This window comes from Bdellovibrionales bacterium (assembly GCA_016714165.1).
Taxonomy (GTDB): domain Bacteria; phylum Bdellovibrionota; class Bdellovibrionia; order Bdellovibrionales; family UBA1609; genus JADJVA01.
The window spans coordinates 2363808-2420021 of the sequence record JADJNU010000001.1; the positions used below are offsets into that span (position 1 = coordinate 2363808).

Sequence of the window (56214 nt, forward strand, 5' to 3'; positions counted from 1 at the left end):
AAGCGGCTCAATGATGCCGCCATGAGAGCCGCCACGAAAGCATCGCCATTTAAGCCTTTCCCTGATGAAACCAAATTTGAAACTTGGAAAATCACTCTGCCAGTCAGGTTCATTCTTGCTCAGAATTAACCATTGCTGACTGATGGTGTGCACGATGTGCAAACACCTCGAAGAAAAATTGGTTGCTTCTTCCCGAAGAACCGAAAGTTTCCAAGCGCTGACATGAAGTTGCTGATGCGATCGTGGTCTTTGACTTCTTGGTGCTTGTGACACTTTTGACAGAACAAAAGAAGGTGGGCGTGCTCCTCACATTCATGTGAGCAGAACACATAGTTATTGGAATCAACTTCGTGAAGGACACCCGCGTCTTTCAGGTGGGCAAGATTCCGGTAAATTGAAACCCGATCAACCACGCTCAAATCTTTAGAGATGATCTCGATCAATTCTGCCTGAGTGAGTGAGGTTTTTGCTTCCGCAAAAGCAAGAAGGATACTCCGACGCAACGGCGTCTTTTTTAGAGAATGGGTTTCGAGAACGTGATCAATCCGGGCAAGCTCCCTTTGCCGTGCTGTCGTGCTGGCCATATCTTCTGCTCCTTGATCGAACATGTGCCCAAGAATACCGGAATGTGTTGCCAGTTGCAACAAAGTTGCATTAAAATGGCTGACTATGCTGAGAAGAAACCCAAATGGGGACACCCCTCAAATTGATCCCAGTGCATTTGTCGATCCAACTGCCATTATATGCGGAAAAGTCATCATCCGGGAAAAGGTATTTATTGGACCCTACGCGGTGATTCGTGCGGATGAGACGGATTCGAAGGGCCGCATTGAACCCATTGAAATTGGGGCTTTTTCCAACATCCAAGACGGCGTTGTGATGCACTCGAAAGGAGGAGCTGCTGTCAAGATCGGCGAATACACATCCATTGCCCACCGAGCGATTGTCCACGGACCTTGTGAAGTGGGAAAGCGAGTCTTCATTGGTTTTAACAGCGTTCTCTTCAACTGCAAAGTGGGCGATGGTTGTGTTGTCCGTCACAATGCCGTCATCGACGGCTGCGATCTCCCCGCAGGTTTCTATGTGCCATCGACAGAAAAGATCGGGCCCAAAACAAATCTCGATCTTGTTCCTAAGGTGACAGCGCAAGCAACGGAGTTTTCAGAAAGTGTGATCCGAACGAATAACGGATTCGTGGAGTCTTATAAAACTCTGGAAGAAGAGTTCAGGAAAAACTCGATCACGTAGCGGTCGCGTCCATCAGGCAATCGCCTTGGGGGCTTTTTCAGCGAACGCTTTTCCAAAACGAATCCCAAAAACACACTGAGCGAAGGACTGACGTTTTCTTCTCTCCAGAAAACCGACACCGGCAGAAAAAGATTTTTAACGGGAACGAATATTGATTCCCACTGAAGGCCCCTTGCTTTAGCCTATGTTTCCAAAGGAATTTCACCCCTTGCAGCGTTCTCGCGCTGGATCTGCGCGTGCGCCGCTTCAAGGTCAAAACCTTTAGCCGACATTTTCAGAAGCTCCGCAAAGAACGGCTTGAATGCGTCGTTTTGAGCAATCACGACGAAACGATTCACAATCTCGTCGCTGACATCAAAATCTAATTTGTCGATGGAAAGCATGTGACGCACGACTTGAATCAGCGTGAGTTTGTCCTCTCCTTCGATGCGGATCACACCTTTCATCCGATAGATCTCATGTCCGAATATGCCCAAGAACATCTGGAGTACGGCCTGAAAACGATCCGTATCAATCTGTCCCTTCAGCTCAAACACCTCGCTAAAAACTTGGGTGTGCGGGTGATGGTGTTCCTGCTTTCTTGGAGCAAGCATTAAGCTTGGTTTTTCCACCTGCGTGAGTTTCATTGGCTTTTGGGCAAATAATTTTTGTCCGAAAATTTCTGCGACATTCGCTTTCTCTTTCGTGACCTTCACGACACGAGCTCCGGCATTGAGTGAGTGAATCATTGTCTCGACGGCTTCCAATTGCGTCGGACTTACAAGATCAACCTTGCTCATAACGATGAGGTCAGCAAAAGCGATTTGCGACTGAAATTCTGGATTCTTCTCCGCGAAGTTCTGCTCAAAAAGATTCGTGTCTACCACGGTAACGATAGAGTCGAGCGAGACAAGTTTCCGAAGGCGTGGTTCACTGAGAAGAGTTTGCGAAATGGGGAATGGATCGGCAAGGCCGGTTGTCTCGATCACTATTTCATCAAAGAGATCACGTCGGGTGTTGAGTTGCAGAATTGCCTCGATCAAGTCTTTTCTGATCGAACAGCAAATGCAGCCGTTTTGGACGATGATGATTTCTTCTTCCACACGGTCAATCAGCTCGTGATCGAGTCCAAGTGCGCCGTACTCGTTCTCAATCACTGCGATACGTTTCCCGTGCATATCTTTCAAAATTTTCTGAAGCAGCGTCGTTTTACCCGAGCCGAGGAATCCGGTAATGACCGTGATTGGGATTTTATTAATTTGTTGGTCCATGCAACCTCCTGATTTATTTTTCAGCCATCTTTGAAGCGTCCGCAGTGAGATAAGATATTTGATCCTGTAACTGTCTGAACGCGGCCATATTTCGCTTTAAGCTATCGGTCTTCAACTCAATGGTGAGCACCGGCACGTTTCGCTCAATCCACACATATCGGCCAAGGCTCCCAGGGAATGTACCCACAGACTGCCAAGGAAGAGTGGAAAATTTGGCCCTCTTAGATTTCGGGCCGTCATAGTCAAGAAGACCGTAAGGAGTATGAATCGAAACGATAACGTCTGGCTTAAAGTCTTCAATTTGTTTGATTGCGCACTTTGTTTCCGGCTCACTACCGCCGGCATTTCCAGGAAAACGACGCGGGTTTTTTCCCGTCTTTGCTTCCCATTCCTTCAGAGCAAGCTCTTCCCAATCCTTCGTCGGAAAGTTGCGATTGAGGTCGATGTTGTTTTGGTTGGTGCGAGTATTGAGTGCTCCGCCGTCAGGATTTAAGCGAGGAACTATTCGCCAAGTATTTTTAACCGGAATAGAAAGCACGCGTTCGATCCAGATCAATGAGAGCTCGCCAGCCTCCGGCTCATCCCCATGAATCTGACCAAATACCAAAATTCGTTTGCCCTTGTGATTGTCAGTCTGCTTTTCCATGTGGGTGATCGACTTGCCAGTTACACTCGCGCATTCGGCAAGCTCCTGCATGGGTGCGCAGACTTCTTTGATTTTGGATTGGCTTAGATACGGTGACTTTGAAAATTCAGCGACGCATTTCTCTGAAGGGGTTTGCGCAAAGGCATTCGTCGCGACAAAAACGATGCAGCTCGGCAGCAGGAAATAGTATTTGCTGATGATCTCTTTCACGCACTGATCCCCCTGGCTGCTAGAGGAAGTCGGCAGCCGAAACCCCAGAAGACGAAGAAAAATTCTTAGCAGCGGGTCTAACAGCATATAAATACAACAAACTAGACACAAGTGCAACGATGTTGCATCTGTGTAAGATCCGGAATTGAAAGCGCTTTTGGGCTAGAGTTTGGGAAATCCAGCTAACGGCACGCAATTTTGGCTAAAAACTAGACAAGTGGGCGAAATACCAATTACCATTGAATATAGTTATTTCAATAAGTTATGGGCATGCTGATTGGGTCTAAGAATTGCTTTACTAATGGCAGGCGGTACTTATGGATCTTCATTTTCATAACCAAGAGATCTCAGTGGCAATCTGTTTAGTGATGGGGGCTCTACATGCCCTTGAACCCGGACACGGCAAATCGGCTTTTGTCGCCCATCTCCTGACTGAAAAGAAAAATTACTTTCGCCCGCTGGCCCTAGCCCTCACGACGGCCGTCACACATGCGGCTTCTATTCTCCTCATTTCGCTTTTAGTTCATGGGCTTTTGCACACAGCATTCTCGATTGAGACAGTTTCAGTGTTTCGCTGGATGAATCTCTTAAGCGGTTTGATGTTGGTAGGCCTCGGAACTTACATCTTTTATGGGCTTCGAAAGCCTATGAGCGATGCGATGGGCAAATTCACTGCCGTGCCTATGACAGCTAATAATCATGGAAGAAGTTGTTCTTGTCCGGCGCATCGTCATCAGCCCCGTAGCGAAAAGGTTGAGCGGACTTGGAAGACCCTCGCTATTGGATTTGCAGTCGGCCTGATCCCGTGCCCCTCGGCATTGGCGGCCCTCTCAACGGCATTGGCATCCCATGATCTATCAGCGACGTTGCTTATTATTTCGATGTTCTCACTCGGAATTTTTCTTTCGCTGACTTTTGTCGGCGCGTTCATCGCGAAGTATTCCACTAAGTTCCTCAGCCTTTCGGTAACACAATCGCGCCCACATCTTGCGTCTCATATCCAAATTTTCGTCTTTATTGCGACGGGTTTTTGGCATATTTCGATGTTTCAATCCTAATAGCTACTTCATCGAAGCTAAGATGCTTTCCAAGTTATGTGTGAGCATTTTTTCGACCGTATCACCGGCTCCGCCACGTTCGGAAAGCCCATCCAAATAGAGTTCTGGGCCAACCTTTAAATTTGTTTTCGCGGCCAGGCGTTCCGTGAGCACCTTGTGGTGGCTTGGTTCAGTGAATATCACGTCTATCCTGTAGAGTTTCAATTCTGCAATCAGGTTTGTCAGGTCTGCTGTTTTGAAATCCTCGGAGGTGGATAACCCGATAGGAGCTATTGTTTTGATTTCGTAATCGAGAGCCAAGTAGCCGGCGGCATCATGTGTCGTCAAGATAACGCGTTTGGCAGTGGGTATTTTTGAAAACTCCTTTGTGAACTTGGAGTCGATACTTTGAATTTGATTTACAAAAACGGAGGCCCTTTTTTGAATTCCTGTCGACTGTTTGGGAAAAGCTTTTGATAGTTCCTCGGCCATCACTTGAATATATGAAATCAACTCACGTGGAGAATTCCAAGCGTGTGGATCTATCATCTTTAAACCGTGCTCGCTGATTTGCCGCGGCTGAATGCTTTTTGAGGCGTAGACGACGACTAAATCCTTTGCTGCAGCCTTCACCAGACGGTCCAACCACGGCTCAAAGTGAAGCCCGTTTGCAAAAAGTATCCTTGCTCCACGTACGTGGTTAATGTCCTTCGGACCTGGCTCAAATAAATGTGGATCGATACCGCCTCCGACAAGATTTATCACTCCAATGTCGTCGTCCACCAAGCGCTCGGCGATATTCCCAAGCACGCTGAACGTAGTAACGACCTTCGATTTCGCAAAAGCACCCGATTGAGAAAGTAAGACGAACAAAAATAACCAAAGTTTCATCTTGGACTCCTGACGACAAATCTCCCCAGCGTAAGAATTGAAAGGGAGAATATGAGTGTTGAGGAGAACGTCAGGTTCACTTCATAGCTCAAGATGAAGGCCAGAACCGAAACCAACATCGTCATAAAAATAGAAAATGGAAGTTGTCGTGAGATCGAAGCCGATTTCAATTCAAAAAGAAGCGTTGGCAAAATCAATAGCCCGGTTGTTAGTAGCACGCCGAATACGTTGAATCCCATAATGACCAAAAGGGATGTAATCAGCGTGAAGAGAAAGTTCATCTTGAATTCGCCATAGCGGATGCGCGAAAAATCGGGATCAATCGAAAACAAAATTAGCTTTTTCCAATTGAATGTAATTACGATCCCGAGAACCGATGAAAAAATCGCAGAGCTGAGTAGATCATCTAGGCTGGTCAGAAGAGGGGAGCCAAAGAGTAAATGTGAAAAGTCGATCTTAAGATGCAGTGCTTGGTTCACGATAAGACCTGCCGAAATACCAAGAAGCGAAATCACCACAAGAAAGGAATCACGCTTTTTGGCCGAAAGCCCACCAAGAAACGAAAACAAAACACTTACAACAACACCCCAAACGACAGCGCCGATGCTGATTGACCTTGAGCGGAGACCGAAAAAGAAAATGGCCCCGGCGATTCCAGGAATGAGGGAGTGGCTCAAAGAATCCGAAAAAAGTCCCAGGTTTTTATGCACGAGCAAGTAGCCGATGGGGACGCCGACCATGAGGAAAAGAATAATCTGTGCAAGCGAGAGGTAGAAAAAATCTGTGCGGATGAGATTTAGAATGTCCACTTAAGAAAGCTCCAAGCGCTTGTTTGAAATCGTAAGCCGTTTCGGGTTTAAGCCCGCAAAGTCTTCGATATGGTGACAGATGACGAGAAATACGCATGAAGATGACTGCTTATGAATTTCGTCAGTAAAAACTTTCGCCCACACGGGGTTTAAGTGTGAAAATGGCTCGTCAAATAAATGTATTTTCTTGTGTGAGCAGAGGTGTGCAACAAGAAGGAGTGATTGAAACTCCCCGCTGGACATTTCTCGAATAGATTTTTCTTTCAAATGTCCAAAGGTCAATTCAAATTCCGGCGGCCATTTTTTATCCGGAACATAGAGATCGAAGAAATGTTTCCCCCTTATAGGGATTGATCGATCATAGGCCGACATCGCCGAAATGTGACCAACCTCTGATCGTGTAACCAAATTGCGGTCGATTAAGATTTTACTCAGCTTCTTTATGAATGTGGTTTTGCCAGATCCGTTCGGCCCCAAAAGCAGGTAAAGTCCTTTATCGGAGAACTGAAGATTCTCAGCGACAAATAACATTTCATCACCAGCTTCAACTTTAACGGTTCCAACCTTTAACAAGCATCCCCCCGGAACCACCGAAAGCGCTCTTTGCATAAAGATCGGATCCTTTCATTGGCTGGACTTTAGTAATGCAACATTGTTGCATTTGCAAGATGTTTCGCTAGATTTATGCCGATAGCGGTTAAGACCTCTATAAGACCAGGCCTAGCTAAACCTGACATCGGAAAATATCTTCAGATACAATATCGAAGTGGAGTTAGATTTAATCACCCTTATAATCTCTGTGGTCTTATTACCCGAAGCAGCAGTTGCTCATAAAATGGGTAATTCGCTTTGCTGCCTTGTTTTTACGGATACCCACCAAGAATGCTTTGTGGAATCCTGACCATCCGTGGTAGATGCAACATCGTTGCAAATCTGACACCTGCGGTGTTATGATGGCCTTTGTGGCCTACCTAGGATGTCAATCACATGAAAAATAGAGTCATCGTTGCGGCAACCGTCGCAGCTATCCTATTAGTATTTGCATTTTTCCACTTCAATGGAAAAAGCGGAGGCCCTCCTTCGGGCGGAGGACCTCAGGTTCTTAACTGGGAGCGATTGGATATGCTCGACTACCGCTCGGGTCAAATGCCGGGCTGGTTAGAGGACCTGAACAATCAAACCGTTAGAGTTCCGGGATTTGTGGTGCCTTTGGAGGACAATTACGAATCAGTTTCTGAGTTTCTTTTGGTTCCGGATCCTGGCTCTTGTGTTCACGTTCCTCCACCTCCTCCAAACCAAATGGTCTATGTGAAGATGAAATCAGGCCAGCGTGTTCAACTGCGTGGCATTCCGATCTGGGTCACTGGGAAGCTGAAAATCGAAAACGTCAAAAGCCCTTATGGGATAGTGGCGTATTCACTTGAAGGAGACATTACACAACGGTTCGAGGGATGGCATCAGTTCGAGCAGTAAGAGGAGGATAAATGAAAATTGGAATATTGACCGCATTGGTGATCGGAGTTTTGTTGACTTCGGTTTCCTTTGCTAAGCCTAAGCGCCAGGGCCATGCGCATGTGCATGGTGAAGCGAAAGTCGATATCGGTGCTGACGGAACGAAAGCGAGTATCAGTTTCAACATCGACACTCACAGTCTAACGGGCTTTGAACACGCGGCCAAAACCGCAAAAGAGAAAGCCGCCGTCGAAAAGGTCTATAAGACATTTCGTTCGGGTATTTCCAAAATGTTTGCTTTCGATCCGAAGCTTAATTGCAAATTTGAGGAACGAAAGCTCCTTTTCGCAGAGGAAGGTCATCATGATGAGCACGATAATGACGACGACGATGATGACGACGATCACGGCCATGAAGGCCATCAATCGCTCGCCGGCGACTATAACGTCACCTGCGCGAAGAGAGTTGCGTCAAGCAAAGTGCGTATTGATCTCAAATCAAGCTTTAGCGCTATTCAAAAAATCAAAGTCCAAGTGCTTTCTGAGAACGGAGCCGATTCGGTTGAGTTGCCTGGGGCGGGTGAAATTAACTTGAGGTAATCCATGAGCGCAGCCATTGAAATTAACGATCTCAAATTCGCCTACGGCAATCATCCACCTGTTTTGGACATAAAGACTCTTTCCATTTCACAAGGCGAAAGAGTTTTCATCTACGGGCCAAGTGGGTGCGGTAAAACAACTTTACTCGGACTTATTGCCGGCGTTCTTGACCTTCAAGACGGCGCGCTTTCACTTCTCGGGAGCAGAATGGAAACAAAAACGCATCTTGAAAAAGACCATTTTCGAGGTGCGCACATGGGCTACATTTTCCAAATGTTCAATTTGATCCCGTACCTCAACGCATTTGAAAATATTGTTCTGCCCTGTAAGCTAACACCTGAACGCCAAAAGAGAATCCAGGGTGATATAAGATCCGATGTCGAGCAGATCGCAAAGCGTATTGGCATTACACATATTCTCAATAGACGCGTGACTGATCTTAGTGTCGGCCAACAACAACGTGTGGCCGCGGCAAGAGCGCTTCTTGGTCACCCCGAAATCATTATTGCCGACGAACCAACTTCTGCTCTTGATGCAGACCACAGAAAATCATTCTTGAATGTCCTTTTAGATCAGGCAAAGGCAACAAAAGCGACGGTCCTTTTTGTGAGCCATGACCGTGAGCTATCCAAGTTCTTCGACCGCGCAATCAGTATTCCTCAAATCAATTTGGCGAAGCAAAGTGTGGGTGAAGTATGAAAAATGTTTTCCACCTGGCTTTTAAATCTCTTTTGAATCGAAGAGTCAGTACGGGACTAACGGTTCTTTCCATCGCACTCAGCGTGATGCTCCTGCTCGGAGTCGAACGAGTGAGAAACGGCGCGAAGGAGAGTTTCTCTCAGACCATCAGTAAAACGGATTTGATCGTTGGCGCCAGGGGCGGCAACCTTTCGCTGCTTCTTTACTCAGTTTTCCACATGGGAAATGCGACCAATAATATTTCAATAGAGACTTACAAGCACTTCGTCGAACATCCTGCGATCAAGTGGACAATCCCAATTTCCTTGGGCGATAGCCACCGAGGATTTCGAGTAGTCGCCACGAATAAGAACTACTTCGATCATTATCAGTATGCCGGTGACAAATCCCTCACCATGTGGGAAGGCCGATGGAACGAAGGTCTTTTCGACGTAGTGATCGGATCGGATGTTGCCAACACACTTCACTACAAGGTCGGCGATCCTGTCGTGATCGCTCACGGAATCACTAGTGGGCCAGCTATTTTTGAACATACTGACAGCCCATTTAGGGTCGTCGGAATCTTGGAGCGGACAACAACGCCAGTTGACCGCGGACTTTACATCTCCCTGGAAGCAATGGAAGCAATTCACATTGGATGGGAAGGCGGGGCGCCAAAGAAAAACGGAACTCATGAATTCACAGATGAGCAGCTAAGGCCAAAGCAAATCACAGCGTTTTTTGCCGCTGCTCACGCACGAACAGACGCTTTGCGGCTCATGCGCGAAGTAAACGATTACGAGGACGAGCCACTCTTAGGCATTATTCCTGCGGTCACTTTGTCGGAGCTTTGGCAGAGTCTGTCTTACGCCGAGGTTTCTCTTCAGGTGATTGCGTTCTTCGTTGTGAGTGTCAGTTTATTGGGAATGTTGATTTCGATTTACACGACTCTTAATGAGCGCCGGCGGGAGATCTCAATTTTGCGCGCCATCGGAGGTTCAAGATCACTGACGATTATTCTTTTTGTTTCCGAAACTGTCTTCTTAACCGTCGCAGGGTGCGGATTGGGAATAGTTCTTCTGTACTCTGGCCTTTTCACTACGCAGTCACTCATTCAAAAATATGCTGGCGTCTTCATTCCGATTCAGTGGCTCGAAAAAACCGACCTTATCTATCTTGCAACGATTCTAGCCCTTGGATTTGTGTCTGGCCTTCTTATCGGCTACAAAGCTCACCGAAATAGCCTTGCCGACGGGCTCATGATCCGGGTCTAGATTCAGAGGGAGCTTACAGGCGCCTGTGTTCTTTAGAAAATCTTATGATGAGCCATTGCCCTTAAACCGCTCGAAGAAAACTGTCCACTATCATTGGGGAACTCTAACCTAAAACTTAAATCCGATATTTGCGGTATAAATCTTCGTTGAACGCGCATCATATCCACCCAGTTTTTGCAGATAATTTACGCTCAAATTGATTCGATTTGTAATCCCCATATCTGCACCCAGCAGCGTTCCATACTTAAAAGCTCTGACTCTATCTCGAGTCCCCGATGGTGAAAACGCGGCGTCGTAGGCGGGATCGTTACGTTCAGACATGTCTGCCTCTAAAAACAAACTGCCCGAAACTGTGAGTGGTCTACCACCTAAACGATTGAGTCTATAGCCGAAGCCAGTATCAATCGCCAAGTATGAATTTTGATGAGAGCCTTCGCCAGAGCCATAATGGATTAAGTTTCTCTGAAAAAAATCGTCGGTGATATTGAAGGCAGAGGTTAGACCTACGGCAAACATATCCAGCCTGGGATTTGAAAACTTATCCTTGTTGTATGATCGAAGCGGCGATGCTTGAACATAAAAACCAAATTGCTTCTCCAGCTCATGGACGAAGTCGCCTGATAAGCCTAGTGTTAAATAAGAACCTTGATCTCTTTCGTAGAAAAGAGTTGAACCCACCTGCTCTTTTGAACTGCTGAAACTGCCAGACTCAAAATAGACGTTTGAACTACCTAAACCCAGCAGGCCTTCAAAGCCACGAACATACTTCAGCTTATAGATGTCTATCTGAGCACCCTGAAACGACGACCTATTTTCATTTGGTTCTACTTTTCCACGTTCCGACTGTGTGCCGATACCAATATAGTTTTCCCCTGCACCAACTGAGCTTGGCCCACTGACAAAGGCCATTGCAGCAGTTGGTAAGAAAAGAAGAATAGTTAAAAGTTTTTTCATTTTTAGACCCTCCTGCATTTGCGGCACGACAGGCGATCGAGCGAAATTTTACCCGCCCCATCGACAACAAGCCAAATGAAAATTGAGATGTAAACGAACTCTGCCAATCCCAACAAATCCGTAAAATTCGCGATGTCAGACCTCTTTGCCGTGACGATTGCCACGATCATGGTCGCTATCAGAAATTTGTTTCATATCTTACCTCTTTTCTTTCAAATCCAAAATGCCACACAAAATTCCACGCTCAACCCAGTGGCTAAAGTTTTGGGAGATCGCTTGCGGATCCACACATTCAGATTGTGCCAAGACATCGCTCAGTGGAGTTCCATTTTTTAAATCTTGAACCAACCTGAAAATTGACATCTCCAATGCCTCCCAATGGACTTCATTTTGAAAGCGATAAATGATAATGCCGGTTTCCGCTCGCTTACTAACCTCGACCGAATCAATCCCAACATCGGAATCAAGAGCCTCGATCAGGTTACCAATCGACCACTGCGAATGAATGAGTCGCGCCGACGGATGAACCTGAAGGCGAACCTTCGGATTCGTAGATAAATCTTCTCGCCAGTCGTCCGTCACTGTGATTTCGCCCGCGTAAAATGATTCAATCCAGCTCCACTCAAAGTGAGCCAAATCTGAAACCCACTCGGCTAAATCGGCATCATCGACTTCTGCAATAAAACTGGCAAACCGGTAACCAACCTCATCAATCGAAGTGAATTTTGATGGATAAACTTTCAGATACTCAGCAACTAGTTTAGTAAATGCGTCGTCGCCAACTACTTTCTTGGTTCTGTGAAATGACTCACTCATGCCTTCGAGGATTCGAGAAAAATAGCCTTCGGCATAAACATCAAGGCGTTCAATAGAGGTGGCGGCTGAATCGCCGACGATGTATCTCATGTAAGATGGCGTGGGTCTTGTGTAGCGATCCTTACATTTCGTGATGTTTGGCGCAGGATTGTTTAAGGCTTCAGTGAGACCACGAGGATCGGTGATGATCCACTTGAGCCAAAGCTGGAGATCACGCAAAGAGGGAGCGTTGTTCATGTGCGTCCTCCATTTCCTGGATGATGATTTGTTGCGCTTTATCACTTTCACTTTTGAGTTGCGGGAAGTCCGGAATCTTGGCGTCCCATTCCACCATCGTTGAGACGGGGCCGAACAGTTTCGTCGCAGTCCGAAAGAGGTCCCAAACTTCGTTACATACAGGGGCGTCGTGAGTGTCCACTAAGATTTGACCTTGCCGAGAGTGACCAGCCAAGTGGATTTGTCCGATCCGCTCACGGGGCAATGCTTTCAAATAAGCCACGGGATCAAACTTGTGATTGAATGAATTCACATAGACATTGTTGACGTCAAGCAGGATTCCGCAGTCGGCCCGATTTGAGATTTCTTTCATAAAATCCCACTCGCTCATTTCGGAGTGTTTGAACGAAATATAACTTGAAACATTTTCGAGCAAGATTCGATGGCCCAAAAAATCTTGGACTCTGCGTACTCGCTCAACCAAATGGTCCATCGCCTCCACTGTAAACGGCAGGGGCAGCAGGTCATGGACGTTTTCTCCCGTGACGCTTGTCCAACAGAGATGATCTGAAATCCACTGAGGTTGAATTTTCTCGGCTAATTCTTTTAGTCTTTTTAGGTAAACGAAATTCAATTCATCGGTTGAGCCAATCGACAGCGAAACTCCGTGAAGAACGACGTTGTAGTCCTGTCTGATTGACTCAAGCACCTTTAAAGGTCGACCGCTACCCGATTGACTTAAGCCCATGTAGTTCTCTGATATAGCTTCAAACCAGCCGAGTTTCGGTTTGGATTGGGCGATATGAGAGTAATGTGGTGCTCTTAAACCAAGTCCGACTCCCAGATTCGGGAATAATTTTTCTCGTGTCATATTCTCACACCGCCCCTTCATAAAATCTAACCGACCAATTACATTGGCTTTGCTTCTTCAAACTTGACGTTCTTGTCCTTTTTGGCGAGCTTCTCGCACTCGGCGCGAGTTTTTTCGACAAAGCCCTTACCTTTGCAGCCATTATGACCTTTACAAGAATTTTGACCTTCCTGCGCGCATCCACTTTTGCCCTTACAAGCATTCGCTCCTACACAATGGCCCTTATCAGTGGACACACCTTCGGCAAGTGCAAGAGATGATAGACCAAGCGATCCCGCCGCGATGATTCCGGACAGAGCGGCATTGAGCAGATGATTATTCTTCATACGAGATTCTCCTTTAATTTGTGTAGGTGGCTTGGATTTGCCCAAACGCACCATGTTTAAGTTAACGATCCACAGGCTCATTCGATTGAGGTGGCAGAATGGTTACAACGATTTATAAGTGTATGTTTCGATTGATGTTTTTTCTCATATCGGTATAGGCTGTAACCTTCTTGGGGAGTAAAACGAAAGTATGAGTAAGGGCGCACGCCACCTAGACGATTCATCGGACGAAAAGCGCTTACAAGAGCTAATGAGGAATGCTCAAGGCGGAGATGCGATTTCATACCGCTCACTTCTCCTTGAGATTGAGAAAATGATTTCAAGTTTTGTGAAGAACAGCTTTTTCAGATTGGGATTAGTCGGTTCCAGTGCTTGGGAGGACGTCACCCAAGAGATTTTGCTGAGTATCCACGCGAAACGGGCGACCTACAATCCGAACCAGTACTTTTTGCCCTGGTTGTACAGCATCGCAAGATACAAGGTGATTGACTTTGCTCGTGCAGCAAGAACTGTTTCTAAATTTATTGATCTTGAATTGGACCTTTTGGAGCTTGATGTCGCTCATCCTCAAGTAGAGGAATCAAACACCAGTCGCGACCTGTTGGCCCTATTCGATGATCTACCCCAAAAACAGAGGCAGGTGTTGGAGCTCGTTAAGATTCAAGGTCTGACCATTGCCGAAGCGGCAACCGAAACCAGCTTTAGCCATTCCGACATCAAAGTGACCATCCATAGGGCGATCAAGACCCTGCAAAAAAGATTACGAGGAGAGATGTCACAATGAGGAATCCAAAACTCATTGACCAGCTCACCACGAATCTTGAAGCGGTAACACCTATTTCACCGCTTCGGAATACAGTCATTTGGTCGGCGGTCTCGCTCGCCTTTGTTGCAGTGGGCTTGACGATGATGCAGTTAAGACAGATCTCTGATGTGATCTCTCAACCGATGTCTGTGATTTCTGGTTTGTGGTTCTTGGTAAACTCCTTCTTCCTCGCGTTTGCCGCCAGTGTGGTAGGTCAACCGGGAAGAAAGAATCAAGGTCTCATTCTCTCAATCGGGTTTGCCACTTACTTGCTTTTGATCGGCGTTCTGCTTGGTTCTGCTATCACATTGAAAAATCCAATGGCTCTGTCAGGAATGGATTGCATCATTGGTGTAGGGGCTTTAAGCGTCATGCCGCTCATTTTCTTTTTGAGATTAGTAAGAAAATTGGCCCCGACGTCACCTTGGCTTATGGGCTTACTTCTCGGGATTTCAACTAGTGCATTAGGAGCTTTCGGCATCGGATTTTCATGCGCGATGGACGATCCGCTTCACTTATTGGTTTTTCATTTCGTTGCTCCGGCCATGGTGCTTGGTGGGATTGGAGCCTTTGCTGGTAAAAAGTGGCTGAGGTGGTAATTTCTCGTCCGTGCAACTACTGATCGGGGGATCGCCGCAACAAAAAGGAAGTCCTCAAATCTTCTGATTCTATCGCCACGGTTACCAATGTCGAAACGCCGATTTCAATGCTCTCATCTTTTCGCACAGCGGATTTGATTGGTAATAGGTAGCTCTTGAATTTTGAGTCATGCCAAATCGCTGTTTGCCAATGGGTTTTACCGATACTTTCCGTCGCTTTCAATCGACCCCAACCCTCTTCCAGACTAATATTCATCGTTTTTTTCAATTTCTGTGCCGTAATTCAATTTCTTCCCACTGTAGAATCGCCATGTTTTATGAACAATAAGCCGTGCTCCAAGCCCAAATCTAAAATAGCTCCAGACCCACTGGAAAAACACAAAGACCCTATTCTTGAATCTCATGAGGTAAATAATGTGAATAAAAACCCAGGCCATCCACGCAGTAAACCCCGTGATCTGAAGTCTTCCCGAGCTGACAACAGCCTTAGATCTTCCAATCGTCGCCATAATTCCTTTATCCCAGTATTGGAATCTGTTTCTGGGGCGACCATTTATTTCATCTAGTATTTGCTTGCCGACAAAATGCCCCTGTTGGATTGCCACGGGAGCAATTCCAGGAAGAGGGGCTCCCTCGTCATTTAGAGCTGCAGCTACATCACCAACTGCAAAGACTCGGTTATTAGCGGGGAGGCTCAGGTCTTTATTAACAACAAAGCGCCCTTGCTTGTCTTTTTCGACATTGGTATTTTCTGCAACACTTACAGGCTTTACGCCTGCGGCCCAAATAATTGTTTTGCTATTTATCCATTTTTCTCCTGCTCGAAGCCCTTCAAGGCTCAAATCACTAGCTCTTGTATTTTTAAGCACGTCTACGCCTAATTCTTTTAAGTCGTGTTCGGCCCTCGCAGACAATTTTTCGGGAAATGCCGGAAGAATTCTTGGATCAGCTTCAATGAGGTAAACCTTCGTTTGATTTAAGTCGGCAAGCCTATAGTCACCAACGAGGGTATTTTTTGCCATCTCAGCTATTGCTCCAGCCAGTTCGACTCCTGTTGGTCCTCCACCAATAACAGAAAAAGTTAAGTAGGCTTGCTGCAACTCCTTGTCTTTTTCTTTCTCAGCTAATTCAAAGGAAGTTAGAATCCGTCTTCTAATTTCTGTAGCTTGTTCGACATTTTTCAATCCAGGAGCAATGTTTTCCCAATCGTTTCGGCCAAAATAAAAGTGCTTCGCTCCACAGGCTATAACAATAAAATCAAACTCAAACCACTCATCATCATAAGAGATTCTGCAGTTTTCAACATCTATGCTTTGGACCTCGGCCAAAACAACATGGACATTTAAGTTTCGGCGAAAAAGACGCCGAATAGGAATAGCGATATCTGACGGGTTTAGACCTGCCATCGCCACCTGGTAGAGAAGCGGTTGAAACAAATGGTGATTCCTTCTGTCAATGATATGAACCTCGAGGTCTTTGGAGCCTGTTAACTTTCTGGCAACAGAAATGCCGCCAAATCCGGCTCCTATTATTGCCACAGACTTTTTATTCCCCTTTGATTTCATGAGCCCCCTAATTTAGTGGTGGGCCTTTGGACTATCAAATCGTTTTGATAGTGGTGGGCCCCTAAATCCTTCTGTATAGCCAATGTTTCTGCCAGCACTAACCGAGCTCCCAATCCCAAACCTCACCATCTTCAGGATGTATAATTGAATCATTTTTTTTGAAACCTAATTTCCTAAGAATATTAGTTGATGCGTTTTCCTCAGGTAAAGTTTGCGCTTTAATTAGAACTGATGCTCCAGAACTTTTGGCGATTTCTATCAATGTTCGTGCCATTTGAGTCGCATAGCCTTTTCCTTCAAAGTCTGGAAAGGTAAAGTAGGCTATCTCAACAGCCCCATCATGAATTGGCGTCTTAAAAGCACAACTTCCAATAATGGTATCGTCAATCAAAGCAAAATAAGCGCACCATGGCTTTTGGAATCCATTTTTCTTGTAGTTTTCGCAATTTGCCTGTGCAACCTGTTGCCCAAGCTCGGAAAGCAATGGATCAACCTCGGAAGTACCATCCTGCCTAATCGGTATTAACTTCAATTTTCCTTCCCGTAGCGGAAATATGCACTATAAAGTCGGGCGTTCGATCTGTATGGCGGAGGCGGAATTTTGAACCCAACTCCTCAATTTGCCTCACGTAAAAAAGTGTAGCATACCGAGGGCACACCCGTGGTTGTCGATATCTCTTTTATTTTTTTGGCAGATATAGCTTTGTTCCCTTCGCAATCGAAAATTCTTCCAGGTGAGCGGTGAGATCGCTTCCCGCTCCATTTGAGTAAACAACATGGCTGTGAATAGCAGTATCCGGATGGGTGAGTTTTCCTACTGCGTCACTAGCATAGACTCCCACGACTTCAGCCGTGATTGTCTTGTACTCACCTTCGTAAGGCAATTGCCTTTTAGATAGACTTTTTTTGTGCAAGCGCGCATGAAGAGGGCACGCACCATTGATTACATGTAAACGCACATTCTGAAGTTCTCCTGCCATCTTAAACATGAAAGGGGTTTTAGGGTTTAATCCCAAGCCTTCTGCAGACTTTCTAAGCCAGCCTTCAAGCTCTTGTTGGTTCATCGGTTGGCTAGTAACCACTTCAATCCAATCGTCGACTTGAGCACCTACAAACATGGTCGCATGGAGCTGACTGGTATCTACTTTGCTAGATACGGGTTTACCATCTTGACCGACTGTCGAAATAATGGTCCTGCGATCAACAATCGTAACCTCCCCCGCTAGACCCGCTAGCGCACCAATTCCCAAGTAGTTGGCTTTGTTCGAGAGGTCGACCAAATTGACTCTGCCCTCTGATCGTTGCTGACCCAAGGCCTCACGCATCGACCCGTATTGCTCAATCGGTCTGTTGGTTGATGCGCAACTAATCAAGAGTACACTGAGGGTGAACGCGCTAAAGAGAGTGCTTAATTGTTTCATAGTTATATCCTAACAATATTGTTAACTATAAATCACGGGAGCATCTCAAAGATGCTCTCGTGATACGACGTATTGCAGTGTGTGGCAGAGGTGTTTTTAATACAATTTAATTGAGTATTTTTAGGTAGTTAGCCTGCCGTTGGCCTCGTTGGGCCTCATATAAATACTAAATATTGAGAATAGGTTGGGAACAAGCTCACATTTTAGCGAGGAAATGTGAGCTTCGGCCAAATCATGGTGAAAAACGACATTTTCTCAAGGAAATGTTAAATTTCACACCATCCTATTCCTATGAATAAAATCCAAGAAACCAAACTTAAAAGCTCGGCATTTTTACTCTTGCGCAGGCCAATGAGCTTGGGATTAGCCAACAAAGCCTCTCTAAACTTGTGAAGCAGGAAAAAAATCAAAAGAATTGATCGTGGGATATTTCTTCACCCCGAAGCTAACCTTGGCCGTGAATACGATTTTCAAATTGCTTAAGCTAAACTTGGCCCCGATGCGGTGATTGGTGGGCTGTCCGCCCTTTTCTATTACAACCTCGCTGAGCAGGTTCCCAAACAAACATGGGTGCTGGTGCCACCTCATAAAATAACAAGTAATCGCTCTTACCGCTTGATTAGAACACAGACACCACTTGATAAAGGCATCGTGAATGGAAATGGTTATAAAATTGTTTCTATTGAACGGGCCATTGTAGAGGCTTTTAAACTCGCAAGTAAAATGGGTGAACGAACAGCGATCAAGGCTTGCCGACTGGCTATTCAACAAAGACAAACAACACTTAAAAAAATTGGAACGATGGCGAAGGAACTCGGCCTTACCACTAATTTTAATAAATACTCCGAAGCCATCATAGGATCATTACAATGACCACAAAAGCAAAAGGCACATCCATAAGACAAAAAATCATCGACCTTGGAAAGAAAACAGATGTTGACCCACGGGATCTTGAAACCCTCTTTATGATTGAGCGATTGGTGGCCCGTTTGGTGACCGACAAAAAGTTAGCGAGCCGTTTAGTTTTCAAAGGTGGATTTGTTGGAATAAAAATTTATGAATCGCCACGATATACCGTGGATCTGGATGCCTTGCTTGTAAAGGCTGATATTGAAAGCACATTAGAACTTGTAAAGGCAAATGCAGAGAAAGATTTGAATGATGGGGTGTGGTTCCGTTTTGAGAATCAAATCAATCTTGCGACCCAAGGCGAATACGGTGGCATCCGTCATTCATATAGAGCAGGCATTGGTGAAGTTTTAAAAAATTTAAAAAAAGCACAAGTTATCCATTTTGATTTGGGAATTGGCGATCCGATAACTCCGGGGCCACTGCAAAAACAAACCCCGTCCTTACTTACGGGAAATGATGAAATCAGTTGGGCGGTTTATCCTATTGAAACTATCTGTGCGGAAAAACTCCATGCCTTGATTTCCCACGGCGATCAAAATTCCCGCTCCAAAGATGTACATGACCTTGCGATTTTTTACCCAAGGTAGATGGGCCAACATTAAAACAGGCTCTAAAAAATTGCTTTGAATTTCGTTCTACCGATTTGCCTAAATCTTTTCATGCTGATATTAAGAATTTAAATACTGATTGGCTTGAGCGTGGTTGGGCCAGTGCTACCGACCTGCCCGGGCTAACCAGGTCCAATCTTTGTGTTAAGATGGGCCTCAAGACGGAGGTCAAAAATGGCGAGAAAGCGCTATACCCCAGAAGAAATTATCCAACATTTACGAACTGTTGAACTTGAGCAAGGCAAGGGCTCAAGCCTCGATCAAGCCGCCAAAAAAGTGGGGGTTACATCCCAAACTATCGTGCGTTGGCGCAATGAGTTCGGAGGACTCAAGGTGGATCAAGCTAAGAAACTCAAGGAACTCGAAAGGGAGAACGCCCGGCTCAAGCGCTTGGTGGCCGATCAGGCTCTTGATATGGCTATTTTGAAAGACGTGGCCGAGGGAAACTTCTAAGCCCGATCAGGCGACGTGAAGCGGTTTCTCATGCGATGGAAAGTTATCGTGTGAGTGAGCGCCGCGCCTGCAAGGTTATCGGGCAAGCTCGAACAACACAGAGATACCGACCCAGTACCGATGAAGAAAAGGAGAAACTTCGAGAGCGAGTCATCGAGCTGGCTACGGAGTATGGACGCTACGGTTATCGTCAAGTCACCAGTTTGATGAACAACGAGGTGGAAAGTGGGAAAAGACGCTGTGTTTACTATTTGGCAAGAAGAAGGTTTACAGGTGCCACAGAAGCAACCTAAGCGACGACGGCTGTGGCTTGCCGATGGATCTTGTATCAGGCTTAGGCCTGAGTATCCGAACCATGTTTGGTCTTACGACTTCGTTCAAGATAGGACTCATGATGGGAGACCCTTCAGGATTTGAACCTCATCGACGAATACACCAAGGAGTGTCTCGCGTCCTTTACAAAGCGCAGGATCCGCTCGCAGGATGTTATCCTCGTACTTGCGGAACTGTTTTTGACCAAGGGAATTCCGAAGCATATTCGATCTGACAATGGCCCGGAATTCATCGCCAAGAAGTTGATCCATTGGCTTAAACAACTGGAAGTAGCTCCTTTATTCATCGAGCCAGGAAGTCCTTGGGAGAACGGCTATTGTGAATCATTCAATGGGAAAATGAGATACGAGTTTTTAAACGGAGAGATATTTTACTCGCTATTCGAAGCACAAGTTTTGATTGAGAAATGGAGGGTACATTACAACACTGTGAGACCGCATTCGAGCTTGGGAGGAAGACCTCCAGCACCGGAAACTTTTCAACCAACGTTAAACATACTTGCAGTGTGAGTTGAACTTATGTAGTGGTACTAAAACTCCCGGCTGGTCAGTGATCCATTTTATCGATGACCATTTGAATGGTCTCCGAGTCAATTCCCGCCTTGCGCATCAGTTGCCGAACTTTTTCGAAATCATCCGAGTCAATCGCCTCAAAAAACGCATCAACCTTGCCGACCTCTGCCAGTCGCTCAAGAATAAGACTTCCCTCTAACTCATCTTCATTCATCTTGAAATCTTGTACAGCTGGATATTCCTCTTCGTATTTTTCACCTTCACAACCAAAATATGAAACCACTCTCTTGGTAAAATCGACATCATAACTTACGACTCCTGCTTTCCATGTGGCCGCCAAAAATTCGGGAAATGTACTTTTCCCAGCTTGATCAACTCGCAACACTTGGATAAGAGCTTCTTGGTTAAACTTTGGTACGTCCACAGCACCACTAACCAGCGGCACACCTTGCATAACAACAGGACCATCCTTTGTTAAAAACAAACTCTGGCAAGAGGGAAGTGACCAAAAATTTCGTGTCACACCTGATTGCCGCAATACTTCGGCAAAATATGGAAATCCACCAACTTTAGGTCGAATTTTCATTGCAAACTTCTGTGCCTCTATCAAATTTTCAATCGCTTTACTCATATTTAATTGTTATTTTATTTTCTCAAATTAGTCGAGCTTTCATCGAAAACTATTTTCTGATTTGCTTGAATTCCAGGCGACAATCCGGATTCTCAAAGACTGAGCTTGGTGGCAGCGAATGCTCCGATGCGAACACGTGTTCGTTCGCGCTTCAAATTGTGTTTAGGTGACTCCAGTAGAGCGATCAATTTTTTTAACGTATTGATATTTCTGACGGTTCCACCGCTTCTTGGTAATTGAAGTTTTGACCTACCCATCCCATTTTTGAAATAGATGAAAATCTCCCTCTTGCCATAATGCACCGATTCGCCGGTCGGACATTCGAGATATTTCTGATTCTGTTTAATGGTGCCATTCTGAAAAAAAATGCCAACTTTCGCATTCTCCTTTTTTTTGAATGGGTTGGAACCAAGTGTTTCCTTTAGTTCCTTTTCTGAGCGCAAAACAACGTCAATATGTTTTTTCAGTCTTTTTGCCAAACTTGTTTCTAGCGATTGCAAAATGTCTTTCTTGGACTTCGCAGTTTCAAAGATTACATTTCCGCTTTGGATGTAAGTTACTATTGATTTGAATTCCAATTTTTCACAGATCGAAACCAAATCTTTCATTGGCAGCTTGCTGTGTCCACCAACGTTAATTCCTCGAATCAAAGCTACAAATTTATTCATAATCACCCATCTTTGTTGAAGAACCTTGATGAGTTCTCCTATTTAGGAAAATGGTGGAGGTGTTCAAGACCCCACCAAGTTGTTGAAATCATTACACTCAAAGTCGTGCAGGTCAAATTCGGTTCAACTTTGAATCAATTGTTTGTGTTTTTAAAGTGGGATGACGCGGGAACAAAAATGAAGTTGAACTAATCATTTATGTTCGCGCCTTGATCTAGCCCTCAGGATTTCTCGAAGATTATGTGAGTTGCGTTTTCACCGCTGGCGTTTTCTTTTACGGAGTAGCCCAACTTTACTAGATTAAGTCCAACAAATAGATTCTCACCAGCACCGAGCGGTTTTGGAGAAACAGCAAGATGCATATAATCTACCAAGCCTTTAGACAAATACTGCCGAATCACCGAAACGCCGCCATTGAGACGGATATCTTTTCCGCTTGCAGCCTTTTGCGCTTGTTTAAGTGCGGATTCAATTCCGTCCGTGATGAAATAAAATATAGTTCCGCCTTCCATTTCAATCGGCTTTCGCTCGTGGTGTGTTAATACAAAAACCGGCGAATGGTACGGGGGATTAGGTCCCCACCAGCCCTTCCACTCCACATCTTTCCAAGGTCCACGAATGGGGTCGAACATATTACGTCCCATTATGTTCGCACCAATTCCTTCAAACCCACGCGAGGCATATTTATTATCGATGCCGGTCGTGCCGCCAACCTGACCTATCATTTTATGGAACGTGAGTGTCGGTCGAAACCATTCCATTATGGTCATGCCATTCTGGCCGAGCGGATTTTCGAGATTTTGATTTGGACCAGCTCCATATCCATCCAGGGATATTGAAAAACTCTCTACGCGCAGGCGGCTCATATATTCTCCGAACAAATATATATTCAGTTTTCAGAATTTTGTCTTACGTTGTTAGCCAACGCAAGACCAAATGGTGGAGGCGGAGTCGCTTCCTCAACTACTTGATACTACTTCAGTGATTTTTTGGTGTCCATGTTGTGTCCGTATTTTGATGGTAGAAATTAGGGAAATCGGTCGGGATACCACGGGAAATGGCGGGAAATCATGGCTTGGAATTCAAATAAATATCATTGTCCTTAATTTCCATCCAATATTCTGGGGTTGCCGTTATTTTAAAATTAAATTGCTCATATAATGTGTGCGCATCTTTTGTTGCCAAACAAATTCGACGAAAGCCTTTCATTCTTGAATGGCTCATTATGTATTTCATGAGAGCTTTTGATATGCCCCTTCCTCGGTAGTTAGGGTCAACAATGACGTCACAAAGCCAAGCAAAAGTAGCTCCGTCAGTGACTACACGGGCAAAGGCCACTTGAACATTTCCTATGTATGCCCCAAAGCATAGCGATCCATTTACTGCGGCCCTGAAAGTTTCCAGAGGAATACCCTTGCACCAATAGGCCCCTTTTAAAAGCGCATGTACGAACTCGACTCGCAATAGATTTTTGTCGTCACTAATTTTTATTTCATTATGTGTTCTCAGTTCCATAGCCAACCCTCTCGACCCTTTAAGTGCCTGTTATCATATTGATTTTTCTACGATATTTCTAGCCATCAGAGATATAACGATTTTCATTGATTATTACACGATAATCATGTAATTAACATCGAATATCGGTATTGGAGGAAACATGAAGGACTCAAAAATAATCGCGCGACTAGAAACTATATTCAAGTGGTTAGGATATTTGATGTTGGCGGCAGCTGTGTTTGCGATATTCACTACGGCCAAGGAATTTGCACGCACTGATATTGTTATGCCTGACGGTGTGACTCCAGCGAACACAGACATCTTTTATCTCATGCCACAGGTCACAAATTTGATTGTTTTTTTGACGCAAGCATTTTTCGTGTTGCTGGTCAGCCATGTGTTCTCGCTTATACGCGGAGGCACAGAAAAGCACTATCAATATGGCCAACGCTTGATGACAGTGACGTGTGTTGGATTTGTCCTGCATGGATTGTTGAGCTTTGGGAGTTGGGTTCACACAATGCTGACTTTGCCTCCGTCGAATACTTTTTCGGGGTCGATGCAGTATTTAATGACAGTTTCATATTGTGTGTCGGCGTTAGGTCGGTTGATGCCAGTGTTGTATGCGATCACAATTTTTGTTTTGTACCGACATTTTGTGAAGATGGTCACGTTTGAGTCTGAAGTGGTGTGAGTATGGCGATAAAGGTCAAACTTGCTGTTTTATTGGCTGAGCGACAGATGTTGTTGAAAGACTTGGAGGAAAAAACTGGAATTGCCCTCAATAATCTTTCCGTCCTAAAGACGGATAAAGCAAAGGCAATCCGTTTTTCAACTCTTGAAGAGCTTTGCAATGCACTGAACTGTCAGCCAGGCGATTTGTTGGAATATGTACCCGATGAAAAGGTAAAGGAGAGAAAATGAGAAAGATGTTTTTATTTTTAACGATATTCCCTGTAGTGTGTTTTGCATCAGAATATGATTTCAAGCTGCATCTGCCATGTGGCCAAAATGATGTATGCGCTCAATTTGATTCTGAGAGTGGGCCAGTCTCACTTAGAAAAGAACCCGAAATGGTGATCGGAGAAGTAAATCTTATTTCTGCCGATATTAACCAAGATAAGTTTGGTCGACCTGAATTAAATTTACAAATGAAGCCCGAAGTTGCCAAACAATTTACGGCTGTTACTGAAAAAGCGATAGGCAGCTCTATTGCTATCGTTGTGGGCACGAAAATTGTTTCTCAGCCAAGTGTAATGCAGAAAATTGAAAGCGAAAGTGTGCGAGTTTCATCAGGAATGGGTAAAGAGCCATTCTGGAGCAACATACCTTGGATTAAGTCCAAGGCGGCAGAAAAGCGTAATGCTATCGGAGAAGAGAATAATCGGTCGTTGATGATTTATGCGGGTATAGGCTTTGCCCTGTTGTTGGCGGCACTATGGTTTGTTTTTGGAAGAAAAAAATAAACTTACTTAGATAAGCAAATTGCGAAATTATTTTTGATTAAGTGTCCATCCCATCTGCCGATTCCCAGCCGAAAAGTGTCCAAACTTTTCGGGAAACATAGGGACAGCCCTGCTTTCAACTTCTAAACTTCAACTATTTCTGGGGCTAGCTCACCCATTCGCATTAAAGAAGGAACTAGAAAAACAACTTAAGTGGTTCTTTAGAATCACCGAAGCAGGGAGGCAAGAGGCTGACGTAGTCTAGGATTACAACTCACCGCTCCTTGGTAGCAATTAACCGTGAGTCAATACGCGCGACGGTTTTTTGAAGATCCAGTGTTCGTTAATTTTTCTCCTTAAACTCCTTCCGTCGAGATCGACTCGGCTCACTTCGGCTCGCGCCAATAAGGGCGCAAAAGCCGGAGCAGTAGACGAGTTTGTTAATTTATTCAGCTCGGCCGTTAGGACGCTCTTTTCCCCAATTTTTATTTATATCTTCTTTTGAAGACAAGTCTCCGCCGATACCCCATTAGCTTAAAAATGGGTGAATCGACACCTGGCACTGGAAGTACAACAATGTTAATCCACATTCAGCACTAGGAATGAAATCTCCGATTGAATTTGCAAAGGAACAGGAATCTATGTTAGCAAGCTAACGCCACCTGACTCAGGTTACTCGACCTACAGAATCTTGGGCCAACCGCCGTACATAGTTGAGTGACCATAATGGCAAGGCAAGTATCAGACTTTGTGAAACCTACCTTTTTGCAAGGCGTTTATATTCGATCACAGGCTACTCCTTGTTTGAAATGAAAAATGACGGGAGCTGCCGACAAAAGCCTTTCAATCACGACGAATGACCTGACCATCGAAGGTGAAAACTCTATTTCATCTAAAGGGAAAGACGGCGCTTTGACCCTTTTGCCTGGTCCGTCCGTTTCAATTTCTTCGGTTAAACTTTCGGGTAACGGAAAAATTGACATCAGAGCCGAGGGATCGAGCTATCTGGCAGAGCCTAACTGATTGGCCAGAATCGTTCACATTTTTTCTCAATCGTCTGATATTTCTTCGTTCAGTGCCTTCGGACTGGCTTTAAGTTCTCATAGCGGCGGATCCAAAGGCCGCCTCTCTTGTCGCTTTTAGGCTAGAACACTCTAACATCTTCCTTACCGGGAGGTATCAATCCTGATTTCTCGGATCGAGTATAAGTGTCCAATTTTTCTCTTTGAACCATCCGCGAGTTGAATATCGTAAGTGGTGCGGCTATCATTACCAAAAACTGGTACTTGGAGAATCACACCCTCAACAATTTCCTTCTGATTAAAGTTCAAGGAAGCGTCTATATAAAAAGCCGCATATTTCCCTACAAGTGCAGCATATTCAGCAGCTATTTCAGGCACTCCCCCATTAACTTTTACCTTATACCAAAATTTAAATTTCGAAGTGAAAGATTCATGGGTCGCGGTTGATACGGGCAGATTTACGCGCAACTCTTTCACCGTACGAGGGCTGACTTTCCTAATTAACCCATCCGCGAGTTGAATATCGTAAGTGGCGTGATTATTATCACTCAAATGTGGAACATGTATTAAAGTACCTTCAACTACCTCTTTTTTATTAAAATTCAAGCTCTCTTTCAAAAAAATGGCAACTTGTTTACCTTCCAGGGCCTCATGCTCAGCAGGCTTCAGTGGTAAACCCATTTGACCCATTTTCACTCTGTACCACGAGGAATAATTTGGGTTACCAGCAATTGAATCGTGACAACTCATTGCATGAACAGAGTTGAGTGACAACAATGGCAAGGCAAGTATCAAACTTTTTGAAACCCACATTTTTGCAAAGCGTTTAAATTCGATCACGGGCAACTCCCTATCTGAAATGAAATGAAGGTTGTTCAAGAAGCATGCCATCCATACACGTCCATTAAGTGCCGAATTGGCTCATGGGCCAATTCGGTTGTGCAGGGGGACATGTTGTACACCCATGAATTGCTTACATTATTTTCTTCGTCGTCTCAGAAGTTTTAGTAGGTCCCCGTGGGGAATGTAGTGAAATCTATCTTTAGTTATGGGGCTAATTTTATCACTATCAACTTGTAGCTTGAAAGCAGACTCTAAAAAGGCCGTGGATGATCCCAATAGGCCCGTCGAGCAGCTTAGGAAAGATGGTGATAAAACGGTAGAAGATGCAAATAAGGCAGCCGACGAAGTTGCAAATTCACGCAAGAATGGGAATGACTGTGCGCAGGACGCAATCTCCTCGGGCGGACAACCAGGGACAATTTCTTTGGATGGTCCGCCAGTTACAATTTCTTCGGTCAAATTTTCGGGTAACGGAAAAATTGAAAATAACGCTGAGGGATCGAACTATCCGGTGGAGACCAAGTGATTACGCGAATCTCAATTCTAACAGCGGCCCTCGTTTTCCCATTCCTAGCGGTGGCTGGTGTTGAAGCCTATCTTGGCATACCGCTTTTGATCCAAGAACTTGACCCAAGTGGCAAGGTAGAGAATCAATATTTCGACTCCTTTCAAGTTGACCAGAATAGTTCAGAATTTATTTCTCAGTCGCCAGATCTCTCATCATTCGGTGCCTTCGGAATAGCTCTGAGGTCCGATGGAAGTCCGTGTTCAAGAGATTTGATGTCTAAAACAGAAATGACCAGAGCTATTTCGGTTGGCAATGGGCGCAGAAATATCGACGCCTCGATGGTTCCGCCGATTCAGGATTTTCCGATTACGTCGACAACCACAATCCTAAAAGTGGAAGCCGACAGCCTTACGGTTAAGGTTGATCAAAAACTATTTGGTGGACTTGGAAGCCAGGCGTCAACTTTTTGAATCAACAGAGTGCCGAATTTGAGTGATGTTCCACATTCATTTACTCTTCCTTAAAAGGACGAGGCAAACAGAAAACCAAACACAGCCGTCGAGTCTGACCTCAAAAACTTGTCTCAGAGTGTCGTTCATCTCAATTCGCGGCCCGACGGAGAAAATCTTTTAGGAAATACGTTCGGAAGTGGCACGGGTTACTTCATTTCCGAGATCGAGTTCTGTCAGCAAGAGGGGCTGAACAACACAACGTTCAAGAATTGGAAATATCGACTATCCAAGGAAAGGACGAGAGGGAGTACTGGACGTCGAAAGCCCGTGAGGTGTGCTTGTGTGCCAGTGGATATTCGGAAACCAGGAGCTGCTTATTCGCTCCCTGACGCGCAATGGGTGGCCAAGCTGATCTTTTATTTGCAGGCAGGTAGCCGATGAAAACTCCCAACCAATTTGAGAGTGTGTTTCTGCATCGGGATCCTGTGGATGTACGCCGTGGGATTCCGGGGTTGAATCAGATTGTGGAGAGTCCCCAAATGGGCAAGTTGAACGGGAAAAATATTTTCGTTTTCTGTGGTCGACGACGACACACGATCAAGATTCTGTATTTTGATCGAAGTGGGTTCTGTCTATGGCAAAAGCAATTGGATGTGGAAAAGTTCCCATGGCCTAAGAAATCTATCCAATCATGCGACAATTCAATCGCCTTCAGAAGTCGAAGTCGTGGTCAAACAGACATCCTTCAATACTGCTAAACTGCTAAGTTGTCCGCCGAAATCTCAATAGAAGTAAGGACGAATTTCCAATCAACTCACCCTCTTGGCCGATAGCAAAGACCCTCGGTTCACGAGTCCATTTTTACTGCGCTCAAAGTAAGTGCACTAAAAATGAACTTACCGATTGATTCGGCCTCGCAATTGCAATAACGCACTTGCCGCTCCCAGATAACAATTTCAGTTTAAGACACTAGTGAAGTTCTAAATATCGTCACCAAGACCTCTCTAGGCACGTTTGCAAAAAAGCAGGATTTAAAAAAACTCAAGCCAAGATTGATGAACAATCGAGGTAAAAAATACTTTGTTTGGATGTTCACGATCGGAAGCTCAAAGAACATCGCGAAAGGTCACGTCGAGCCGGCGTCGGGCACCCGAACAGATTGCTCCTTGATGTGCCTTGCTCTGGGTCCGGAGTGATTCGGCGAAATCCAGATTCTAAATGGAAAATGAAAGAGGAGGAGTGCAATCGGCTTATTCATGTTCAGCGGGACATCCTGACGAATTATGTGAGCATGGTAAAGCCCGGAGGGAAATTTGTTTACGCCACCTGTTCTGTTTTCCCTTCATAGAATGAACTTCAAGTGAAATGGTTTCTTGAGAATCATCCAGGCTGGAAATTAGAAGAGGAGTTTCATTGTCTGCCTTCGCCAGTTGGATCGGACGGATTTTACGGAGTTCGATTAGCTAAGATTTAAATTTTGAAGTTGAGTCGGTCGCTAAATGAGAAAAAAGAGATCTGGTCAGTGTACAATGCCTGAACTGGCTGGCTCTCTCCCTTTAGACTTCCTGCTCCGGGTCTATCAATTCTTGAACTGCAGAAATGAGTTAATGGGCACCAGTCTGCCAGCCTTTGCAGCATCTAAGACATCTGCTAGTGTCGAAGGAGAGATCCTTGTTAGGTCCTCAATTTTTCTTCCGTAGACAGAGTTAAAAATAAGAGCAGCTTGAGGAGCGGTTGGAAGGTAAACAACCCACTCGTCTTCACCTTTCTTAACGGCCTCTAGAAAATCCCGTTGACTTGACCAGGCTGAATTGGTCAGAGTACTTTGGCTGACTCCGACAACTTGAGTTAACTTTCCATTCCCATTAAATCTGAGGCCAACCTTGTCAAACAAAGGCTCGTCTTTTATCAGAGATAAATTGTACCAAATAGCCATATCTAAGCCGGTCAATTGTCCCCTATTCATATCAATACTTATTTGATTCACGCTATCCAGTATGCGATGACGTCCTACATGTTTGAATGACTTCAGTGCATATTGGAGCACCAGCTCAGATACATGAGGGGATCGGGGTTTTTGAGTAATTGAATACCTAAATTCAACCTGGGTTTTTCCGTCTTGAGAAGGATATATTTTCTCTACGTGAGAGGTCGTACTATCGGGATTTCTCGCCGAACTCACAAATTTAAGAGTGAAACCATGACCCAACGGTGCGTCTCTTATGATCCAGGGTTGGGAAATCAAAGGAGAACCATTGAGGCTACACTCACACGAAGCTGTACCAATATAGGCGCTTGAATCAAAAACTTCGGTTCCATCGTCTTGATGGATGGTGAAATACATCAATCCAGATTGCGAAGATGTTTGTCGGAGATGAACTCTGGTGCCGGCGAGGGTATCATCCAGCTCTTTTTGAGTCGCACTTTTACCTTCTCTTTTTCGGTCCAATTCGAGCTTGGTTGCTGCGGGAATATTTGAATCTAAGGCCGAAATCCAGCTTAGATGCCATAAATCCACAACTTCTGCGTCCCGGTTAACTATTAGAGGGGTCAAATGTCCTCTGCATTTTTCCGTGGCTTTGACTGAGAGGCCGTTCGAAATAACAAAAAGGACCCAGATAACTGAAAGGTATTTCACAATTTCTCACGCCTTTTAGCTTGGTTATTTAATGCTTAGCGCTATTCCTATAAACTTTAATATTGCGCCAAGTCAATTTGTTTCTGTAGTATCTCCCAGAAATTCCTAAACACATTTGATCCTATGACTAAAAACAGTCCGAATAGGGTGCAATCTTTTCATTAATAAGGATCCCTTCCTCACCAGCCGTTCTTCCTAGAGTCTTAGAGAAAAAACGAATTAAACATCTTTTTTTTTCAACAAGAAAAGCTTTTCCCTTTTTCGCAATTGCAATGGCGCACTTGCCGCTCCCAGATAACAATTTCAGTTTAAGACACTACTCAAACAGCTGTCGAGCGAGCAGGAAGGCTCCGGCCAGGTGTCCGTCCCTGGGTTGTGGCGTCCGGTAAAGCAAGCTCACTCGAAGCTAATGTCCCAATAACTGGGCCTCCTGGCCTGCCCCAGCCTTGCAAGCGTGCAGGCGATGTCTGCAGCCCGCCCACTTGGGGCCCACACCTATCAACGGCACCAGCCCGAACACACCGTCCTTTACAAAATCGCAGAGGAGAACCTCGAGACTTTCCTAAGGCTCGTGCAAGAGGAGTGCGGGCGTCGACTCCCTGACTTTGTCGAGAAGGAGTTCAGGGACACCTTCACTACTGGTGATAGTCCATCGCAAATGGAAGTTCAGAAACTAGGAACCACTTACAAGCAATTGGCTCAAGAAATTGAAAGCATCTACGGATGGGTGATGAATGTAAATTTTGGAGTAGGTCACGTCATTAACTATAATAGAACTTGGCCTGAGATTACCTCCATGATCAATCCAGATCACCTTGATGAGATGATCGATCGACTGACTTATGATTTAGCTTTATTGGTGAGTATTCAAACCCGTATGACCGATCTTGATAAAGGTTCACAAACAGGGACAGCGTCGCCAATCAAAACAATCAACACGATTTTTTATCAAACAAATATTGTTAACTATGTTCAGTTTACGGAATCATTGATCGAGAATCTTGAAGTCATTCGGCATGCATTGAAAGTGCACCACCAAAGCCCATTGGTTCCTTCCAAGTCAGAAGATATTACGGTATACAACGAAATGGGCAGGGTCTCTTCTCGCCTTCGTGAACTCCCTGCTCTTCTTCAAAAGCCTTCTCCTTCTCATTTTTCTCACCGTTGACCGATCAATGGGAAGGGACTCACTTTTAGCGAACTCGCTGTCGCGTAATGGTCGCATATCAGTTGCATGGTCGGCCGATATGTTCCCTCACCTAGCCACCACCCGCTCAAGAAATGCCTGAAGCGGCAAGACCCATGTTCCAAACTCGGTCTTTTGCTCGAGGTCGCCTGCATAGACAACGATCTTCTGGATCTTCTTAAACTTCTTTCTGAGTTTGGGATTCTCTTCCACCAGAGATTCCAGCCGCAGGAGATCTTCTTCAAATTCGACGCGGAATTTTCTTTGGTACTTCGCCTCAATAAGAATGAGCTCGTTTTCGGATTCCAGAATAAAGTCCACTTCCAGTCCCCGATCGTCACGGTAGGTCTTGAGCGACCAATCCGGACGTCGATAGTTTTTGAGCGCATGGAGCTGTTGGAAAAGAAGGTGCTCGAAGAGAGGACCTTTCTCGGTATTCGTAAACTTGGAATCCTGCTTGCCAAGCACCGCGTTTCTCACACCTATGTCAAAGAAGAAATATCTGTCCTTTTGTCGAGTCTTACGAGCCGAGTCCACCTCTCCAAAGCTCGGGACTCGAGTGATCAATAGGGTCTCCTCGAGAATCTCAAAGAACCCTCGCACGGTGTCCTTGGGGATTCCCGTATCCGATGAAACTTTCGCATAATTGATGAATTGACCTGAAAACTCCGCAGCGAGATCCAGGAATCGAGCATACGATGCGATATCCTTCACATGCGCTTCCGCCTGAATTTCCTCTCGAAGGTAAATGTCGGCGTAAGATCTAAGAATCTCTGCTCCGATCTCGCTCAGATAAACCTCTGGCAAGAGGCCAACCTGAATGGCACGGTTAACATCGAATGTTTGGCTCGAAGCGATCAGCTCCGCACTGGTCAGCGGATAAAGCTTTTCCATCAAAATCCGACCCGGCAATAAATTGGCCCGACCGCGCGCCAGCTTCCGGGCTGATGAACCGCTGAGCAGAAACCGCAACGACTTGTTTGCATCGATCAGCGCTTGAATTGTATTCAGCATGCCGGGTATGCGTTGGATCTCATCGACGAAAATAAGCCTCTTCTTCTCAGACAAAGCCTCTGCCTGGCGAGTGATTAGCTCGGGGTCTTTGAGATGCTGGCGATAGAGACCTTCGTCCGACAGATCGATCGTTAGGTCCGGTTGGAGGGATCTAAAGAGGGTCGATTTCCCGACCTGGCGTGGACCGAGCAGCAACACGCTTTTGTGCTTCAAATTCGATGTGATCTTGTCTTCTAGAAAACGGCGTACCATATACGCATTTTTCCAGGAATTCCGCGATCGCATAAGTCTATTTTCTAATTAAAATAAGCCCATAAATATTTTTGCCCCAGACTCATTATAATGGAAGATGACCCTGCTACATCACATCAGGGGCTTCGTATTGCCTCATGGGAAAAAGACACTAAGGAGCTATGAGTCAATTCGCGGCGTTGACCCATCGCCAGTGGTATTTTCCACCTTCGCGAAGATCCATTTCACAGACCGGCATTTCCCAACCCGGATAAGCCGTCAACCAGCGTCTCATCAGATCCGGCTCGGTATAGGCCCGATACACCATCTCAGGTTTTGCATTGAAACTTCGTCGTATTTCCAACGTTGTTGCCGAGGTCTTTTTAACGTCAGCCGTTTTGTAAAATTGATTCGACATTTGATCTCCCTATTTTGATTTATGTTTTGATTTCGCTTTTTTCTTATCCGAAGTTGCTTTCATTTCTTCCAGCAATATATCTAGGCGTTTGTAGCTGGCCTCCCAAATCTCTCTGTATTTTTCGATCCAACCGTTGGCCTGCACCAGTGCCTCTATCCGCAATTCTCGAATACGTCTCTGACCATCGGTTCGGGAAAAAATCAGTTCCGCGTCCTCTAAAACTCGTAGGTGTTTGGAAATTGCAGGTTGAGATAACCGAAAAGGTTTTGCTAACTCCGAAACGCTTGCATCTCCGTTTGCAAGCTTCGCAAGGATTGCCCTTCGAGTGGAATCTGAAAGTGCAGCGAACACACGGTCCAGCTTGTCGTTATTCATAAAATATAACCTTTGAGCTATATAACCATATAGTTATATATTATGCGCACCCGATCAAAATGTCTAATGAATTTTTCTGCAGCATCTAAATATATGATATGCAAATACTAGGCTTCTAAGTGGTGGAGGTGGGATGCGGTAAGTCAAAAAAGAAGAGGCCTAAGACTTTTTCAAGCTAAGATTTGGGTGCCTGACAACTCAAACCTTTGAAAGGAAAAGAACTTATGCCTCAGCACGAAAAAATATCACAATTTCTATTATTACCAGAATTAAAACTTTTAAAATTTGGGAGAGATCGATCTGGCCGAAAGCACAAACAGGTTGAAAAAGTATCCAGCTTTGAAATCTGTCCAAAGTGTGCGACACCTTCTAAGACTGTTTATGATCGAAGGTGGGCCAAAGCACACGATGCTCCCATCCACGGCAATCAAGTCTGGCTCCATGTTTTAAAACGCAGATTCTATTGTAAGACCTGCCGAAAGCCTTTCACCGAACCAGTTCAAGGAATCAGAAAAGGAAAAGAACCACCGAGAGGTTTAAACGAGGTGTTCTTTGGGCCTGTGAGAACTTTACGGATCTCAGTAAGGTCAGAAGGGCCTATGCATGTTCAACGTGGACGGTCTATCAGACTCTTTATGAGAGGTTAGAGACGAACCTCAAGAGGCATATCAATTATCCGTGGCCAAAAACCATTGGAATAGATGAACACTTTTTCTCTCGAGCCAATGGGTTTAGAGAGTTTGCAACCGTACTCGTTGATTACAACAATAAGCGTGTTCGTGAACTCGCTCATGGAAAAGTAAAGGGCAACTCATTGAACAACTTAAACATATCCCTGGTAGAGAAAATGTAAAAAACGTCGTTCTAGATTTGTCAGATAGCTATAAAAGCTTTGTTCGAGAGTTTTTTCCTAACTCCCAGATGATTGCTGATAAGTTCCATGTGCTCAGGCTTTTAAATCCAGCTCTTAATCGCTACCGAAAACAAGTCACTGGCGACAAAAGAACCAGTCCCCTTCGAAAACTCCTACTTAGAAATGGTAAAAAGCTTGAGTCCTATGAACGAAGAGCCCTTTATGAATGGCTCAATCTTCATCCCCAGCTAAAAGAAATTTATCATTACAAAGAAGCCCTCCATGGATTTTACCGAATCAAAGGAAACAGAACAGCTGCCAAAGTGTTAATTCGAATCACAGATCAAATGGCTTTAAGCCAAATCCCCGAAATAAAAACCCTCAGGCGCACCCTCATGAAATGGAGAAATGAAATCTTGAATTACTTCGTCAACCGCATTACCAATGCCAGAACAGAAGGCTTTAACAACGTCGCAAAGCTAATCCAGAAGAGGGCTTACGGCGTTAAAAGTTTTAAATTGTACAGACTCAGATACCTAAGTGCTTGTGCTTAAATGACTTTTTTGAATTACCCACCATGAACCGAGTAGAACCGTAGAACCGTAGAACCTTAACTCTTGAATATCAGCTACAAAAACCATTCGCCAGATTGGCGTCTTGGAAGGAAAACAGTAATTGGCGGAGAGGGTGAGATTCGAACTCACGAGACCCGCAAAGGTCTGCCGGTTTTCAAGACCGGTGCTTTCAACCGCTCAGCCACCTCTCCTTAACCTGAAACTGTACGAAGTCGGTCAGACTACTTAACATGCAGCAGTTGAGTTATCAACTTTGGCGCGACAACAGAAGCAGAAATCCCGTCGGGCAAGTTACGAAGCGAAGGCCAAGCTGGCAAATGTTTTCTGTTCACAGGATGGAATGTTCTCGATTTAAAGTCGCATCGCGTCTATAGTCACAAGAATTGGTATCGCACTCGAAACGGTTTCAAAGCTAGCGCTTAGCCACCGAACCTATAGTTTCTCTCCCTCCCATATAAGGCTGAAGAGCCTTTGGAATAAGGATAGAACCATCTTCCTGCTGGTAGTTCTCGATGATGGCTATCAAGGTCCGACCAACTGCCAAACCAGAACCATTGAGGGTATGAACAAATCTAGGCTTAGCTTTGACTCCTGCAGGGCGAAAACGGATATCAGCCCGTCTGGACTGAAAGTCTTCGAAGTTGGAGCAGGAACTAATTTCTCGAAATTTCCCCTGCCCCGGCAACCACACCTCGAGGTCGTAGCACTTTGCCGCACCAAAACCAAGGTCACCGGAACAGAGAGAGACAAGCTTGTACGGAAGTTCCAGTTTCTGGAGTATGCGTTCTGCATGCGAAGTGAGAGCCTCATGCATTTCATAAGATCTGTCAGGATGAGAGAAAGTGACCAGTTCAACCTTGTTAAATTGATGCTGTCGAATAAGTCCTTTGGTGTCCTTACCGTAGGAGCCGGCCTCTGACCGAAAACAAGGACTGTAGGCACAGAAGCGAAGAGGCAATTGGGATTCTTCCAAAACCTCACCCGCAAAATAGTTAGTTACGGGAACTTCCGCTGTAGGCACAAGATAGTAGTCCGTGTTCTCCAAATGAAAAACATCCTCCCGAAACTTTGGAAACTGCCCAGTTCCAAATAGGCTTTGGCTATTGACAATAAAGGGGGGAATCATCTCTTCGTAGCCGTGCTCAAGGGTGTGAATGTTCATCATGAACTGAATGAGTGCTCTCTCAAGGGCAGAAGCTGCCGAGCGCAGAAAGGTAAATCTCGCACCTGTCACTTTTCCACCCCGCTCAAAATCAATAATGCCCAAGGCTTCGCCGAGTTCAATGTGGTCTTTGGCTTTAAACGAAAATTTGGGAATTTCACCAACGCGGCGAACTTCAAGATTATTTTCCTCTCCCTGACCGATTGGTACGGAGTGATGACACATATTTGGCAGCCGCGAGAGCTTCTCATTTAGCTCCGCCTCTTTAGACGCCGACAAATCAGTCATTTCTTTGATCTGTGAACTCAGTTTCTGCATTTCAGACAAAAGCTCATCGGCATTCTCTCCCGCTCTCTTTCTCTTTGCGATTTCAAGACCGACGCGATTCTGTTCGGCTCGGGCCTGTTCGGCTTGAGTCACAAGTGCCTTTCGTTCGCTATTCAAACTGAGTAGCTGATCCACGAGAGAACTGTCCTCGCGCCGGTTCTTTAAGGACTCACGATAGGCCTCGGCATAAGACTTTCCAAACCCTTCCATTTGTTCATTTTTCTCGAGAGCCTTGATATCGATCATAGATACATTCCTCTTTCTTCTCGACTGCAAATTCCCGGCGTCTTTTTCTCCATCATGACTCCATAAGACGTTTCGGAGTCAAGGGGATTCAAAATGCATGATGAGAAGTTCAGGCAAAATAAATCTCCCTGTCTTGGCGACCCAACCCAACAACCCAACAACCCAACCAGCTTGGCATGTTAATTTCATGCGATCAGTCTTCAGTCTTCCAGGCTTCATGTAGAGGATCTGATTACCACAAAGGTGAATTTGTGCATGTAAATATTTCTTTGATTATTTTCGTTTTTTTGGTCTCTGGTGGCTATATCCATGGTCAGCCGAACTGGGACAGCTCTCCACCCAGAGAAAGAGGGCGTTGTCGAGTGGCACTCGCCTCAAGCCAACCACTAAGGGAACCCCGCTTTCAAAATCACGAACATCAGGCGCGGTGGTCACTCATAAGGGCTCGACAGCTGTCCGATCAAGGAGAAGCGAAGAGCGCCATCGCAGTGCTGGAGAGACTCTTGGATGTCCAACCATGGAATGCCCAGGCTCATACGAAAATCGCCCTGCTTTATATACAAGCAAGGCAACCTGAATTGGCGGAAAGCCACGCACATAAGGCCATAGAGATTGAGGGACCTACCGACCGCAATCTTTTGAATTTGATACAGATCCAACAGGTGAACGATCCTCAGAGCGCACTTGAAACTGCAATAGATGCTTCTACCAGTCACCCTGGTAACATATTCTTTTTGAACAAGAAGGGTCAGCTTCTGCGGCGGCTCGAAAGGTACATAGATGCTTATCAGGTGATTGAACTGGCTTTAGCTATCGATTCTCAGAATACTGTAAGCCTGACTGAAATGGCCCATATATTAGCTTACCTAGGTTCATACGATGAATCTCTAGAAATTTTAGATCGCCTGGAGGAATTGAATGTCAAATTTTCTAAAATTCAAAACATTCGTACATTAATTCGAGATAAATTGGCGACGAAAGCTCGGAGCGAACAAGAAAGAAGAAAAATCCAAACAAGATTCAAACGATAGGGATCAACAATTAGGACATTTTCTCATTTTAATTTGTACAGGAGAACATATGGTATTTGGAATCTATCGAGATAGAATTGGATTACTTACACACGCATTGACTCTTGCTCTTGGATTGGGAGGCTCATTTTTTCAATCGACACGGGCAGCGACTGCAGACTTGAATTCCAGCAAGGGCATCCAGGTCACATCCCAAGCCAAGGAGGTTCTATCGAGACTGATTTTGAGGCTTGAGGGATGCGGTGGCCTTCTCTCAAGAACAGATGAACTCCAGCGATTGAAATTGCCAACAAATTTAGTCAATGAAGATCGACTTCTGCAGTTTCTCAAGACGTATCCGGAATTGGACAATTTAGAAATCGCTGAAAATGACCACCAGATAGATACAACAAGATTGGATGCTCAGTCACTGATCAACTTCCTTTCTGATTTGGTGTTTTTGAGTGAAAACCCCATGACTCCAATGGAAAATCAGAGTTCGCAGCTGGGCAATTACCTCCCTAAAAATGAGAGTCAACAAAAGCTCTTAGATGCGGCTCGCCAGTTGATTGCGGTTGACGGAGGAAGCGGTGCGGGATTGGTCATTTTTGGTGGGGTTGGGTTGGGGAAATCCCATATGTCTATTGCACTTGCAAAGCAATTTCTAATGTTGGGGAAAAGGCCTCGTTTTCTTTCTTCTTCTAACCACCACGACATCAAGGCTCAGGAATTGAAAAAATATGACGTGTTTATATTTGACGATTTTAATTCTGGTTACGGCATCGGTGCTGATGCTTTTCTAAGAGTTGTAATTCATGTTTTTGATCATGGGGGTAAGATATTTTTGACAACAAATTCGGCGTTCGAAGAAATCCTAGATAATATGATTGGTCCCAAATCCATAAGAAAGGCCGACGGGGCACGCTACAGGGATCGGATGAAAAGCATGTTTTTGATATTAGAATTGAAAGGAGACAGTCATCGAAACCCCTCCCCTTGGTATAGTGAGCCTGGCAAATTCTAGAGAACAGGAAGAGAGCTTCGAATCGTAGTTTTCGGATTTTTATCCTGATTCGATACGTTTTGATGATAATAATTTATAACCAGACTGGAATTTGAATCAATTTGGTCAATTCAAGAGCCATATCAGGCTGAGGCGTTGAATTTCAGTCCAGGCTCATAATTGCCGATAGGTAGTTATGGTTGCACGTATGCTGTTTGCGCTCCAGGTCCTTTCTCTTGGTTTGGCCCTTCTTGGGTGCGACAACCAGATTTCCGGAAATATTGAGGGCAGCGGGAGCGATGAAGTAATTCCAAGCTGCCAACTCAACAGCAGCTGGCAAACGACGGACGAGTGGCAACTTTCGGCTGGCAAAGCTTCCTATCCTCTGCGGCTTTTTGAAGACAGTAATGGCCATCTCTATGCGTCTGGTCTCGCCAAAGATGACTCTAATGCTTGGAATATGATTGTAGAAAAATCAGAGGATCAGGGGCTGTCGTGGTCCAAAGTGGCCATCGAAACTGGAACCGGCTTTCCACTTGGGCTATATGACAATCTTATTTATCGACAAAGAAACGATGGGAATATTGCTTATGTTGAGACCAGTCCGCTCTCATTTGGAGTTGCATGGACTCAGGTGACTAGTCTTCAGGTTGTGGGCTACACCTGGTTCAATTCTATGTTGAAAGACGGCAATAATCTTTACTTTGGCGGCTGCCATGCAGAAACAGGATATAAAGGTCATGTGCATCAGAGCACCGACGGTGGCTCTACGTTCAACACCACAGACAACTTTCAAAATGCAGCTGGCAAGCAACACTTCTATAACAATCTTGTGAAGCTTTCCGATGGCCGTTTGATTATGTGCGGATATGGGCAAAATGCAAGCGATGTCTTCCAGACAGTACTGAGAATTTCAGACGATAACGGATCCACTTGGACCAGCCAAATACCATATGAGCATGTCACGGGCAAGGATACAGTTTGCTATGGATTGTCGGCAAATTCCAAAGACGAGCTAATACTAGCACTGGCAGCAATGGATAGTGCGGGAAAGAACCATTCTGTCTTGAGAAGGTCAACTGACAAGGGCAACACTTGGGTAACGGTAGATGATTATCAACTGGCGTCCTCGGGCGATACCTATCCCAAGATCCCATATTTCTATAGCGACAATATTGTCTTTTCTATGTCGAATGCCCATGCGGACGATGGATTTTCTCGAGCCAGTATTCGGATCAGCAAGGATAGCGGAATGACCTGGAGCGATTTCACAGTTCCGTACCAACACACGGCCGGGCGAAGCTCCTACAGTCAACCAGTAATTAAAACAAAAGATGGTCATTTGGTACATGCCGCGAATGGCTTTGATGCTGGCGGAAAGGAAATCTGGATTCTCCGCCGCATGACCTGTGAATAGAGCAGACAGGACTATCAACTTACTAAAAGTGTATTTTTGGGAGGAACCCTCTGTTTGATTTCATCTACTGCCCGGGAGCTACCAAAATGTAAAGCCTGAGGAGCATCCCAAGAAGGACGCAAATAAGATCAAAAACCAAAACGCTCGATAGCCGCCAAGATCTGGATAACTTGAGAAATGCGGCCGTAATTGATACCACGACAAAGAGAAAGGCAAAAATGCCATATTTTATGGCTTCGTCGCCTATCAACGCAAATGCCAGCCCCAGAATTGTGCCAGATATGAGGCGAACCAACCCCAATCCAAAACTACTTGATGTCTTCTTGAATTTATCCTGAAATGCCTCTACCAGCTGAGCCATAGACCCCTCCTATTTAGCAATAATTTGTCTTCTCTAACGATTCGCTCCTCGCGCCGCATCTTCGATCCGCTTTTCGATCAGCACGCGATCCTGTGCGCCCGGGCTGAGCTGGAAGTATTGGTTAAAAGTCTCAGCCGCAAGAACCAAATTTCCTTTTCCAAGATAAACTTCACCCAGTTCTCGATAGATATCAGGCAATGCAGAATCAAATTTTGAGGCCGCCTTTAACATGCTTTCGGCCATATCAAAACTGCCCATCAGTCGATAACACCGGGCCAGTTTCACATAGGCTTCTGCCCCCTGAGGACGCAGTTTGATGGCAGTCGTGTACTCGCGTGCGCAAAGACTATGTTGATTCATTCGGTAGTGAGCGTCAGCAGCCAGAATGTAGGCGTCCGCAAGATTTGGATTAATCTTTTTCTCCTCTTCAGCTTGAGCCAAGGCCTCTTTTGGATCACTCAATTGAATTGCTGCTCTTCCCAAATGATAATGAGCGCTCGGATGACTCGCGTTGATTCGCAAAACCCTTTGAAATTGTGTTTTTGCCTCCGTCGGCTTGCCAATCTCCAAGTAAAGCAGCCCGGCCTCAAAGAGAGGTTCCGTGTCAGCCGGATCTAGAACGGCTGATTTCAGGAGAGACTCTAAAGCCGCCTGATTCTGACCATGCAGTCGCTGAGCTTTTCCTAAGAGCAAGAAAGCCTTTTTTGGTTTTTCCTCAATTTCAGTTACCTGTCGAAATATCTCTATCGCTTCAGGAAATCTCTCGTCGCCCAGAAGCATCTCACCTAAAGCCATTCGGTATTCCGTTACAAGTGGGTAGCTGTTGACGAGCTTAAGAAGATAATCTAATCCCATCTCAATGCCCTTGATTCCAGCAAGCGCTCGAGCATATTCAATTTGCCCCTGCCGACTATTGATATCTAATTCTATGGACTTGGATGCATATTTATAGGCTTGATTTGGATCGTTATCAGCAAAATAGGCTTGGGCCAATAAAATGTTGGTTTCCACATCGGTCTCGTAAAGAGAGAGAGCTTTATTTGCATAGCCAATTGCTCCCTTGGCATTTCCGCGTCTCAGTTCCACTAAGGCATAACCTCGAAAAACCTCATGACTCCTGGGTGCTACTCGTTGCGCCTGCGCCAAAACTCTGGCCGCAGATAGAAAATCATAACGTTGAGTGAAGTAATCCGCTAAAAGCACGTAGGCATCGATAAGTTTCTGATCTGCCTTTATGGCCTTATTAAGCCAATCAATCGCTTCACGACTGAAGCTCAATTGCCACAAACTTTGTCCAGCTTTAAAGGCAGCTAAAGCGTTTGTCTTATCCAGCTCAAATGCCGTTTTATAATGCGCCTGAGCAGCATTGTAATCACCTTCACGCACAAACTGATCACCTTGAAAAACCATTTGTTGGCTACTCACTGAAGTGCTTGCCAACTTCTCTTTACCACCCAAAACAACGATCACATTTTTAGCCATGGCATTGTTGGAATTATAAGAATATGATTTTTGCGCGTATTCCAAGGCCAACGAATTATCTTTGCGAGCCAAAGCCACTTCAGCCAGACCAAAAATAGGCCCGAGAGAACGTAGCACTCGGGACCAAATCACTTGTCGCCAAGGCCTCCTTTAGCAACTCAAATCCCTTTTCTGAATGATTCAAGTCCTTAATTTCAATCAAACCCAATTCGATCTTTGCTATCTTATGATGGGGATTTTGGCTCAGCACTTTGCGATAAATCTTTGCTGCTTCGCTGGAGTTCCCTGTTTTAGTCTGAAACTCGGCCTCCAAAATATAAGGAGCAAGCCACCTGGGAGATAGCTGCTGTGCTGAATTTAAATACCCTATTGCCGTTGGAAGCTCCCGCCCCCTGATAATAAGTAGGCCTTTAAATAGTAAAACGGAGTAGGTGGTTGGGCAGAGGCACTGTAAGTCTCGAGAATTGCCTCCGTCAAACTCTTTGCCTCTGGATATCTACTCCTAACCAAAAGATCCACAACCTGGCAAGTCGCGGTGTTTTGGCCCGCAGGATCAATACCACTCACTCGTTGATTGGCAATGCTGATGGCCTTTAAGTCACTTGAGTCTTGATAAGCATATGGCCACAGCTCAAAGTAAGTCATGCAAAGTAGAGCTATCATACTCGCATTTTGAAGATCTCCCTCTATGACTTGAATAAGCTCATTTTGCGCATTCAGAAGACTAAAGTAATTTCCGGCTGTATACATCTCCTGAGCGCGACGTGTCCTTTCAGCGAGTTGAACCTTGGACAAAGGCTTAGTACCCTGATGCAAGTGCAGCAAATGAACACGTTCCCCCTTTTCTTTCTTTTCTAATTGAGAAATTACCCCCAGTATAATCACAATGATCCCAATAAACATTGGCAGTCTGAGTTGTCTGAACTTCTCTTTCTTTATCAATTTTCCGAGATCAGCAAGTTCGATGACACTGCCACCGTCCTCTTGTCGCTTATGACTGCGTCGATCTCTTTTTTTATTTTCTGATTTCTCTTGAGTCCTGAAATTGTCATTTTCTAACTTGGGATTCTTGTCATCTTCTGATGGATCATCTGTCTCGATCTCCCTCTTTACACTCCCTCGAACAGGATCTTGCGATTTCTTTTCCGTCGCACTCTCTGCGGACGTGGTCGATTGATTCTCTGATCTGCTCGTTGGAGAAGAATGAGATTTTCTTCCGCTCTTGCCCCCCAGGGGAGTCATGGAATCATAATTTTCATCATAAGAGGAGAAAGAATCCTCACCCTCCAAGACCTCCATTAAGCGATCATAGAATTGAGGTTCTTGAGAGATTGCAAACCAACTCCCACCGGGAAATATCGCAATTGACTCATCCCCGCAAATTTCCCCCCGGCCGATTTTATAAAGCACCTTTTCAGTGCCAAATGGCCCATGAATTCGCCCTTCGGTATCTTTAATAATCCATTTTTTTGGACGATCTGACATTCAATGATTCTTCCGTGAATTCTTGAAAACCCATTTCTACTTTTCTCGTTTTATAATGGCACCCAAGCTCGACAACTTCTCTTCGAGTCTTTCATACCCACGATCCAAGTGGTAGATGCGACTGATTTTTGTCACTCCACTGGCGACCAGACCAACGAGCACCAGACTCGCGCTCGCGCGCAAATCAGTCGCCATCACCGGCGCTCCCTCGAGGCGCCCGGGAGTTCCCCGCACGACCGCCACTCGAGACTTTGGTGTTATATCAGCACCAAGTCGCACCAACTCCTGAACATGCATAAATCTATTCTCAAACACCGTTTCAGATATGAGGCTGGTTCCCTCCGCCTGAGTCATCAAAGCCATGAACTGGGCCTGCAAATCTGTTGCAAAAGCCGGAAAAGGTGCCGTTGTGATATCGACTCCATGAAATCCATTATTTCGATGGACAGTTATTTCATTTTTTCCTCGAGATATCTTCAATCCACTCTCTTCCATCTTCAACAAGAGAGCTTCAAGATGATCAACCACACAGTCCGTAACAGTTACCTCTCCGCCCGTTATCGCCCCTGCAATCAGCAAAGTCCCTGCTTCAATTCGATCAGGGATAATTCGATGAGTGGCCGGCTTCAATGAAGTCACTCCTTCTATTTTTATGATACTTGTGCCCGCACCCGTAACCCGAGCTCCCATCGCATTCAGATAAGTGGCGAGATCGATAATCTCTGGTTCCTTCGCGGCATTTTCAATAAGCGTGGTCCCTTCAGCTAGAACGGCGGCCATCATGAGATTTTCAGTACCCCCCACTGTTGGAGAATCAAACAAGATCCGCGCTCCCTTCAACCTGGAACATTCCCCAATGACATAACCCTTCTCTATCTTCAAATCAGCGCCCAATTCCCTCAAACCATCCAAATGAAGATTAATGGGTCGAGAGCCAATTGCACAACCGCCCGGCAGACTTACTACAGCATGCCCGTAGCGAGCAAGAAGTGGTCCTAAGCACAAAATACTTGCACGCATCTTACGAACAATATCGTAGTGAGCTTCAAAACTATCTGCCCGATGAGTTTGAATTTTGACGGAAGTTCCCTCGCGACTAAAACGCGCTCCTAGAGAATTCAAAAGCATTGCCGTCGATTCGATATCCACAAGCCTAGGCACATTTTCAAAAAAATGCTCACCCTCTGCCAAGAGCGAAGAAAAGAGGATGGGCAATGCCGAATTTTTAGATCCGCTTGTCGTTACGGTACCAGCGAGAGGACCGCTCTTTGCTACGACCATTTTATCCATTCGTAAAACCTTCTCCCTTAGACATCTACTTCCTTATCGCGACTACCATTCTATCCCATCCCGCCAGGTCATGATAGGATTCAACGCATTCAAATTCGTCTTTCTGCATAATAATTTTGACAACTTGCTCCGACTGTTTTGCCCCATGTTCAAGGACCAAAGCCCCACCTTTAGCTAGTCTCCTCGCTATAATTGGAACCCATTCCGAAAATTGCTCCAATCCAGTTTCGCCTCCATACAGGGCCAAATGAGGTTCAAATTTCTTCACTTGCGGACTCATTTCTGGGTCCTCAAGCCCAATGTAGGGAGGATTTGCCATGACCAAATCGACGTTGTTCCAGTCCACCAAGGCAGAACCCATTTTTTTCTCGAATTCCTGCACTCTGGACTCAATAAAAGTTGTTTGATCCAAAAGGCCCAAAGTTTGAGCATTTTTAACAGCATAAGTTAAGGCTTGAGCAGAGCTATCGATCGCTAATAAATTCCCGCCACATGCTCTGAGCAATGACAGTCCGATACAGCCTGTTCCGCAGCCAAGGTCGATGAACTTGAAGCCAGCTTCTCTTTTGGGTTCAAGCGACATCAGCCACTTTTCACCAAATTCAACAAGCATTTCAGTCTCGGGACGTGGAATTAAAACACCTGGACCAACAAAGAAGCGGGATCGATAGAAGTCTCGGTAACCAACAATATAGGCAAATGGCTCTCCAGCGACTCTTCTCTCTATCCAAGCAAAAAACTGACTTTCCTGATCCTCTGTAATGCCCAAAGACCCTTTGATGATGAGATCTTCTCTGCGCCACTTTAACTTTTCAGCCAGAAACCACTCTGCTTCCAACCGCGCGTTTTCTATGAAAGCATCTTTTAATTTCTGAGAACCAAGCCTGATTATTCCATCAATTGTCATTTGCAGCTGTCGTTCCTATTTTATACCCTGATGTTTCAGCAGTTCAGCCTGAAAATGAGCCTTGAGCGGATCTATGATTGGCTCCATGTCTCCCGCCAATACCTCATTCAATTGATGGATAGTTAATCCGACTCGATGGTCTGTTATTCGCGACTGTGGAAAATTGTAAGTTCTAATTCTTTCGCTTCGATCTCCAGTTCCCATTTGAGCCAATCTGGCTGTGGACGCTTCTTTTCTTGCCTTTTCCTCCTCCAAGGCCAACAGACGAGAATACAAAACCTTGAGCGCCTGTTCCTTGTTTGAAAGTTGCGACTTGCCGTCCTGACAACTCACCACCAAGCCGCTCGGAATATGGGTCACTCGAACAGCTGACTCCGTCGTATTAACAGATTGGCCCCCGTGTCCACTCGAACGAAACACGTCTATGCGCAAGTCATTGGGGTCGATCTTTACGCTCACTTCGTCTGCCTCTGGCAAAATGGCTACTGTAACGGTCGACGTGTGAATTCTTCCTTGAGACTCGGTCTTTGGAACTCTCTGAACTCGATGAACGCCGCTCTCGAACTTTAAATTTGAGTAAACGCGATCGCCAGTGATGGAAGCGATAATCTCTCTGTACCCACCCAAGTTACCGGGCGATGCGCTAATTAAATTAACCTTCCAGCCTCTCTTGCTCGAGTAATGAGAATAGGCAGCAAATAATTCAGCGGCAAATAGACTCGCTTCGTCGCCACCTGCTCCTGCACGAATCTCTAATATAACGTCTTTCTCGTCAGCAGGATCCTTCGGCAATAACAGAACCTGTAGATCCCTCTGCAATTGATCTTGGACTTGGACCAAGTGCGCCAGTTCCTCTTTTGCGAGATCTCTGAGATCTTCGTCCCTGTCGTGTTCTAATATTTCTTTGTTGCCAGCAATTTCAGCTAGGGTTCTTTTGTATTCCCGAAAAGCACGAACCACATCCTGAAGGCTGGATAATTCCTTCATTAAGCTCCTGTACTTGTCCTGATCATTTGCAATTCCGGGTTCCTGTAATTCTTGTTGAATTCGCTCGAAACGACTTTCTACCTCTTCGAGCTTTGAAAACATTTTTCGCTCCGCTTCCTAATCCATTCTTTTCTGGATGTTTATCTTTACTTATATTTTTTAGGCATGTTATCAAGATAGTTCTCTGTAAAAATTATCATCTCGACTATCATGTTGCCTGAATGGGACATCCACAGAGTTGTCCACATATTTTACATTGCGCATTATTTCTTGGTGGCTATCTTACGCAATCCCAATCAATAATTCTTTTTCTTTTGTTTTCAAATACTTATCAGCCACTCATCCCTGACAAAAAGTCCTTATTTCCCTTGCAATCCTTCAACTTATCCAACAAAAACTCCATGCTATCCACAACATTCATAGGGGCCAATACCTTGCGTAATATCCACAATCTGTTCAGCTCACCCTTTTCAATGAGAAGATCCTCTTTACGAGTTCCCGACTTATTAATGTCCATACACGGAAAGATTCTCTTTTCCATGAGTTTTCTGTCTAAGTGAATTTCAGAATTGCCGGTCCCTTTAAACTCTTCAAAAATGACTTCGTCCATTCGTGATCCCGTATCGATCAGGGCGGTAGCTATAATCGTTAGACTTCCCCCTTCTTCAATATTACGAGCGGCGCCGAAAAATCGCTTCGGCTTGTGCAACGCATTAGAGTCCACTCCTCCAGATAAGATTTTTCCAGAAGGCGGCACCACCGTATTGTAGGCACGAGCAAGGCGCGTAATTGAATCTAATAAAATGACCACATCATGTTTGTGTTCAACAAGACGCTTCGCCTTTTCGATAACCATCTCAGCGACTTGTACGTGTCTTGTTGGTGGTTCATCAAAGGTTGAACTTACAACCTCCCCCTTTACCGTACGTGACATATCAGTCACTTCTTCAGGTCGCTCATCGATCAGTAACACGATAAGCTTCACCTCAGGGTGATTGCTGGAAATCGCGTTCGCAATGTTTTGAAGCAAAACTGTTTTTCCCGTCCGCGGGGGAGCAACAATCAAAGCCCTTTGACCCTTTCCCAAGGGCGCCATCAAATCGACCACCCGGGTGGTATATTCGTTGGGCTGGTGTTCTAATAACAGGCGCTCTTGTGGATAGAGCGGCGTTAAATTATCAAATAAGATCTTATTCTTCGCCTTTTCTGGTGGCTCAAAATTCAGAGCATCAACCTTCAAAAGGGCAAAATATCTCTCTCCGTCTTTGGGCGGACGTACCGTACCAGTTATTGTATCGCCCGTGCGCAATCCAAAACGGCGGATCTGAGAAGGACTGACGTAGATATCATCAGGTCCTGGAAGATAATTATAATCGGGAGAGCGCAAAAAACCATAGCCATCAGGCAATATCTCCAAAACTCCATCACCGTAAATATCTCCAAGCTGAGCCGCTCTCTTCAAGATCCAAAAAACCATATCTTGCCGACGCATTCCTGCCGCGTTTTCAATCTTGAGCTTTATTGCCAAGGCGGTAAGATCACGTATATCTTTTGACTTAAGATTTTTTGAGCTGAGATCACCCCGCTCATCTTCGCTCAAATTGATATCTGATAAATCGACGTTCTCGTCTATCACTTCAATTTCGTCTTCCTCACGCATCGGCATTTGACGTTTGCCGTTGTTTGGAGCTCCCCCATATTGATGGCGCTTCTGCTGCTGGTGAGAGGGTCGGCCCTTTTTATGAAGATTGTTGGGTCGAAAATCCCTCTTCTTGTGGTGTCTATCGCGATCTCTATCCCCGCGATTTTCTTCTAACCGATTATCCTCCGCACGACTTTCTGCTTTTGGCTCCGACTCGACCACTCCAATTGGAGCTGTAGGCTCTTTTTCCTCTGACATTACTTACTCACACTTCCCACCTACCTCTAGGCGGTCCCTTTCATAATAAAAAAGCGAGATGACATCTCTTCCTAGGTCGCTTGATAAACTTCGTATTCTTAGAGTGATTTCACTTCATTTTTGTTTGAATTATTATCCGAGAAATAAAATAGCCTGAGTGGCTAGCGAAAAGACCCTACAATCAAAACGCACTTGTTCATTAATTATATTATCAAATTTTGTTATCACTATCAGGCCAACGAAAACCCTTACTCACGGCTGGCATTAATTATGGCTGCGCCAGAGCCTCTGTCATAGGACTCAAAGGAGGTCAATCGAAACCCTGTTGGGTCGGGTATTACTGGTCTTCCATTGGATGAACAAAGCTTTCATAATAGATACGGTCAATGGGAGGGAAAATGGGTGGGAGGGGCAATTTTAAATTTTACTTGTGGACGAGTGTGTTGGTGTCTGCAATTTTCTTGCTTTCTGTCACCACTTTAGGGGATGTGTCTCCACTTTGCGATGACCTAGCTCGCTTTGCCTGTGCTCCAGGCTCTTACAAAGATGGAACCGGAGAAATTAAAAGTGAGGTGGAAGTCTCCAAATTAATGTCCTCGTATAGAGAGAAGTCCTTAGCTTTTCTTCACGGCCGTTTTGAGAAACTTATTAGTGATCCCAATAATTCATATTTCAAGACCGTCGCTGTGGCAGGTCTTGGGTTAAAAAATTCTCCTCAATGCTCTTCGGCTTTGAAAGAAGATATTGTGGCTTGTAAAATAAACCTCATTGAAGGATTAACGACGATTGCTCAGAAATATTCATTGCGTCCGTTATTGCCAAACACTGGTTTGGAGCGAGCTGGAAACCTAAGAGAAATAGACTACATCATAGGAAATAATTCTTTTCAAAGAATTGTTGAGGAACTGAACGACCAAGCTCAAAAGGACCTCGGCAATCCTGAAACGACTAAAAAAATCAAAGAAAAAGTATTTCCGAAAATAAAGGACCTCATAATTGCTCGTCTGAACCAGATGTCCATTCCCGATGAACAAAAGAGTTTGATGACAAGCAAGGTGAGTTCTATTTCTTTTGAAGGAACCACCTGTGAAGGGTTTGGGGGAGTTGGATCGAGCAAAGGCGAGATTGTTTCTTCTCTTCTTGTTCCAAATGCTTACTACAATCCTATCCAAAATTCATTTAAGGTCTGCTCTGGCTACCTACTGCAGTCCACCAGTGAATTCGAGATTGCTGCTACTATTGCTCACGAATTGAGCCACAGCATTGATCCGTGTGTTATCGCTCTAGGTCCTGCTGACTTTGGATTTAAATACTCCACTTCACAAGACTTAAAGAAAATGGAGAACGAATATCCCATCAAGAATGTTATCGAGTGCCTCCGCGATAAAAGGTCAATCGGTGCTCTCAATTTCAGTTCTGCCAAAGATGAAGGTGCCTCAAATAAGGGTGGGGCGATGGGGCAACCAGCCAGTAGCAAGGCAAATTCACTGGGAGACAGCCAAAATATGATTGGTCCATTTGCCGGCGAAGGACCTCCAACACCACAAAAGCCCAAGGAGGTTTCCTTTTGTGAAAATGACCAAATTGGAGAAAGCTTTTGCGATTGGATGGCAGCTGAGGTCTTACCGACTTATATGGAAGAAAACCACAAGCTTACTCCCGCACAATACCTCATTGGTTATTCGAATGCGAAGCGGTTGATTTGTAGGATCGAGCCAGAAGAAGACGAAAAAAATCTCAAATATCTTGACGTACATCCTCCAGGTGGAGACAGAATAAATAAGATCCTCTTAGTTAACCCAAAGGTGCGAGCCCAAATGGGGTGTCCGCCAAAACATCTTACAACTGTTTATTGCGACTCGGAAAAACGATTAGATGGCCCGAACGAACCTAAGAGTCCTTCCGCTCAGCCATCACAAACTGTCCCTGCAACAGGTGCGAAATGAGCGATTTAAAGTTGATGTTCCTATATTTGCTGATTCCTGTGCACATCGCTTTTGCTAATCCTTCAACGGTCGAAAGGACAAATCGCAAACCCAACCAAATTGAAAGGTCAACTATCCGTATTAGAGTTGTGTATGGCGAGAGAACGACGTTTTTCGTTGTCTATAAAGTAAAAAATGGAGGGAAAGTGGAGTTTTCAAATAACCTAGGAGCCCGGGAAACCAAAGAAATTTCTGCGGGTGATCACGATTATTTGAAGTTAAAAGTTTCAAGCCTCTCTGGTACAAACAACGAAAAGAGATTCTGTTTGAGAAATTTTATTGAGGTAAAAACTGATGCCCGTGAACTCGTTGGATGTATAGGTGCTACCAATAAGCTTGCCAAAGGCATTCAACATGTTACAAACCTAATCAGCACTATTTTTTAGGGTCGCCACTAGGTGGGATTTTAGGGTATCAGAACCCGTATGACTCAATTCAAGTCGGTGTATCACTTTGCTACCTGTCAATTCGGACCGCATTTTCATTATTTTTTTGTCAATAGTTTGGTCAGTTCTTAGAAAACCTTCTGGTTTCCCTTAATTTTTTTGGACCCTTACCGATACTTATACCGAGGGGGGTTCTGGACATGGATACTTACAATTCTGATTTGCCCGCTCCTCGGCTTCCGTTAGTCATGGATGTGGAGTTCCGACGAAGTTATGCCCGGCAATCGGATAAGGGTAAGCTGCGAAATATCAGTTTGACTGGGGCATTTCTAGAAACTGGAGTTCTGGGACTTGGAGCCGAAGATAAGGTAAATCTCACTTTTGTTGTCAGTGGCAGAAGGCGCAATATCACAGCGACCGTTGTGTGGAAAAATACTTTGGGATTCGGGGTACGATTTCACCCTACAAACAACCGTGACATACAGATCGTTGACGATCTTATGTACTTTGTCGAGAGCAAACGTGAAACTCGCAGAGACGTCTTAGACAACATCTTTAGGCGCGTTGCCTAGACGGGCTTCGCTCACTCAATTTGCGTTTGGGTAGATGTATTAAAGTCGAGAGACTGACGTCTCTTCTTTTTTCGGACCATTACAAACAGAGCTACAGAAGCAAACAATAAGAGAGCACCAACACCGAGAGCCATCGTTTGATCTGGATCCCCATTCATTAGGTCATTGAGTCCACCCCCTCCTCCAGCATTTGCCTGCGGTCCTTCCTCACCTGGCGCTGGTGGAGGCGGAGGTGGCGGAGGAGGCGGAGGAGGCTCAATCCCTCCCACGCCCGCTGCGCCACCCGGCGGAGGTGTCCCAGGCTCAAAATCCCCCGGTGGATTCTGCGGATTGTTTGCGGCCATATCAGGGGGATTTCCCAAATCAGATGGTGGGGGTGGAGGAACTCCTCCTTCAGTGCCACCTAAAGCAGACCCTCCATTTGGCGGCTGAGCGCCTGTTTCTCCACTTTCTGCCTGCTGTGGAATAGGTGCCTCTACTGCTACATCAGCACCCCAATAGCGAAGTTGAGTCCCTGCGGCCAGGTCACCCTTTGACTCAACATCTGGATTTGTTGACCAAATCTCTTTCCAGCTATCAGCGTGACCCAGTAATTTCTTGGAAACAGTTTTCAGATTATCCCCTTCCTGGGCTGTGTACATACTAGGGGAAACACCATTGTCTTCATAGTAAACAAGAAGCTGCGATTCATCGGCAGAGCGACGTGGTGAATTGTAATAAACTTTATCCCCAGTCTTTACTTTTCGCTTGAGATTTGGATTAACCTTTAAAAGATCTGATTTCCTATTTGATCCATAAATTTTCTTACTGATTCCTGCAAGCGTGTCCCCCGGTCTCGCCAAGTAGACCGCATTTACAAGAATTCCATTCTTCTTATAAGGGGTGCTTGCAATCTTTTTTAAGGAAACAACTGGCCTAAGGGCAGGTGACTCTCCCGCACTTTCAACATAAGAACTCGAAGAAATGCTTGGCGTACTCCCTTCGTCAATTGCTGCTCCAGTGGTCGCTCCAGTGTCCCCAGTTTCAGAAATCATTCCTGGCTCAGGAGTTGGGTTGATTTCTTCGCTCGATCCGGGTTCTGGACTCGTGCTCATCGCAGTATCTGAAGATCCGCCAGTTTCTTTGGCTATTCCATCTTCAGAAAACCCATCATCGGCCATCCCCTCATCATCAGCTAATTTCTCACCCACGTCCGTTGAATCCGAAAATTCAGATTTCCCCTTGGCTGCCTCGGCTCCTACTGAGCCACTCTCAGCAGAGAGACCCTCATCTTCTGCAGTTTCCCCTTCTATTAAACCTTCGGAATCTCCCCCGCCCTCACCCACCACAGCATCCGATTCAGCTGAGGATTCGGCCGCTTTATCCTTTTCAACACTTCCGGAAGTGCAAGACCATATGCCAAAAGAAAAAATAATCGGTAAAAAGACGTATACGAGTTTATTCATTGCTGCCTAACCTCAATTTGACGACAAATAGCTAAAATACTGTAAACATTAGATCATATTTAGACTGGGAGGGAAAATAATAATTCTTGCTGGCCCGCCCTTTGTCACCCGATCATTCAGACCGGACCTTTGTCTGACTTTTGGATTCGCTCTCATCTGTCCATTTCCATGTTGCTCCAACAGACAACTTATTTTCTTTGAACCATCCTCTGTTTGCCTCCAATGCATAAAGAGCTGGCCTGCTGCTTCTGTATTGCGGGATTTCGCGCTCCAACACCGATTTCGCCGGCTCCATGTCAACAATTTCGGTCAGAGTCTTGTTCTTGTCAAAAAAAGCTATTGAGAGGGGAATAAATGTGTTTTTCATCCAAAACGAAAGGACTTGTTCCTTGCTAAAAAGGAACAACATGCCCTCATTTTTTGCCAAAGACCTTCGATGCATGAGACCCTCGGACCTTCGTTCATCCGTATCCGCCACCTCAACCACCATTTTGACACTTCCTAGTTGGATCATTCGTCGGTCAAACTTCACGCCCCCACCAAAAGCCAAGAGCGGAGAGATCGTGAGAAAGATCAAAAGAATGCCGTTAAACCACAAATTCATTTTGCAACCTCCAAAGCAGCTCCGTATCTGACGCCCCTTGCCGACACAATGAGTTCCTCGACCTCTAGAATCTTTGATGATTCAATCAGTATCAATAACCCAGCCAAAATAACATCGGCCCGCTGTGGTTCCATGCCTGGAAGTGAAGAGATCTCCGTTAGAGTCATTCCCATTATTCTCTCACACCACTGCTCCATTGTTGCCAACTTTAATCTAAACCCATGGATACTTTTCGCACTGAACTCTTTTTCTCCCAGAATTACGGACGCGAGAGTCGTCGGCGTTCCAGAAACAGCTATCACGGGTCCCGAATCAGTGCAAATATCGTGAGGCAGATGTTCCAGCTGACTCTGCACAAATGTACGCAATGTTCTCAATTCTTGACCAAAAACCGGATGTCCAGAAATAAATCTTTCGGTCAATCGAACACAGCCCATGTCGAGAGATCGGCTTGCTTGAATTCCGCCTTTGCTTCCCAAAATAAACTCCGTTGAACCACCCCCTACGTCGATGACTCGACAATTCCCCTTTTGAAGGAAATCTCCCGTTCCTCCAAAAAATGAAAGCTTTGCTTCCTCTATCCCCGATATGATTTGGATCGGAATTCCATACTTGGCTCCAACAGCGATCAGGTCTTCCTTGTTATTGGCCTCTCGAGCTGCGCTTGTCGCCACAGCTTTCACCACATCTGGACTAAATTCAGCAATCTTCGCGGCATATTCCCTGAGGCAATCATCGGCCCTCTTCAGTGCCTCAGGTGAAAAAATGCGCGCTTGATCCATGTTCTGACCTAACCGCGTGACACGATATTCATCGTGAAGGACCTTCACGATTTTGCCTTTTTCAATTTCAACAACCAACAAAAGAAAAGTATTTGAACCCAAATCCAAAAAAGCTATTTTCATAAAGGTGGTCTCAATTTCTTAAGCAGAAGGCTATTCACCAAATCAGGATTGGCTTGCCCCTTGGTTTCTCTCATCACTTGACCCACAAAAAAGCCAAAGACTTTTTCCTTTCCGCTCCGATACTGTTCTACCTGGCCGGAGTTCTTCGCCAGAATTTCGTCAATGATCTTTTCCAAAGTAGAGTTGTCTGAAACCTGAACGAAACCCTTCTCTTCAATTACCTGGTCGGGCCTGCGGCCTGACGACCACATCTCCGCAAACACCAGCTTGCCAATCTTACCTGAGATCGTTCCTTGATCAATAAATTGAATGAGTGAACCCAAATTCTTGGGGGATACCGGCGAGTTCTTGATCTCAATCTTGCCTAAATTTAACTCTCTCAACAGCTCAACCATAATCCAATTGCAGGTCGATTTTGGGTTAGAGCAGACTTTCACGGCCTCTTCAAAATAATCCCCCAGTTCTCTTTCATCTGCCAAGTGAGAGGCATCGATATGGGACAAACCAAAATCAATCTGAAGACGACGAACTCTTTGAAATGGCAATTCCGGAAGGCCTAGCCGAAGCTTTTCAATCCAAGAAGAAGAAATCTCTAAAGGCAGTAGGTCCGGATCAGGAAAATATCGATAATCGTGAGCATCTTCTTTTGATCTCATGGCATACGTGCGATTTTTGACCGAGTCAAAAAGTCTGGTCTCTTGTACGACCCGTTGACCAGTTTCTACGAGATCGATCTGTCGCTGAATTTCGTATTCAATAGCCTTCTCAATAAAACGAAAGGAATTGATATTTTTAATTTCAACTCTCGTGCCTAATTGGGGATTGTTCTTCTGACGAATACTTACGTTGCAATCGCAGCGAAGAGATCCCTCCTCGAGGTTTCCATCGCATGCTTCCAAATATCTTAAGGTCCTGCGAATTGCTCTTACATATTCGGCCGCAACCGCTGGTGACCGAATGACTGGTGCCGAAACAATTTCAAGGAGCGGTACACCTGCTCGATTATAGTTGAGAAGAGTCCCATCGCCATGATGAGTGGACTTTCCCGCGTCTTCCTCCATGTGAGCGCGCGTTATTTCTACGCGCATAGGTTCGCCATCAACAAAGAAATCAATATACCCGTTTTCACAGAGAGGCACATCAAACTGAGATATCTGATATCCCTTAGGTAAATCAGGATAAAAATAATTTTTACGAGCAAATACAGACTGCTTGTTGATCCTGCAATTCAAAGCCAAACCGATGAGAACTGATAGCTCTACCGCCTTTTCATTCAAAACCGGCAAAGTCCCTGGCATACCCAAAGACACGGGATGAACATGTTGGTTGTCTCCCCCCCCGAAAGAGGCGGAATCCGGAGAAAAAATCTTGCTCCTTGTCAAAAGTTGAGCATGAATTTCCAAACCAATGACGGCTTCCCAATCACCTGATGACATCAGGAAGTCTCCCCTTCATTCCGGCGGCTGCTTCTATTGCAGTGGCCACGTTAAAAAGGCGCTGTTCCTCAAAGTGAGGAGCGAGAAGTTGAATACCAACCGGAAAACCTTGTTCCGTCATTCCGGCAGGAACGCTCAGCCCGGGAATTCCGGCCAAGTTTGCAGAAGTTGTGTAAACGTCATTGAGATACATGGCCAAAGGGTCGCTCACCTTTTCACCAATCTTAAAGGGGAGAATAGCAGTAACTGGACCCATAATGACGTCACATTGCTCAAAGACATTTAAAAACTCATCACGTATCAGACGTCGCACCTGTCCCGCCTTCTTAAAGTAGGCATCGTAATATCCACTCGAGAGAGCATAGGTTCCAAGAATAATTCTTCTTTTGACCTCTTCGCCAAATCCTTCGCTCCTCGTCCTAGCGTAAAACTCTTCAAGGGTTTTCGCTGGAGATTTTGTAAA

At 45.2% G+C, this 56214-nt stretch carries 65 protein-coding genes, 1 tRNA gene and 1 pseudogene (2 of these 67 running past the window's edge); 30 read left to right on the forward strand and 37 right to left on the reverse strand.

Annotation, left to right across the window (positions count from 1 at the left end):
* A protein-coding gene (locus tag IPJ71_10770) for an energy transducer TonB (protein MBK7844161.1) crosses the window boundary here: on the forward strand, positions 1–129 show its 3' portion. It extends 528 nt beyond the left edge of the window; only the last 129 of its 657 coding nucleotides appear in the window; the start codon falls outside the window, past its left edge; its stop codon occupies positions 127–129.
* On the opposite strand, the gene IPJ71_10775 is transcribed toward IPJ71_10770, so the two are convergent.
* Positions 126–584 carry a transcriptional repressor gene (locus IPJ71_10775; protein MBK7844162.1) on the reverse strand — a complete coding sequence of 153 codons (459 nt, stop codon included), beginning with the start codon at positions 582–584 and terminating at the stop codon, positions 126–128. The genes IPJ71_10770 and IPJ71_10775 overlap by 4 nt on opposite strands.
* A gap of 85 nt (positions 585–669) precedes the next feature.
* Here IPJ71_10775 and IPJ71_10780 point away from each other — a divergent pair, with 85 nt between their 5' ends.
* The gene (locus IPJ71_10780) at positions 670–1248 is read left to right on the forward strand and encodes a carbonate dehydratase (GenBank protein MBK7844163.1); all 579 of its coding nucleotides are present in this window, start codon (positions 670–672) and stop codon (positions 1246–1248) included.
* A gap of 182 nt (positions 1249–1430) precedes the next feature.
* On the opposite strand, the gene IPJ71_10785 is transcribed toward IPJ71_10780, so the two are convergent.
* Entirely contained in the window at positions 1431–2498 is a 1068-nt protein-coding gene (locus IPJ71_10785; protein MBK7844164.1) for a GTP-binding protein, read from the reverse strand.
* 13 nt (positions 2499–2511) lie between these two features.
* Positions 2512–3354, reverse strand: coding sequence for a DUF2817 domain-containing protein (locus IPJ71_10790; GenBank protein MBK7844165.1), 843 nt, complete (start codon positions 3352–3354; stop codon positions 2512–2514).
* 350 nt (positions 3355–3704) lie between these two features.
* Here IPJ71_10790 and IPJ71_10795 point away from each other — a divergent pair, with 350 nt between their 5' ends.
* On the forward strand, positions 3705–4412 hold the full coding sequence (locus tag IPJ71_10795; protein ID MBK7844166.1) for a sulfite exporter TauE/SafE family protein: 708 nt from the start codon (positions 3705–3707) through the stop codon (positions 4410–4412).
* 3 nt (positions 4413–4415) lie between these two features.
* Here IPJ71_10795 and IPJ71_10800 read toward each other — a convergent pair whose 3' ends face one another.
* From IPJ71_10800 to IPJ71_10810, 3 genes are read right to left on the reverse strand one after another with little or no spacing between them, the layout of a single operon-like run.
* A complete protein-coding gene (locus tag IPJ71_10800) occupies positions 4416–5282 on the reverse strand; it encodes a zinc ABC transporter substrate-binding protein (protein ID MBK7844167.1) in 867 nt (288 codons plus the stop codon).
* Positions 5279–6091, reverse strand: a complete 813-nt coding sequence (locus tag IPJ71_10805) for a metal ABC transporter permease (protein MBK7844168.1) — start codon at positions 6089–6091, stop codon at positions 5279–5281. Before IPJ71_10805 ends, IPJ71_10800 begins: the two co-directional genes overlap by 4 nt.
* Complete coding sequence (locus IPJ71_10810) at positions 6092–6700, reverse strand: ATP-binding cassette domain-containing protein (protein ID MBK7844169.1); 609 nt, start codon at positions 6698–6700, stop codon at positions 6092–6094.
* A 378-nt stretch (positions 6701–7078) separates the two neighbouring features.
* Between IPJ71_10810 and IPJ71_10815 the strand changes: the two genes are divergently transcribed.
* From IPJ71_10815 to IPJ71_10830, 4 genes are read left to right on the forward strand one after another with little or no spacing between them, the layout of a single operon-like run.
* Positions 7079–7564: a DUF3299 domain-containing protein gene (locus IPJ71_10815; protein ID MBK7844170.1), complete on the forward strand. Its 486-nt coding sequence runs from the start codon at positions 7079–7081 to the stop codon at positions 7562–7564.
* Positions 7565–7575: 11 nt separating this feature from the next.
* Positions 7576–8142: a DUF2796 domain-containing protein gene (locus tag IPJ71_10820; GenBank protein ID MBK7844171.1), complete on the forward strand. Its 567-nt coding sequence runs from the start codon at positions 7576–7578 to the stop codon at positions 8140–8142.
* Positions 8143–8145: 3 nt separating this feature from the next.
* On the forward strand, positions 8146–8841 hold the full coding sequence (locus IPJ71_10825; protein MBK7844172.1) for an ABC transporter ATP-binding protein: 696 nt from the start codon (positions 8146–8148) through the stop codon (positions 8839–8841).
* The gene (locus IPJ71_10830; protein MBK7844173.1) at positions 8838–10094 is read left to right on the forward strand and encodes an ABC transporter permease; all 1257 of its coding nucleotides are present in this window, start codon (positions 8838–8840) and stop codon (positions 10092–10094) included. The genes IPJ71_10825 and IPJ71_10830 overlap by 4 nt, the downstream gene beginning before the upstream one ends.
* Before the next feature lie 108 nt (positions 10095–10202).
* On the opposite strand, the gene IPJ71_10835 is transcribed toward IPJ71_10830, so the two are convergent.
* From IPJ71_10835 to IPJ71_10850, 4 genes are all read right to left on the reverse strand, one after another.
* Positions 10203–11048, reverse strand: coding sequence for a hypothetical protein (locus IPJ71_10835; GenBank protein ID MBK7844174.1), 846 nt, complete (start codon positions 11046–11048; stop codon positions 10203–10205).
* A 198-nt stretch (positions 11049–11246) separates the two neighbouring features.
* Entirely contained in the window at positions 11247–12101 is an 855-nt protein-coding gene (locus IPJ71_10840; GenBank protein MBK7844175.1) for a putative DNA-binding domain-containing protein, read from the reverse strand.
* Positions 12076–12972: a DUF692 domain-containing protein gene (locus IPJ71_10845; protein MBK7844176.1), complete on the reverse strand. Its 897-nt coding sequence runs from the start codon at positions 12970–12972 to the stop codon at positions 12076–12078. The genes IPJ71_10840 and IPJ71_10845 overlap by 26 nt, the downstream gene beginning before the upstream one ends.
* A gap of 17 nt (positions 12973–12989) precedes the next feature.
* Entirely contained in the window at positions 12990–13277 is a 288-nt protein-coding gene (locus tag IPJ71_10850; protein MBK7844177.1) for a hypothetical protein, read from the reverse strand.
* Between the two features lie 190 nt (positions 13278–13467).
* On the opposite strand from IPJ71_10850, the gene IPJ71_10855 reads away from it, so the two are divergent.
* Positions 13468–14061, forward strand: a complete 594-nt coding sequence (locus IPJ71_10855) for a sigma-70 family RNA polymerase sigma factor (protein ID MBK7844178.1) — start codon at positions 13468–13470, stop codon at positions 14059–14061.
* The gene (locus IPJ71_10860; GenBank protein MBK7844179.1) at positions 14058–14681 is read left to right on the forward strand and encodes a DUF1109 family protein; all 624 of its coding nucleotides are present in this window, start codon (positions 14058–14060) and stop codon (positions 14679–14681) included. The genes IPJ71_10855 and IPJ71_10860 overlap by 4 nt, the downstream gene beginning before the upstream one ends.
* 16 nt (positions 14682–14697) lie before the next feature.
* Here IPJ71_10860 and IPJ71_10865 read toward each other — a convergent pair whose 3' ends face one another.
* From IPJ71_10865 to IPJ71_10880, 4 genes are all read right to left on the reverse strand, one after another.
* Positions 14698–14937, reverse strand: coding sequence for a DUF1905 domain-containing protein (locus tag IPJ71_10865; protein ID MBK7844180.1), 240 nt, complete (start codon positions 14935–14937; stop codon positions 14698–14700).
* Complete coding sequence (locus tag IPJ71_10870) at positions 14927–16246, reverse strand: NAD(P)/FAD-dependent oxidoreductase (GenBank protein MBK7844181.1); 1320 nt, start codon at positions 16244–16246, stop codon at positions 14927–14929. The genes IPJ71_10865 and IPJ71_10870 overlap by 11 nt, the downstream gene beginning before the upstream one ends.
* 97 nt (positions 16247–16343) lie before the next feature.
* Positions 16344–16778 (reverse strand): GNAT family N-acetyltransferase, encoded by a 435-nt coding sequence (locus tag IPJ71_10875; protein ID MBK7844182.1) that lies wholly within the window; start codon positions 16776–16778, stop codon positions 16344–16346.
* Between the two features lie 148 nt (positions 16779–16926).
* On the reverse strand, positions 16927–17667 hold the full coding sequence (locus IPJ71_10880; protein MBK7844183.1) for an acetolactate decarboxylase: 741 nt from the start codon (positions 17665–17667) through the stop codon (positions 16927–16929).
* A gap of 504 nt (positions 17668–18171) precedes the next feature.
* On the opposite strand from IPJ71_10880, the gene IPJ71_10885 reads away from it, so the two are divergent.
* From IPJ71_10885 to IPJ71_10895, 3 genes and pseudogenes are all read left to right on the forward strand, one after another.
* Positions 18172–18540, forward strand: a complete 369-nt coding sequence (locus IPJ71_10885) for a hypothetical protein (protein ID MBK7844184.1) — start codon at positions 18172–18174, stop codon at positions 18538–18540.
* Positions 18537–19166 carry a nucleotidyl transferase AbiEii/AbiGii toxin family protein gene (locus tag IPJ71_10890; protein MBK7844185.1) on the forward strand — a complete coding sequence of 210 codons (630 nt, stop codon included), beginning with the start codon at positions 18537–18539 and terminating at the stop codon, positions 19164–19166. Before IPJ71_10885 ends, IPJ71_10890 begins: the two co-directional genes overlap by 4 nt.
* 195 nt (positions 19167–19361) lie before the next feature.
* A pseudogene (locus IPJ71_10895) lies at positions 19362–20482 on the forward strand (IS3 family transposase).
* 37 nt (positions 20483–20519) lie between these two features.
* Here IPJ71_10895 and IPJ71_10900 read toward each other — a convergent pair.
* The 4 genes from IPJ71_10900 to IPJ71_10915 all read right to left on the reverse strand — a co-directional run bounded on the left by IPJ71_10900 (position 20520) and on the right by IPJ71_10915 (position 23299).
* Positions 20520–21116, reverse strand: coding sequence for a DUF1398 family protein (locus IPJ71_10900; GenBank protein MBK7844186.1), 597 nt, complete (start codon positions 21114–21116; stop codon positions 20520–20522).
* 92 nt (positions 21117–21208) lie between these two features.
* Entirely contained in the window at positions 21209–21784 is a 576-nt protein-coding gene (locus IPJ71_10905; GenBank protein MBK7844187.1) for a DUF1697 domain-containing protein, read from the reverse strand.
* A 221-nt stretch (positions 21785–22005) separates the two neighbouring features.
* The gene (locus IPJ71_10910; GenBank protein ID MBK7844188.1) at positions 22006–22650 is read right to left on the reverse strand and encodes a dihydrofolate reductase; all 645 of its coding nucleotides are present in this window, start codon (positions 22648–22650) and stop codon (positions 22006–22008) included.
* Positions 22651–22852: 202 nt separating this feature from the next.
* A complete protein-coding gene (locus IPJ71_10915; protein ID MBK7844189.1) occupies positions 22853–23299 on the reverse strand; it encodes a GNAT family N-acetyltransferase in 447 nt (148 codons plus the stop codon).
* 142 nt (positions 23300–23441) lie between these two features.
* On the opposite strand from IPJ71_10915, the gene IPJ71_10920 reads away from it, so the two are divergent.
* The 4 genes from IPJ71_10920 to IPJ71_10935 all read left to right on the forward strand — a co-directional run bounded on the left by IPJ71_10920 (position 23442) and on the right by IPJ71_10935 (position 25749).
* A complete protein-coding gene (locus tag IPJ71_10920; GenBank protein ID MBK7844190.1) occupies positions 23442–23975 on the forward strand; it encodes a hypothetical protein in 534 nt (177 codons plus the stop codon).
* Between the two features lie 2 nt (positions 23976–23977).
* Entirely contained in the window at positions 23978–24205 is a 228-nt protein-coding gene (locus IPJ71_10925; protein MBK7844191.1) for a helix-turn-helix transcriptional regulator, read from the forward strand.
* Complete coding sequence (locus IPJ71_10930) at positions 24202–24747, forward strand: hypothetical protein (protein ID MBK7844192.1); 546 nt, start codon at positions 24202–24204, stop codon at positions 24745–24747. Before IPJ71_10925 ends, IPJ71_10930 begins: the two co-directional genes overlap by 4 nt.
* 795 nt (positions 24748–25542) lie before the next feature.
* On the forward strand, positions 25543–25749 hold the full coding sequence (locus tag IPJ71_10935) for a hypothetical protein (GenBank protein MBK7844193.1): 207 nt from the start codon (positions 25543–25545) through the stop codon (positions 25747–25749).
* Positions 25750–25892: 143 nt separating this feature from the next.
* On the opposite strand, the gene IPJ71_10940 is transcribed toward IPJ71_10935, so the two are convergent.
* Positions 25893–26588: a hypothetical protein gene (locus IPJ71_10940; GenBank protein ID MBK7844194.1), complete on the reverse strand. Its 696-nt coding sequence runs from the start codon at positions 26586–26588 to the stop codon at positions 25893–25895.
* Positions 26589–26796: 208 nt separating this feature from the next.
* On the opposite strand from IPJ71_10940, the gene IPJ71_10945 reads away from it, so the two are divergent.
* The 5 genes from IPJ71_10945 to IPJ71_10965 all read left to right on the forward strand — a co-directional run bounded on the left by IPJ71_10945 (position 26797) and on the right by IPJ71_10965 (position 28899).
* Positions 26797–27117 carry a hypothetical protein gene (locus IPJ71_10945; GenBank protein MBK7844195.1) on the forward strand — a complete coding sequence of 107 codons (321 nt, stop codon included), beginning with the start codon at positions 26797–26799 and terminating at the stop codon, positions 27115–27117.
* Positions 27114–27569, forward strand: coding sequence for a hypothetical protein (locus IPJ71_10950; GenBank protein ID MBK7844196.1), 456 nt, complete (start codon positions 27114–27116; stop codon positions 27567–27569). The genes IPJ71_10945 and IPJ71_10950 overlap by 4 nt, the downstream gene beginning before the upstream one ends.
* Positions 27570–27677: 108 nt before the next feature.
* Complete coding sequence (locus tag IPJ71_10955) at positions 27678–27992, forward strand: hypothetical protein (protein MBK7844197.1); 315 nt, start codon at positions 27678–27680, stop codon at positions 27990–27992.
* Positions 27989–28309: an IS66 family insertion sequence element accessory protein TnpB gene (gene tnpB, locus IPJ71_10960; GenBank protein MBK7844198.1), complete on the forward strand. Its 321-nt coding sequence runs from the start codon at positions 27989–27991 to the stop codon at positions 28307–28309. Before IPJ71_10955 ends, tnpB begins: the two co-directional genes overlap by 4 nt.
* 326 nt (positions 28310–28635) lie before the next feature.
* Positions 28636–28899 carry a hypothetical protein gene (locus tag IPJ71_10965; GenBank protein MBK7844199.1) on the forward strand — a complete coding sequence of 88 codons (264 nt, stop codon included), beginning with the start codon at positions 28636–28638 and terminating at the stop codon, positions 28897–28899.
* Positions 28900–29130: 231 nt separating this feature from the next.
* Here the strand turns inward: IPJ71_10965 and IPJ71_10970 are convergent, their stop codons facing one another.
* Complete coding sequence (locus IPJ71_10970) at positions 29131–30189, reverse strand: hypothetical protein (GenBank protein ID MBK7844200.1); 1059 nt, start codon at positions 30187–30189, stop codon at positions 29131–29133.
* Positions 30190–30652: 463 nt separating this feature from the next.
* Between IPJ71_10970 and IPJ71_10975 the strand changes: the two genes are divergently transcribed.
* The gene (locus tag IPJ71_10975; protein MBK7844201.1) at positions 30653–31357 is read left to right on the forward strand and encodes a hypothetical protein; all 705 of its coding nucleotides are present in this window, start codon (positions 30653–30655) and stop codon (positions 31355–31357) included.
* Positions 31358–31444: 87 nt separating this feature from the next.
* Here IPJ71_10975 and IPJ71_10980 read toward each other — a convergent pair whose 3' ends face one another.
* From IPJ71_10980 to IPJ71_10990, 3 genes are all read right to left on the reverse strand, one after another.
* Entirely contained in the window at positions 31445–32641 is a 1197-nt protein-coding gene (locus IPJ71_10980; protein MBK7844202.1) for an ATP-binding protein, read from the reverse strand.
* Positions 32642–32807: 166 nt separating this feature from the next.
* The gene (locus IPJ71_10985) at positions 32808–33038 is read right to left on the reverse strand and encodes an SRPBCC domain-containing protein (GenBank protein ID MBK7844203.1); all 231 of its coding nucleotides are present in this window, start codon (positions 33036–33038) and stop codon (positions 32808–32810) included.
* A gap of 9 nt (positions 33039–33047) precedes the next feature.
* The gene (locus IPJ71_10990) at positions 33048–33413 is read right to left on the reverse strand and encodes a winged helix-turn-helix transcriptional regulator (protein MBK7844204.1); all 366 of its coding nucleotides are present in this window, start codon (positions 33411–33413) and stop codon (positions 33048–33050) included.
* 224 nt (positions 33414–33637) lie between these two features.
* Here IPJ71_10990 and IPJ71_10995 point away from each other — a divergent pair, with 224 nt between their 5' ends.
* Together IPJ71_10995 and IPJ71_11000 are read left to right on the forward strand one after the other, a co-directional pair.
* On the forward strand, positions 33638–34060 hold the full coding sequence (locus IPJ71_10995; GenBank protein MBK7844205.1) for a transposase family protein: 423 nt from the start codon (positions 33638–33640) through the stop codon (positions 34058–34060).
* Positions 34061–34226: 166 nt separating this feature from the next.
* Entirely contained in the window at positions 34227–34820 is a 594-nt protein-coding gene (locus tag IPJ71_11000; protein MBK7844206.1) for a transposase, read from the forward strand.
* 122 nt (positions 34821–34942) lie between these two features.
* Here IPJ71_11000 and IPJ71_11005 read toward each other — a convergent pair.
* Together IPJ71_11005 and serS are read right to left on the reverse strand one after the other, a co-directional pair.
* A tRNA-Ser gene (locus tag IPJ71_11005) sits at positions 34943–35032 on the reverse strand.
* Positions 35033–35253: 221 nt separating this feature from the next.
* On the reverse strand, positions 35254–36576 hold the full coding sequence (serS, locus tag IPJ71_11010) for a serine--tRNA ligase (protein ID MBK7844207.1): 1323 nt from the start codon (positions 36574–36576) through the stop codon (positions 35254–35256).
* Between the two features lie 251 nt (positions 36577–36827).
* Here serS and IPJ71_11015 point away from each other — a divergent pair, with 251 nt between their 5' ends.
* The 3 genes from IPJ71_11015 (at position 36828) to IPJ71_11025 (ending at position 40006) form a co-directional block, all read left to right on the forward strand.
* The gene (locus IPJ71_11015) at positions 36828–37607 is read left to right on the forward strand and encodes a hypothetical protein (GenBank protein ID MBK7844208.1); all 780 of its coding nucleotides are present in this window, start codon (positions 36828–36830) and stop codon (positions 37605–37607) included.
* A 49-nt stretch (positions 37608–37656) separates the two neighbouring features.
* Entirely contained in the window at positions 37657–38610 is a 954-nt protein-coding gene (locus tag IPJ71_11020; protein MBK7844209.1) for a hypothetical protein, read from the forward strand.
* Between the two features lie 175 nt (positions 38611–38785).
* The gene (locus IPJ71_11025) at positions 38786–40006 is read left to right on the forward strand and encodes an exo-alpha-sialidase (protein ID MBK7844210.1); all 1221 of its coding nucleotides are present in this window, start codon (positions 38786–38788) and stop codon (positions 40004–40006) included.
* A 64-nt stretch (positions 40007–40070) separates the two neighbouring features.
* On the opposite strand, the gene IPJ71_11030 is transcribed toward IPJ71_11025, so the two are convergent.
* From IPJ71_11030 to rho, 7 genes are all read right to left on the reverse strand, one after another.
* Entirely contained in the window at positions 40071–40367 is a 297-nt protein-coding gene (locus tag IPJ71_11030; protein MBK7844211.1) for a hypothetical protein, read from the reverse strand.
* Positions 40368–40400: 33 nt separating this feature from the next.
* Complete coding sequence (locus tag IPJ71_11035) at positions 40401–41981, reverse strand: tetratricopeptide repeat protein (protein ID MBK7844212.1); 1581 nt, start codon at positions 41979–41981, stop codon at positions 40401–40403.
* A 234-nt stretch (positions 41982–42215) separates the two neighbouring features.
* Positions 42216–43334 (reverse strand): hypothetical protein, encoded by a 1119-nt coding sequence (locus IPJ71_11040; protein ID MBK7844213.1) that lies wholly within the window; start codon positions 43332–43334, stop codon positions 42216–42218.
* Between the two features lie 36 nt (positions 43335–43370).
* Complete coding sequence (murA, locus tag IPJ71_11045) at positions 43371–44624, reverse strand: UDP-N-acetylglucosamine 1-carboxyvinyltransferase (GenBank protein MBK7844214.1); 1254 nt, start codon at positions 44622–44624, stop codon at positions 43371–43373.
* Positions 44625–44649: 25 nt separating this feature from the next.
* Entirely contained in the window at positions 44650–45531 is an 882-nt protein-coding gene (gene prmC / locus IPJ71_11050; protein ID MBK7844215.1) for a peptide chain release factor N(5)-glutamine methyltransferase, read from the reverse strand.
* Between the two features lie 15 nt (positions 45532–45546).
* Positions 45547–46620, reverse strand: a complete 1074-nt coding sequence (gene prfA / locus IPJ71_11055; protein ID MBK7844216.1) for a peptide chain release factor 1 — start codon at positions 46618–46620, stop codon at positions 45547–45549.
* Between the two features lie 229 nt (positions 46621–46849).
* Positions 46850–48418 (reverse strand): transcription termination factor Rho, encoded by a 1569-nt coding sequence (rho, locus tag IPJ71_11060; GenBank protein ID MBK7844217.1) that lies wholly within the window; start codon positions 48416–48418, stop codon positions 46850–46852.
* Positions 48419–48816: 398 nt separating this feature from the next.
* Here rho and IPJ71_11065 point away from each other — a divergent pair, with 398 nt between their 5' ends.
* The 3 genes from IPJ71_11065 to IPJ71_11075 all read left to right on the forward strand — a co-directional run bounded on the left by IPJ71_11065 (position 48817) and on the right by IPJ71_11075 (position 51361).
* On the forward strand, positions 48817–50364 hold the full coding sequence (locus IPJ71_11065) for a hypothetical protein (GenBank protein MBK7844218.1): 1548 nt from the start codon (positions 48817–48819) through the stop codon (positions 50362–50364).
* Complete coding sequence (locus tag IPJ71_11070; GenBank protein ID MBK7844219.1) at positions 50361–50789, forward strand: hypothetical protein; 429 nt, start codon at positions 50361–50363, stop codon at positions 50787–50789. The genes IPJ71_11065 and IPJ71_11070 overlap by 4 nt, the downstream gene beginning before the upstream one ends.
* Before the next feature lie 200 nt (positions 50790–50989).
* Positions 50990–51361 carry a PilZ domain-containing protein gene (locus IPJ71_11075; protein MBK7844220.1) on the forward strand — a complete coding sequence of 124 codons (372 nt, stop codon included), beginning with the start codon at positions 50990–50992 and terminating at the stop codon, positions 51359–51361.
* A gap of 11 nt (positions 51362–51372) precedes the next feature.
* Here IPJ71_11075 and IPJ71_11080 read toward each other — a convergent pair whose 3' ends face one another.
* From IPJ71_11080 to gatA, 5 genes are all read right to left on the reverse strand, one after another.
* Entirely contained in the window at positions 51373–52806 is a 1434-nt protein-coding gene (locus IPJ71_11080; protein MBK7844221.1) for a LysM peptidoglycan-binding domain-containing protein, read from the reverse strand.
* 112 nt (positions 52807–52918) lie between these two features.
* The gene (locus tag IPJ71_11085) at positions 52919–53410 is read right to left on the reverse strand and encodes a DUF192 domain-containing protein (GenBank protein MBK7844222.1); all 492 of its coding nucleotides are present in this window, start codon (positions 53408–53410) and stop codon (positions 52919–52921) included.
* On the reverse strand, positions 53407–54315 hold the full coding sequence (locus IPJ71_11090; protein MBK7844223.1) for a Ppx/GppA family phosphatase: 909 nt from the start codon (positions 54313–54315) through the stop codon (positions 53407–53409). Before IPJ71_11090 ends, IPJ71_11085 begins: the two co-directional genes overlap by 4 nt.
* Complete coding sequence (gatB, locus tag IPJ71_11095; protein MBK7844224.1) at positions 54312–55751, reverse strand: Asp-tRNA(Asn)/Glu-tRNA(Gln) amidotransferase subunit GatB; 1440 nt, start codon at positions 55749–55751, stop codon at positions 54312–54314. Before gatB ends, IPJ71_11090 begins: the two co-directional genes overlap by 4 nt.
* Positions 55738–56214, reverse strand: partial view of an Asp-tRNA(Asn)/Glu-tRNA(Gln) amidotransferase subunit GatA gene (gatA, locus tag IPJ71_11100; protein ID MBK7844225.1) — the 3' portion only. The gene runs 999 nt beyond the window's last position; only the last 477 of its 1476 coding nucleotides appear in the window; its start codon lies beyond the right edge, outside the window; it ends in the stop codon at positions 55738–55740. Before gatA ends, gatB begins: the two co-directional genes overlap by 14 nt.

Coding starts and splice junctions, on each gene's coding strand:
- IPJ71_10775 (MBK7844162.1), bottom strand. CDS start 584: ATGGCCAGCACGACAGCACGGCAAAGGGAGCTTGCCCGGATTGATCAC.
- IPJ71_10780 (MBK7844163.1), top strand. CDS start 670: ATGCTGAGAAGAAACCCAAATGGGGACACCCCTCAAATTGATCCCAGT.
- IPJ71_10785 (MBK7844164.1), bottom strand. CDS start 2,498: ATGGACCAACAAATTAATAAAATCCCAATCACGGTCATTACCGGATTC.
- IPJ71_10800 (MBK7844167.1), bottom strand. CDS start 5,282: ATGAAACTTTGGTTATTTTTGTTCGTCTTACTTTCTCAATCGGGTGCT.
- IPJ71_10810 (MBK7844169.1), bottom strand. CDS start 6,700: ATGCAAAGAGCGCTTTCGGTGGTTCCGGGGGGATGCTTGTTAAAGGTT.
- IPJ71_10815 (MBK7844170.1), top strand. CDS start 7,079: ATGAAAAATAGAGTCATCGTTGCGGCAACCGTCGCAGCTATCCTATTA.
- IPJ71_10820 (MBK7844171.1), top strand. CDS start 7,576: ATGAAAATTGGAATATTGACCGCATTGGTGATCGGAGTTTTGTTGACT.
- IPJ71_10825 (MBK7844172.1), top strand. CDS start 8,146: ATGAGCGCAGCCATTGAAATTAACGATCTCAAATTCGCCTACGGCAAT.
- IPJ71_10830 (MBK7844173.1), top strand. CDS start 8,838: ATGAAAAATGTTTTCCACCTGGCTTTTAAATCTCTTTTGAATCGAAGA.
- IPJ71_10835 (MBK7844174.1), bottom strand. CDS start 11,048: ATGAAAAAACTTTTAACTATTCTTCTTTTCTTACCAACTGCTGCAATG.
- IPJ71_10840 (MBK7844175.1), bottom strand. CDS start 12,101: ATGAACAACGCTCCCTCTTTGCGTGATCTCCAGCTTTGGCTCAAGTGG.
- IPJ71_10845 (MBK7844176.1), bottom strand. CDS start 12,972: ATGAAGGGGCGGTGTGAGAATATGACACGAGAAAAATTATTCCCGAAT.
- IPJ71_10850 (MBK7844177.1), bottom strand. CDS start 13,277: ATGAAGAATAATCATCTGCTCAATGCCGCTCTGTCCGGAATCATCGCG.
- IPJ71_10855 (MBK7844178.1), top strand. CDS start 13,468: ATGAGTAAGGGCGCACGCCACCTAGACGATTCATCGGACGAAAAGCGC.
- IPJ71_10860 (MBK7844179.1), top strand. CDS start 14,058: ATGAGGAATCCAAAACTCATTGACCAGCTCACCACGAATCTTGAAGCG.
- IPJ71_10865 (MBK7844180.1), bottom strand. CDS start 14,937: ATGAATATTAGTCTGGAAGAGGGTTGGGGTCGATTGAAAGCGACGGAA.
- IPJ71_10870 (MBK7844181.1), bottom strand. CDS start 16,246: ATGAAATCAAAGGGGAATAAAAAGTCTGTGGCAATAATAGGAGCCGGA.
- IPJ71_10880 (MBK7844183.1), bottom strand. CDS start 17,667: ATGAAACAATTAAGCACTCTCTTTAGCGCGTTCACCCTCAGTGTACTC.
- IPJ71_10890 (MBK7844185.1), top strand. CDS start 18,537: ATGACCACAAAAGCAAAAGGCACATCCATAAGACAAAAAATCATCGAC.
- IPJ71_10900 (MBK7844186.1), bottom strand. CDS start 21,116: ATGAGTAAAGCGATTGAAAATTTGATAGAGGCACAGAAGTTTGCAATG.
- IPJ71_10905 (MBK7844187.1), bottom strand. CDS start 21,784: ATGAATAAATTTGTAGCTTTGATTCGAGGAATTAACGTTGGTGGACAC.
- IPJ71_10910 (MBK7844188.1), bottom strand. CDS start 22,650: ATGAGCCGCCTGCGCGTAGAGAGTTTTTCAATATCCCTGGATGGATAT.
- IPJ71_10915 (MBK7844189.1), bottom strand. CDS start 23,299: ATGGAACTGAGAACACATAATGAAATAAAAATTAGTGACGACAAAAAT.
- IPJ71_10920 (MBK7844190.1), top strand. CDS start 23,442: ATGAAGGACTCAAAAATAATCGCGCGACTAGAAACTATATTCAAGTGG.
- IPJ71_10925 (MBK7844191.1), top strand. CDS start 23,978: ATGGCGATAAAGGTCAAACTTGCTGTTTTATTGGCTGAGCGACAGATG.
- IPJ71_10930 (MBK7844192.1), top strand. CDS start 24,202: ATGAGAAAGATGTTTTTATTTTTAACGATATTCCCTGTAGTGTGTTTT.
- IPJ71_10935 (MBK7844193.1), top strand. CDS start 25,543: ATGACGGGAGCTGCCGACAAAAGCCTTTCAATCACGACGAATGACCTG.
- IPJ71_10945 (MBK7844195.1), top strand. CDS start 26,797: ATGGGGCTAATTTTATCACTATCAACTTGTAGCTTGAAAGCAGACTCT.
- tnpB (MBK7844198.1), top strand. CDS start 27,989: ATGAAAACTCCCAACCAATTTGAGAGTGTGTTTCTGCATCGGGATCCT.
- IPJ71_10975 (MBK7844201.1), top strand. CDS start 30,653: ATGTCTGCAGCCCGCCCACTTGGGGCCCACACCTATCAACGGCACCAG.
- IPJ71_10980 (MBK7844202.1), bottom strand. CDS start 32,641: ATGGTACGCCGTTTTCTAGAAGACAAGATCACATCGAATTTGAAGCAC.
- IPJ71_10985 (MBK7844203.1), bottom strand. CDS start 33,038: ATGTCGAATCAATTTTACAAAACGGCTGACGTTAAAAAGACCTCGGCA.
- IPJ71_10990 (MBK7844204.1), bottom strand. CDS start 33,413: ATGAATAACGACAAGCTGGACCGTGTGTTCGCTGCACTTTCAGATTCC.
- IPJ71_10995 (MBK7844205.1), top strand. CDS start 33,638: ATGCCTCAGCACGAAAAAATATCACAATTTCTATTATTACCAGAATTA.
- serS (MBK7844207.1), bottom strand. CDS start 36,576: ATGATCGATATCAAGGCTCTCGAGAAAAATGAACAAATGGAAGGGTTT.
- IPJ71_11020 (MBK7844209.1), top strand. CDS start 37,657: ATGGTATTTGGAATCTATCGAGATAGAATTGGATTACTTACACACGCA.
- IPJ71_11025 (MBK7844210.1), top strand. CDS start 38,786: ATGGTTGCACGTATGCTGTTTGCGCTCCAGGTCCTTTCTCTTGGTTTG.
- IPJ71_11030 (MBK7844211.1), bottom strand. CDS start 40,367: ATGGCTCAGCTGGTAGAGGCATTTCAGGATAAATTCAAGAAGACATCA.
- IPJ71_11040 (MBK7844213.1), bottom strand. CDS start 43,334: ATGTCAGATCGTCCAAAAAAATGGATTATTAAAGATACCGAAGGGCGA.
- murA (MBK7844214.1), bottom strand. CDS start 44,624: ATGGATAAAATGGTCGTAGCAAAGAGCGGTCCTCTCGCTGGTACCGTA.
- prmC (MBK7844215.1), bottom strand. CDS start 45,531: ATGACAATTGATGGAATAATCAGGCTTGGTTCTCAGAAATTAAAAGAT.
- prfA (MBK7844216.1), bottom strand. CDS start 46,620: ATGTTTTCAAAGCTCGAAGAGGTAGAAAGTCGTTTCGAGCGAATTCAA.
- rho (MBK7844217.1), bottom strand. CDS start 48,418: ATGTCAGAGGAAAAAGAGCCTACAGCTCCAATTGGAGTGGTCGAGTCG.
- IPJ71_11065 (MBK7844218.1), top strand. CDS start 48,817: ATGGGTGGGAGGGGCAATTTTAAATTTTACTTGTGGACGAGTGTGTTG.
- IPJ71_11070 (MBK7844219.1), top strand. CDS start 50,361: ATGAGCGATTTAAAGTTGATGTTCCTATATTTGCTGATTCCTGTGCAC.
- IPJ71_11075 (MBK7844220.1), top strand. CDS start 50,990: ATGGATACTTACAATTCTGATTTGCCCGCTCCTCGGCTTCCGTTAGTC.
- IPJ71_11080 (MBK7844221.1), bottom strand. CDS start 52,806: ATGAATAAACTCGTATACGTCTTTTTACCGATTATTTTTTCTTTTGGC.
- IPJ71_11085 (MBK7844222.1), bottom strand. CDS start 53,410: ATGAATTTGTGGTTTAACGGCATTCTTTTGATCTTTCTCACGATCTCT.
- IPJ71_11090 (MBK7844223.1), bottom strand. CDS start 54,315: ATGAAAATAGCTTTTTTGGATTTGGGTTCAAATACTTTTCTTTTGTTG.
- gatB (MBK7844224.1), bottom strand. CDS start 55,751: ATGTCATCAGGTGATTGGGAAGCCGTCATTGGTTTGGAAATTCATGCT.